Genomic DNA, 55,452 nt, shown 5'->3' with positions numbered 1-55,452 from the left:
TGGAGTTCGGCCCAGGCGACGGCGGTCGGCGCGCCCCACTGCCGGGCCAGCTGCAGTTCCTCGGCGACCAGGGCGCGGGCCCGGGCCGGGGCTGCCTCCTCTTCGCCGCGGCCGGGGCCCTGGCGGGGCCGGTGTGGGGGGGGGGGTTTGGGGGGGCCCCGCGGTGGCGGGGGGGCCCCACCGCCACGTTTGCAGGACATGTTTCGCGTGCGGGGGCGGCGAGCGGGTAGACGTCGGCGCATGCGCAAGGTGATGAGTTCCTGGGACCGTGCGGTCTTCGCGAAGGTGGCCGGGCGCCACTGGCCCGGCGGTGACGCGGTGCTGCCGCGGCTGTCGCGCTGTGCCGACCACGGCGTGCTGTGGCTGGGGGTCGCGGCGGGGGCGGCGCTGCTGGGCGGGCGCCCGGGGCGGCGGGCCGCGCTGCGGGGCGTGGCGTCGCTGGCGGTGGCCTCGGCGACGGTCAACACCCTCGGCAAGCGCTCGGTGCGCCGGCTCCGGCCGGGGCTGGACGCGGTGCCGGTGATACGACAGTTGACGCGGCAGCCGTTCACCACGTCCTTCCCCTCGGGGCACTCGGCCTCGGCGGCGGCCTTCGTCGCCGGGGTCGCGCTGGAGCGGCCGCTGTGGGGGCTGGCCCTGGCGCCGCTGGCGGCGTCCGTGTGCTTCTCCCGGGTGTACACGGGCGTGCACTATCCGGGCGACGTGGTGGCGGGGGCGCTGCTGGGCGCGGGGGCGGCGTTCGCGGTGCGCGGGGTGGTGCCCACGCGCGGGCAGCTGGCGCCGCCGGCCCGGCCGCGGGCCGAGGCGCCGGCACTGCCGGGCGGGCGGGGGCTGGTGGTGGTCGCCAACAACGCTTCGGGGCAGCGGCTGCAGGGGCGGGCGGATCCGGTGCCGGAGATCCGCGCGGTGCTGCCGGACAGCGAGATCGTCGAGTGCGCTCCGGACGAGTCGCCGGAGAAGGTGCTGGAGGCGGCGGCCGTACGGGCCACCGAGCTGGGCGGGGCGCTGGGCGTCTTCGGCGGCGACGGCACCGTGAACGCGGCCGCGGCCGTCGCCGCGCGGCACGGCCTGGCCCTGGCGGTGCTGCCCGGCGGCACGTACAACCACTTCGCGCACGACCTGGGCATCGAGTCGTCCGCCGACACCGCGCTGGCGGTGGAGGCCGGCGAGGGCGTGGCGGTGGACGTGGTGCGCTTCGACGGGCACCGCTTCCTGAACACCTTCAGCATCGGCGCCTATCCGGAGCTGGTGCGCGTGCGCGAGCGGTGGGCCCCGCGGGTGGGCGCGTGGCCGGCCGGGATCGCGGCCGCGGTGCACGTGCTGCGCACCAGTGAGCCGGTGGAGTTGCGGGTGGAGGGCCGGCGCCGCCGGGTGTGGCTGCTGTTCGCGGGCAACTGCACCTACCGCGGGGTGGGCGCGGCCCCGGTGCGCCGGTACGACCTGGCGGACGGGGTGCTGGACGTGCGCATGGTCCTCGGCGGCCGGCTGGCCCGCACCCGGCTGCTGCTGGCCGCGCTGTCGGGGGGCCTGCGGCATTCGCCGGTGCTGCGCTCGGACCGGGTGCGGCGCCTGACGGTGGAGGAGGTGCCCCCGGGCACTCCGTTGGCGTACGACGGCGAGGTGTGCCCGGCGCCGCGGTCGCTGACGCTGGAGAAGGAGAACGAGGCGCTGGTCGTCTACCGGTTGCCGGGGCGCTGACCGGTCGAGCGCTTCTCAGTCCACGGGGCTTGTCAGTCCATGGGGCTTGTCAGTCCATGCGGTTTCTCAATGCATGCGGCTTGTCAGTCCATGCGGCGTATCAGTCCATACGGCCGAAGGGGCTGTCGTCGAGGGCAGCCAGCAGGTCGGCCGGGTTGCGGTAGACGGCGACCGCGCCGGCGCGTTCGAGGTCGTCGCGGCCGATGCCTCCGGAGAGCAGGGCGATGCAGTCCACCCCGGCGGCACGGGCCGCCTCGACGTCCCAGACGGTGTCGCCGACGAACAGGGCACGCTGCGGCGGCACGTCCGCCTCCTCCAGTGCCACGCGCACCGGTTCGGCCGCGGGTTTGCTCTCCTCGACGTCGTCGGCGCTGGTGGCGGCGCGGATGGCGTCGTCCGCCCCGAGGGCGCGGCGCAGTGCCGCGAGCTCCGCGCCCTTGGCGGAGGTGGCCAGCACGACGCGCCAGTCGCGGTCGGACAGGGCCCGCAGCAGCTCGGGGGCGCCGTCGAGGACGGCCAGGCGCTCGAACCAGGTGGCGTACAGGGTGCTGTGCGCGGCGCTGATGGCGGCGTCGCCGTCGCGGTCGCGGTCCTCGCCGAGCAGGCGGTCCATCAGTCGGTCGGAGCCCATGCCGACGGTGTGGTGGATGTCGGTCATGGCGACCCGGTGGCCGGCCTGGCGGAACGACTCGAACCAGGTGACGGCGTGCAGGTAGTTGGTGTCGACGAGGGTGCCGTCGACGTCGAAGACGGCCGCGCGGGGGTGGGCCTCGCTCGCGGCGGTGGTCATGTCGTCGTACGCGGTCACGGCGGCCTCAGGGGGTGAGGAGTGTCTTGATCATGCCGTCCTCCTTGGCCTGGAAGGTCCGGTAGGCCCGGGGGCCCTCCTCCAGGGGCAGGACGTGGGTGGCGAAGCCCTCGACGCCGAGCGGGTCGGCGTCGCTCAGCAGGGGCAGGATGGCGTCGGTCCAGCGGCGCACGTTGGCCTGGCCCATGCGCAGCTGGATCTGTTTGTCGAACATCGTCATCATCGGCATGGGGTCGGTCATGCCGCCGTAGACGCCGACGACGGAGATGGTGCCGCCCCTGCGCACCGCCTCGACGGCGGTGTGCAGGGCGGTCAGGCAGTCGACGCCGACGCGGTCCATCAGGCGCTGGGAGACGGCGTCCGGCAGCAGGCCGGTCAGCTGCTGGGCGGCCCTGCTCGCCGGGGCGCCGTGCGCCTCCATGCCGACGGCGTCGACGACCGCGTCGGTGCCCCGGCCGTCGGTGAGCTCGCGGATCGCCTCGACGAGATCCTTGCCGTGTTCGCGCAGGTCCAGGGTGACCACGCCGCGCGAGCGGGCCCGCTCCAGGCGTTCGGGCACCAGGTCGACGCCGATGACCTGTCCGGCCCCGCGGTGCAGGGCGATGCGGGCGGTCATGTCGCCGATGGGACCCAGTCCCAGCACGGTGAGGCTGCCGCCCGGGGGGATCGCCGCGTACTCGACGGCCTGCCAGGCGGTGGGCAGGACGTCGGAGAGGTAGACGAAGCGTTGGTCGGGCGGGCCGTGGGGCACCTTGACCGGCAGGGTGTCGCCGAAGGGCACCCGCAGGAACTCGGCCTGCCCGCCGGGCACCTGCCCGTAGAGCTTGGTGTAGCCGAAGAGGGAGCCGCCCTTGCCGCGGTCGCGGACCTGGGTGGTCTCGCACTGCGACTGCAGTCCTTGGTTGCACATCCAGCAGGTGCCGCAGGAGAGGTTGAACGGCACGACGACACGGTCGCCGACGGCGAGGGTGGCGACCTCGGGCCCGGCCTCCTCGATCACGCCCATCGGCTCGTGGCCGAGGATGTCGCCGGGGTCCAGGAACGGGCCGAGGAGCTCGTACAGGTGCAGGTCGGAGCCGCAGATCCCGGTGGAGGTGATGCGTACGATCACGTCGGTCGGCTGCTGCAGCACCGGGTCCGGGACCGTCTCGACGCGTACGTCCCGTTTGCCGTGCCAGGTCAGGGCCCGCATGTCGCCGCCTTCCGCTCGCCGTCGGATCGCCCTGCCGGGTTCCCCTCCGCGAGCGGCCGAAACGCCGGTGCTCAGGGGCCGGTGGCCGGCTCGGGCCGGGGGCCCGGTCCGGGCAGCGGTCCCGGGGGCGGCAGGGGGTCGGGCCCGGGGGGAGGGGGCGGTGGGGGCCGGTCGGGGCCGGGCTGCGGGGGCGCGGGCGGTACGGGGTCGGGGCCGCCGGGGCCGGGGCGGGGCCCCGGTGCCGGTCCCGGCTGGGGGCCGCCGGGCCCGGGCGCGGGGGTGGGCTTGGGCGGTACGGGGTCCGGTGGGCGCGTCAGTTCGAACATTGCTGCCGGGTACCCGCCCGCGGGGCGGTCAACCCTCGCTGTTTGAGGTTGCGGGCCGCGGTTACCCGTAGCACCCGTGATGCCGCGAACGGCCGTCGACGAGGGGTGTTTCCTGCCATGACCGAGTACGGCTACTTCCTGTCCTGCGAGGAGAACACGCCGCAGGACCTCGTCGAGCAGGCCCGGATGGCCGAGGACGCGGGCTTCACCTCGCTGTGGATCTCCGACCACTTCCATCCCTGGACCGGCGAGCAGGGGCACAGTCCCTTCGTGTGGTCGGTGATCGGCGCCCTGTCGCAGGCGACCTCGCTGCCGGTGCAGACCGCGGTGACCTGTCCGACCGTGCGCATGCACCCGGTGGTCACGGCGCAGGCGGCGGCGACGAGCGCGGTGCTGCTGGGGCCCGGCCGCTTCCGGCTGGGCGTGGGCAGCGGCGAGGCGCTCAACGAGCACGTCCTGGGCGACCGCTGGCCGGAGGCCCCGATCCGGCTGGAGATGCTCGCCGAGGCTGTGGAGGTGATGCGCCGGCTGTTCACCGGCGAGGAGGTCAGCCACCGCGGCCGCCACTACACGGTGGAGAACGCCCGTCTGTACACCGTCCCCGACGAGCCCGTGCCCGTCGACGTCTCCGCCTTCGGCCCGGCGGCGCTGAAGGTGGCGGCGCAGATCGGGGACGGCCTGGTGACGATGGCGCCCGAGAAGCAGGCCGTGGAGCGCTTCCGCTCCCTGGCCGGCGCGGACAAGCCGGCGATCGGCGGGATCAAGGTGTGCTGGGGCACCGACCGCGACGCCGCGGTGGACACCGCCCACCGTCTGTGGGCGGTGGAGCAGCTGCCCGGCGAGCTGAACCAGGTGCTGCCCACGCCCGGCCACTTCGAGCAGGCGGCGACGATGGTGCCGCGCGAGAAGGTGGCCGGTTCCGTGGTGTGCGGTGACGACGTCGACGCGCACGTCGCCGCCCTGCAGGCGTACGCCGACGCGGGCTTCGCGCGCGTGCACGTCGGTCAGATGGGACCGGACCAGCGCGGCTTCTTCGACTTCTACGCGACGAAGGTGCTGCCCCGCCTGACCGGCTGACGGTGCGCCGATCGGCGCAAGGACGGTTTGCCCCGCGGCGATCCCGGCTACAGACGAAGGCGCCCGCCTGAGGGATGGAGAGCCGATGCCGCAGCTGGACCACGACACCAGCGTCCAGGGTGCGGCCGCCGGCGAACCGGAGAGCCGGCCGGTGCGGCTGGGGGCGCGGATCCTGGGCTACCTCACCACCACGGACCACAAGGTCATCGGCAACATGTACCTGGTGACCGCCTTCTGCTTCTTCCTGCTGGGCGGGGTGCTGGCCATGCTGATGCGGGCCGAGCTGGCCCGGCCGGGGCTGCAGATCGTCACCGCCGAGCAGTACAACCAGCTGGTGACGATCCACGGCACCGTCATGATGCTGCTGTTCGCCACGCCCATGTTCGCCGGCTTCGCCAACGCCGTGATGCCGCTGCAGATCGGTGCCCCGGACGTGGCCTTCCCCCGGCTGAACGCGATGACGTACTGGCTGTTCCTCTTCGGTGGCCTGATCGTGGTCTCCGGTTTCCTCACCCCGCAGGGCGCCGCCTCCTTCGGCTGGTTCGCCTACGCCCCGCTCAACAGCGCGGTGCGCACGCCGGGGGCCGGCGGGGACCTGTGGGCGATGGGGCTGGTGGTGGCCGGGCTGAGCACCACGCTCGGGTCGGTGAACTTCATCGCCACCATCGTCACGCTGCGGGCGCCGGGCATGACGATGTTCCGGATGCCGGTCTTCACCTGGAACATCCTGTTCACCTCCATCCTGGCGCTGCTCGCCTTCCCCGTGCTCACGGCGGCGCTGCTGGCGCTGGAGGCGGACCGCAAGTTCGGCGGGCACGTCTTCGACGCGGCCAACGGCGGGGCGCTGCTGTGGCAGCACCTGTTCTGGTTCTTCGGCCACCCGGAGGTCTACATCGTGGCCCTGCCGTTCTTCGGCGTCATCACGGAGATCGTCCCGGTCTTCAGCCGCAAGCCGCTGTTCGGCTACTTCGGCATGGTGGGGGCGACGATCGCCATCACCATGCTCTCGGCCACCGTCTGGGCGCACCACATGTTCGCCACCGGTGCGGTGCTGCTGCCGTTCTTCTCCCTGCTGTCGTTCCTGATCGCGGTGCCGACGGGGGTGAAGTTCTTCAACTGGATCGGCACGATGTGGCGCGGCAGCCTCTCCTTCGAGACCCCGATGCTGTGGGCGATCGGCTTCCTGGTGACCTTCCTGCTGGGCGGGCTGAGCGGGGTGCTCATCGCCTCCCCGCCGCTGGACTTCCACGTCACCGACAGCTACTTCATCGTCGCCCACCTGCACTACGTGCTCTTCGGCACGGTGGTCTTCGCGATGTTCGGCGGCTTCTACTTCTGGTGGCCGAAGTGGACCGGGCGCATGCTCGACGAACGGCTCGGCCGGATCCACTTCTTCACCCTCTTCGCCGGCTTCCAGATCACCTTTCTGGTGCAGCACTGGCTGGGCTCCGAGGGCATGCCGCGCCGCTACGCCGACTACCTGGCGGCCGACGGCTTCACCGCGTTGAACACGCTCTCGTCGATCGGCGCGTTCCTGCTGGGGCTCTCGACGCTGCCGTTCCTGTACAACGTCTGGAGGACCGCCGTGTACGGGCAGAAGGTCGCGGTCGACGACCCGTGGGGGTTCGGGCGCTCCCTGGAGTGGGCGACCTCCTGCCCGCCGCCGCGGCACAACTTCGTGGCGCTGCCCCAAGTGCGCTCGGACTCCCCCGCCTTCGACCTGCACCATCCGGAGGCCGGTGACCGGCCCGTGCCCGTGGGCGCCCCGGAGGCCCGGCCGAGCCTGGAGGGCGAGGAGGGGGAGCTGGAATGAAGGCGGAGGCCCTGCTGTTCGCCGGCGTGGCCGGCTTCTTCTTCGTCACCGACGTCGTCTACACGTACTGGGCGCGGGAGCCGGCCGGCACGGCGGCGCTGACGGTGTCGTTCGCGATGGCCTCCGTGGTCTCCTTCTTCTGCCTGGTCAACTACCGGCGCCGGGGGGTCCGCCCGGAGGACCGTACGGACGGCAAGGTGGCCGACCGGGCCGGGCCGCTGGACTTCTTCCCGCCGCACAGCGTCCATCCGGTGCTCACCGCGGCCGGCGCCGCGCTCACGGCCCTGGGCATCGTCTTCGGCCTGTGGCTGTTCCTGCCGGCCGTCGGTGTGCTGCTGGCCGGCGTGCTGGGCATGACGTTCCAGTTCAACCGGCGGCCGGGCTGAGAGCGGCGGCTCAGGCAGCGAACACTGCGCCGTCGGCGAAGGCCAGGGCGGCGAAGTTCTCGCCGATGCGGCGGTGGCCGGCGCTGTCCGGGTGCAGCGCGTCGGGCAGCGGCAGTTCGGCGAAGTCGGCCTCGCCGTAGAGCGAGCGGCCGTCGAGGTAGTGCAGGTGGGGGTCCTCGGCCGCGCGCCGCTCGACGACCTCGGCGAGCTGCTGCCGGATGAGCGTGAGGGTGAGCCGTCCCGGCTCCGAGGGGTCGCCCAGGGCCCGGAAGCCGACCTTCGGGCCGTCGATGTCGGCGGTGAGGGGGCCGGGGGTGTCCTCCTGGATGGGGCACAGCAGCGGCGAGACGACCAGCAGGGGCGTGGTGGGGTGACCCTCGCGGACGGTGTCGAGGAAGCCGTGCACCGCCGGTGCGAAGGCCCGCAGGCGCATCAGGTCCAGGTTGGTGATGTTGATGCCGATCTTGATGCTGAGCAGGTCCGCGGGAGTGTCCCGCATCGCCTGGGCGGTGAACGGGTCGAGCAGGGCGTTGCCGCTGAGTCCCAGGTTGATCAGCTCCACTCCGCCGAGGGCCGCGGCCACCGCCGGCCAGGTTTCCGTGGGGGCGTCGGCGCTGGATCCCTGGCTGATGGAGCTGCCGTGGTGCAGCCACACCCGGCGGCCGCGCCCGGGCAGCGGCTCGACGGGGGCGTCGGTGCGCAGCGCGATCAGTTCGGTGATCTCCGTGTGCGGCAGCCAGATCTCGACGTCCTTCTCGGTGCCGGGCAGGCCGTCGAAGCGGGCGGTACCGGGCGGGCCGGGCCGGGTGGTCACGGTCTGCGTGGCCCAGTCGAGGGTGTCGACGTTGCCACCGGGGACGGTGGTGCGCCCGGCGGGGCGGCCGTCCACCGTCAGCTCGTAGATGCCGTCCTCGGCTCCGCGCAGGCCGGCGTAGGCCGTCTTCGTCGGCAGGACGTCGAGTTCGAGCACCGTGGCCCGGGTGCGGAAGGCCAGGCGCACTCCGGAGGGCCGGGCCGAGGCCCGGGCGAGGTTGTCGTCGGGGAAGAGCCTGCGGGCCCGGGCGGGCAGCCGGTGCGGCAGCACGCCGTGTTCGGTGCGCTCCAGCTCCAGGGCGCCGCGCACGATGCGGGCGTCGATGGGGGTGGTGGTCCAGCGGGGGGCGGGGTGGGACTGCGCATTCATGCCCCCAGCCTGCCAACGAAGGCGTGCGGGCGCACCCGCCTTTTCGCACGCCTGCTCAGCTCTCCTCGCGCTCCTTTACCGGCTCCGTCTGCGGTTCGGCCAGGCGGACCGCGATCTGTGCGCGCTGGGCCTCGGTGACGGGCATCTCGACGCGGTCGCGGTAGTACCAGGAGCTCAGCACCGCGCGCAGCCGTACGCGGCGCGGGGCGGGCCCCTCCTGCACGGTCAGCGGCCGGGGCATCTCACGGACCATCAGGGGGTAGGCCTCGGCGGCGGGAAGCGTCTCGCTGCCCTCGTCGAGGGCGCCGAAGACGCTCTGGGCGACCTCGCCGTTCTCCTCGCCCTCCGTGAGGCGGCCGCGGTCGCGTTCCTGCAGGGCCAGGCACAGGCGCTTGGTGAGGGCGAAGGCCAGGACGGGGCCGGCGACGACGAGCACGCGCAGCACCCAGGTCAGGTCGTTGACCGAGATGCGGAAGGTGTAGGCGATGACGTCGTTGCCGCCGGCGATGAGCAGCAGGGCGTAGGCGACGGTGGCGGCGACGCCCAGGCCCGTGCGGGTGGGGCGGTCGCGGGGGCGGTCGCACAGATGGTGCTCGGTGCGGTCGCCGGTGACCCACTTCTCGAACCAGGGATAGGCGTACAGCAGGGCGAACAGGGCCGCCGGCAGCACGACCGCGGGCAGCAGGACGTTCCACATCAGTGTGTGGCCGGCCACGTTGTTCTCCCAGGGCGGCATCAGCCGCAGGGCGCCTTCGAGGAAACCGACGTACCAGTCGGGCTGGGAGTCGGTGGCGACCTGGTCGGCGCGGAAGGGCCCGTAGTTCCACACCGGGTTGATCTGGGCGAGGGCGCCGAGGACGAACAGGGACCCGCAGACCATGAGCATGAGCCCCGTCGACTTGGCCGTGAACTGCGGAAACATCGGTTGTCCGACGACGTTGCGATTGGTCCTGCCGGGCCGGCTCCACTGCGTGTGCTTGAGATACACCACGAGGAACAGGTGCAGGCCGACGAGCCCCAGCAGGACGCCGGGGACGAACATCACGTGCACGACGTACAGCCGGGGGATGAGCAGCTCGCCCGGGAACGGGCCGCGCCAGATGAAGAAGGCGAGGTAGGTGCCGACGAGGGGGATGGAGGTGACGATGGTGTAGGCGGTGCGCAGCCCGGTGCCCGAGAGCAGGTCGTCCGGCAGCGAGTAGCCGCAGAAGCCCTCCAGGAGCGCGAGGAGGAAGAGGGTGACCCCCACCGTCCAGTTCAGCTCCCGCGGCCGGCGGAAGGCGCCGGTGAAGAAGATCCGCAGCATGTGCACGCCGGCGGCGGCGACGAAGACCAGGGCCGCCCAGTGGTGCACCTGACGGATCAGCAGGCCGCCGCGCACGTCGAAACTGAGGGTGATCGCCGAGGCGTACGCCTGGGTCATGCGCTGCCCCCGCAGGGGCGCGTAGGAGCCGTGGTAGACGGTCTCCGTCATGCTCGGGTCGAAGAAGAGCACCAGGAAGGAGCCTGTGACCACCAGCAGGAGGAGGCTGTAGAGCGCGAGCTCGCCCAGGAAGTAGGACCAGTGGTCGGGGAAGGCCTTGCGCAGCAGCAGCCGGCCGGTCTCGCTGGCGGGGAACCTGCGGTCCAGTGCCGTGAAGCCGGCCTGTGCGGCCATCCGGGCCCGTTCCTCGACGCGCTCCTTCCGCCGCCCGAACAGCATGCGCCCACGCTCCCGTCCGCATCCGTGCGGGCGGCCGCACCGCCGCACCGCGGCTGATGGGTAACCGGTGCGCCGCCGGGTCAATCCCCCGGGCGGGGCGGATTAGGCGGTTCAGGGACCGGGACGGGGCTCATCCGGCGGCTTGCTGGAGTTTGGCGTAGGCCAGTTGCAGGACGTCCGCCGCGGAGACCACGGTCATGCCGCCGGCCAGCCAGCGGGTGGCGGTCGGTGCCACGAGCAGGCCGGCGACGCCGGCCGTGGCCACCCACTGCGTCAGGCAGAAGGGGCAGACGAGCAGTTCGCCGACGGCGTGGCGCACCGGGCCGGGCCGGGGGGCCTCGGTCACCTCGCCGGGCCCGGCGGGCTCCTGGTAGGTGGTGAAGGGGGCGCGCAGCGGGGAGGTGACCGCGTCCTTGGCGAGCAGGCGGCTGGTGCGGAAGGTGGCGACGGCCAGCAGGGCGAGGTCGGCCGGAGCCGGGCGGCGGGGCAGGGGCCGACGGCGGGTGAGCGCCACGGCGCCCGCCGCGGTGGCGGCGAGGGCCGCGTAGCCGCCGAGCAGGGCGACGTAGCCCACCAGGGGCCGTTCGCCGCCGGCCTCGTCGGCGCCCTGCTCGTAGCTGCGCCGGATGCGGCCGAGGCGGCCGCCGTCGCGCCGTGTGTGTCCCACGCCGTCCTCCCGCTGCCGGTGTGCCGGTGGTCCGGCGTACGCGTACCCGCTGCCGTCGACGCTATGACCGTGCGGCGGCGCGCGCGAGCGAGGGCACCCGGCCGGAGGTGCGCGCCGCGCCGGGGTTGTTTCCCCGGGCGGCGATCCGGGGAGCCGAGGAGGCATGGACCACTCACAGGCCCCCGTGCTGGAGGCCCTCGCCGCGTACGCGCACAGGGGCCGGACGCCCTTCACCCCGCCCGGCCACAAGCAGGGGCGCGGGGTGGATCCCCGGGTGCGGGCGACGCTGGGCGAGGCGGTGTTCGCGCACGACGTGCTGGCCATCAGCGGCCTGGACGACCGGGCCGGGCGGCACGAGGTGCTCCAGCGCGCCGAGCGGCTGATGGCGGACGCGGTGGGGGCGGAGCACACGTTCTTCTCCACCTGCGGCAGTTCGTTGTCCGTCAAGGCGGCGATGCTCTCGGTCGCCGGGCCGCACGAGGAGCTGCTGATCGGACGGGACGCGCACAAGTCGGTGGTCTCGGGGCTCATCCTCTCCGGCGTGCGGCCGGTGTGGGTGGAGCCGAGCTGGGACGCGGAGCTGCACCTGGCCCATCCGCCGTCGCCCGAGGCGTTCGAGCGGGCCTTCGAGCGGCACCCGGACGCCAAGGGCGCCCTGGTGACCAGCCCCACCCCGTACGGGACGTGCGCGGATCTGGCGGGCATCGCCGAGGTGTGCCACCGGCGGGACCGGCCGGTGGTGGTCGACGAGGCGTGGGGGGCGCACCTGCCCTTCCACCCGGACCTGCCGACCTGGGCCATGGACGCGGGGGCGGACGTGTGCGTGACGTCGGTGCACAAGATGGGCTCGGGCCTGGAGCAGAGCTCGGTCTTCCATCTGCAGGGCGAGCGCGTGGACATGCACCACCTGGCCGCGTGCGCGGACCTGCTGGGCACCACCTCGCCGTCGGTGCTGGTGTACGCGGCGCTGGACGGGTGGCGCCGGCAGATGGCCGAGCACGGGCGGGAGCTGTACGGCCGGGCGCTGGCCCTGGCCCGCTCGGTGCGCTCGCGCGTGGAGGGGATCGAGGGGATGCACGTCCACGACGGGGCCGATTTCTGCGGGCCGGGGCGCGCGGCCGACCTGGACCCGCTGCAGCTGATCGTCGACATCGCCCCGCTGGGCACCACCGGCTACCGGGCCGCCGACTGGCTGCGCGAGCACCACGACGTCAACCTGCACGTGTCCGACCACCGCCGGATCAGCGCCCAGCTGACCCACGCCGACGACGAGGGGACGGCCGCGGTGCTGCTCGCGGCGCTGACCGACCTGTCGCGGCACGCGGGGAAGCTGCGCACGTCCACCGTGGTGGAGGTGCCCTCCCCCGCGCAGATGCGCCTGGAGCAGGTGCTCCTGCCGCGGGACGCGTTCTTCGGCCGTACCGAACAGGTGCCCAGGGACAAGGCCGAGGGCCGCATCGCCGCGGAGATGCTCACCCCCTATCCGCCCGGCATCCCCGCGGCCCTGCCCGGCGAGCGCCTGAGCGCACCGGTCCTGCGCTATCTGGACAGCGGGGTACGGGCCGGCATGCTGGTGCCGGACGCCGCGGACCCGGAGCTGGGCAGCGTGAAGGTGGTCGTGGAGCCCGCCGCGTCGTGACCGGCGGGCCCTTTCGTCAGGCCGTGGCGGTGAGCTCCTCGATGCGCTCGGGGAAGTCCGGCTGCGGCAGGGGCAGGTCGACCTCCTCGACGAAGCCGAGGGCGTCGGGCACGTAGGCGATGACGGCGGAGGCCGCCGGGGAGAAGCGTTTGCCGCCGCGCAGGCTGTCGAGCATCTGCAGGGCCGCGTTGAGGTCGCAGCGGTCGATGTCCTCGGGCGTCTGCGGGATGAGGGCCTCCAGGCCCGCCTGCCGCCGCCACAGCTCGGCCTCCCGGCGCTCGCCGAAGGCCATGTGGTGCAGGTACAGGCAGCAGGCGGCGCCGGCGGCGTCCGCACCGGCGGCGAACTGCCACCAGAAGCGGGCGCTGTCCTCCCGGTCGGCCAGCTGCAGCACGCACCCCAGGACCAGGGCGCCGTCGGGCTCCAGGAGCCGGTGGGCGAGGAAGGCGCCGAGCTTGTGCAGGTCCTGGGCGACGACCGTCTCGCACAGGCTGCGCAGGCGCCTGCGGAAGGCGCGGTGCGGCAGGGAGTTGCGCTCGGCGGCCCGCACGGCGGCGGTGCGCGCGGGCTCCATCTCGTCGTCGAAGTACAGCGCGCCGTGCCACATGCGCTCGGCGAGGCGGGCCCGCAGGCGGGCCTCGGCCTGATCGGTGTCGGCGACCGTGTACGGCCGTGGTTCGAGGCGGGCTTTGGCCAGCGCGTGGTCCAGGGAGCCGATCACCGGTGCTCCTCTTCTCTCTCCAGTCCGAGCGCGTCGTGGAGGCGGTGTCTTGCGAATCGGGCGGTGGAGCGGACACCGCCTTGGGTGATGCCCATGATGTCGGCGGTCTCCCGGATGGTGTAGCCGAGGCAGTAGTGCAGGACGATGACGTCGTGCTGGCGTTCGGGCAGAGCGCAGATGGCCTTGTAGATGGACAGGCTCTCCTCGAGCTCGCCGATCGGGTCGACGGCGTGGCGCAGGGCGGAGGTCTCGAAGGCGGCGGTGTCCATGACGGTGGGCCGCCGGCCCCGGGCACGGGCGCAGTCGATGGTGCGGTGGCGCACGACGGACCAGGCGTAGGCGTTGGGGGACTCGGTGGCCAGCACGTCGCTCCAGCCGAAGCAGAGGTCCTCGAAGGCCTGGTCCACGGCCTCTTCGGCGTCGTGGCGGTTGCCGAGGTAGAGCTCGGCCCACTGCATGTATCGGGGGCGGTAGAGCTGATGGAAGGCGCGGTAGTCGGCAGGCAGTTCGGTCATGGGAAACGTACCCGCGTTGCGGGCGGGCGTCACCGTTTGCCTCCCCGCCGCCGCTGCGGAGTCCGGTGGTCGGCGCCAAGGACGCAACGGAACGGCGCCGCGCTTCGCACCTCGCCTGCATCGTGTGGGATCACGGAAGTACTGGTCCCTCCGGTCGTGGATGGTCGTGGGCCGGTCAGGGCGTGCCAGGCCCGCGTCACCGCACCCCGGAGGCGACGCCTTGCTCTCCCCTCCGCCATTAATGGCGTTTCTGGAGGGGCGTTTGTGCATGAGCAGATCGTAAAGTCTTACGGAAGGTTGTCGTCCGGTTACGTTCGGACACACGTGCGGTCGGTGGAGGGGAACGGGGCCGCTCTGCCACAGTTCGCTCCGACGCATCCGAAACGATCAAGGAGCTTGCCGTGCGCAGAGGCGCAGCATCGCGCTTACGGACGACACCGCACTTACCAAGAACACTGCGCGCCGCGGCCGCCGGGGTGGCCGCGGTCGTGGCGGCCGCGGGGCTGCTCGGCGCCCCGGCCGCCCGGGCGGCCGACCGGCCCGAGGCGCCGCTGATCGCGGCGGACTCGCCCGCGGGCGCGAAGTTCCGCTCCTCCGGCCGCCTCGTCGGGGGCGGCGGCACGACCTGCACCGCGACGGTCGTGCACGCGACGGGCCGGCCTGCCCCCGCGCAGAGGGCACTGATCCTCAGCAACGGGCACTGCGCCGACGACGGCCTACGCACCAACGAGGTCGTCGTCGACCGGCCCGCGCCGCAGGACTGGAGCTTCACCCCCGCGTACTTCCACGACAACACCGCCGAGCAGAAGACCTTCCGCGTCGAGCGCATCGTCTACGCCACGATGAAGGACATCGACGTCTCGGTGCTGCAACTCTCGGCCACTTACGGCGAACTGGCCCGGCTGCGGGTGACGCCGCGGACGCCGGCCCCCGCGCTGCCGCCCACCGGCACCCGGCTGCAGGCCGCCCACGCCCCCAGCGACGGCGTCGAGGACGGCAAGCGGTTCCTGCGCCTGTCGACGTGCACGATCACCGGCTCCTCGGTCGCCCTGCACGAGCACACCTGGCTGTGGCGGGGCTCCGGGCGCACCGACTGCCGGGGCATCAGCGGCGGTTCCTCCGGCGGCCCGGTCACCACGGCCGACGGCGAGCGGATCGTGGGCATGCTCAACACGCTCGTCACGCCCGGCTACCTCGGCTGCGGGCTCGGCCGCCCCTGCGAGGGCTCGCCCTCGGGGCTCGTGGTGCCGTCGGACGACACCGTCTACGCCACGCCCGTCGGCGCCGTCGCCTCCTGCCTGGAGGAGCGCGGTCTGCGCCTGTCGCGGCCGGGCTGCCGGCTGGACCGCGGCGAGCAGGTGAGCATCGACTTCTCCGGCCGCCAGACGCGCTCGGTCACCGACCAGGGTCCGGCCCGCTGGGACGCGCACGTGACCCCGGCCGACGCCGCCCGTCACGCCTATGTCGCCTTCAAGAGCGGGCCGTTCGGCACGGTGGACTGCACCCGGCCGGAGGGGTACGCACGGCCCCGGGCGCTGCCCGCCTCCGGCGTGGACCACACCGAGGTCCTGCCGTCGCGCGACAACCTGTACGTGCTGTGCGCGGCCGGCGGCCCGGACGCCACCCTGCACGGCGCCGCCTGGTCCGCCTCCCTCGCCCACGCCGCGTACGCCTACGTCCGCGTGGACAACACCGCGCCGACGGTGGCCCCGGCGGTGGACGTGCAGCGCTTCGACGGCGACGACGGCGCCTTCTTCTGGGTGCGTCCCGTCTACGCGCCCTGGGAGATCACCATGTACAAGGTGAAGTACGGGCCCGGGGCGAGCACCGACTGCGCCGACCCGGCGGGCTACCGGCCGTTCCTGGGCGTCCCGGCGAGCCTGAAGGTCTCCGAGGGGCCGTGGAGGTACTGCGCGATCGGCTACGACAACGCCGACAACCCCACTCCCCCACTGGCGAAGGACGTCTCCTGACGCACCGGGCGGGTCCGGGTCCGGGTCCGGGGGCGTCCCGGGCCCGGACCCGCCCGGCGGGGTGACGCCGGGTCAGTCGGCGGCCGAGGCGTGGTGGCGGCTGATGTTGCGCTCCAGCAGCCCCAGGCACTCGGCCACGCCGACGGACCCGGGGACGACCTCGGGCAGCCGGCCGTCCTCGCCCTTGAGCCGGCGCAGGGCCTCGTCCATCGCCGTCTGGGCGGCGAAGAGGCACGGGGTGCTGTAGATGGCCACGTCCACGCCGAGGTCGCCGAGTTCGGTCAGGCTCAGGCGCGGCGACTTGCCGCCGGCGATCTGGTTGAACAGCAGGGGCTTGTCACCGATGACGCCGCGGACCTTGCGGATCCACTCGACGCTGCGCACGCCGTCCACGAGGACGACATCGGCCTCGGTGGCGGCCAGGGCCTCGGCGCGGCGCAGGATCTCGTCCTCCTCGGTGGCGTCCGTGCGCGCCACGACGAGCAGGTCCCGGCGGCTGGCGAGGACGAGTTCGAGCTTTTCGAGGTACTCCTCCAGCGGCAGGATCTGCTTGCCGCTGACATGTCCGCAGCGGCGGGGGCGCTTCTGGTCCTCCAGGATCACCCCCGAGGCGCCGATGGCCTCCAGGTGCTGCACGGTGTGGCAGGCGGTCTCGGGGTCGACGTAGCCGTCGTCGATGTCGACCAGCAGGTGCTGGTGGGGGAAGGCGAGGCGCAGGCGCTGGACGAAGGCGACGATGTCGGGCCAGGCGATGAAGCCGATGTCCGGCAGCCCGTAGTGCGAGGCGGCGAAGCCGAATCCGGAGATGAACATGCCGTCGTAGTGCTGGGCCGCGACGGAGGCGGAGAACATGTCGAAGATGCCGATGAGCGGGGTGGTGCCGGGCGTGGCTATGGCGTCGCGTAGCCGGTTCGGGTGATTCACGGTACCCTCCGGGAGAGGTTGCGCCGACGCGTGGTACCGACCGCTGCCCGCTACAGCTCGCGGTCGGTCCGGCCGGCGTCGCGGACCGTTCGGGAAGCCCCGGGGCACGGCTGTCGCACCGTCATGTGCGATGCCGTTCCCGGGGCTTTGTCGTGCCTGCCGACGGGCAGGGTCCGGACGTTAGTCAAGCTTTGGTCATGGAGCAACATAGGAGAGGTAAAACCGACCGCCGGAAGCGCCACTTCCCGCCGCGCACTGCGGTGACATACGGCGCGCTCCCGGCCCGGGGGCGCGAGGGCTCCTGCGGTGCGCCGTGACGCACCATGGCCGAGAACGCCTCGTTCCGCAGGGGCCCGGCGCCCCTGGAACCGACCGCTCAGCCCCGCTGCGCGTCGAGCAGACCCTGGATGTCGATCTTCTTCATGCCCATCATCGCCTGCATGACGCGCTGCGACGTCACCGGGTCGGGGTCGGCCAGCAGCTCGGGCAGCGCCCTGGGCACGATCTGCCAGGACACCCCGAAGCGGTCCTTCAGCCAGCCGCAGGGACCCTCCTCGCCGCCGCCCTCCGTCAGCCGCGCCCACAGCTCGTCCACCTCCGCCTGGTCCGCGCAGTCGACGCTGAGCGAAAGGGCTTCGGTGAAGGTGAATTCGGGGCCGCCGTTGAGGGCCATGAACCGCTGCCCCGCCAGTTCGAAGTCGATGACCATGACCATGCCGGGCTCCCGCGGGCCCGCCTCGCCGTACCGCTTGACCTCGAGAATGCGGGAGCCGGGGAAGACGGAGAGGTAGAAGTCGACCGCCTCCTCGGCCTCGGTGTCGAACCACAGGCAGGGCGTGATCTTCTGCATGGCGGCATCCTCCTGAGGGGTGGCGAGCCGTGCCGGCCGGTACCGAGTAGACCCGATGCCCGGCCGGAACGCACTCACCGGCGGCAGCGCGTCAGCCTTCGGGCGCCGCAATTCCCCCTCCGGTGGCGCCCGGCCCGCCGGGGTGGTACACCGAACGGACCGGGCGCTGCGCGCCTACTTGGTGGCGGGCTCGTGCAGCGAGCTCAGGTCGTGGGCGTAGATGCCGACGGCGTGCGCGATGACGTCGATGTTGGTGTCGAAGGACTTCAGGTCGATGTTCGACAGGTTGTCACCGGCGCCGTGGTAGTTGCGGTCGTAGGCGACGCCGGCCGTACCGCCGTAGCGGGCCGCCTGCTCGGGGGTCTTGATGCCCTCGGCACCGGTGAAGGTGCCGCCCGCCGGGATGCCGACCTCGATGAACGGGCCGTAGTCGGAGCGGCCGTCGAAGTCCGTGCCCTCGTGCGGCGTGCGGCCACGGTCGAGGAAGCCGTTGATGAGGCGCTCGATCTGCGCGGAGCCCTCGGGGCCGGGACCCGAGCCCTTGTGGTCGGAGTCGTCACCGTCGTAGACGAACTCGACCGGGTTCGGGGAGGCGATCATGTCGAAGTTGAGGTACAGCGCAATGTTCTTGCGCTGCTTCTCGTTCAGCTGGGCGACGTAGTGCTCGGAGCCGAGCAGGCCCAGCTCCTCGCCCGACCACCAGGCGAAGCGCACCTTGTTGGCGGGCTTGTGGCCGGGCCCCCGGATCTCGTCGGCGAGGTTGAGCGCGACCTCGATCAGGCCGGCCGAGCCGGAGCCGTTGTCGTTGATGCCCGGGCCCGCGGGCACGGAGTCCAGGTGGCTGCCGAGCGTCACCACGTGCCCGGCGTCGCCGCTCCTGGTCTCGGCGATCACGTTGCGGGTCTGCCGCTTGACCGCCTCGGTGGCCACGTTCAGAGTGACGCGCACCTCGCCCTTGGCAACGGCCGCGGCCAGCGCCTCGCCGTCGGCCAGCGAGATGCCGCCGGCGGGGATGTGGGCGTTGGCGGGGGCCTCGACACCGCCGTGCACGGGGGCGGTGCCGGAGTGGTTGTACAGGATGAGGCCGGCGGCGCCCGCCTTGGCGGCCACCTCCTCCTTCTGCTTGAACGTGCAGGAGCCCCGCTTGACGAGGGCGATCTTCCCGGCGAAGGAGCCGGAGGCGTAGTCGTCCAGGTCGCAGCCGGGGGTGTCGTCGACGCGCGCGGCGGCCAGCGGGGCGGTCAGGCCGCCCTCGGGCGTGGCCTTGCTGAAGTCGTAGGCCCTGACGGTGATCTCGCGCTGCTCGGGGGAGAGCACGGTGAGCTTCTCGCGCAGCGTCTTGGACTCGTAGAAGTCGAAGTTCTGGTACGAGACGTCGTAACCGGCCTTCTTCAGCAGGCGGTAGACGTACTCGGAGGATGCCTGGTGGCCGGGGGTGCCGGCGGCTCGGTTGCCACCGTTGGCGTCGGCGATCTGCTGAAACGCCTTCAGGTGGCGGTAGGCGCTCTTCGCAGTGGAGTCCTTGACCAGCTTCTTGGCGAGCCGTTCGGCCTGTCTGTTGTGCTGCGAGGAGGGCGCGGGGCTCGCTTGCGCGGGCGCCGCGGCGGCGAGCAGGAAGGGCGTGGCGACGGCGGTCGCCGCCAGAGCCGATATCGCGCGCCGGCGTGAAGATACTCGCACGGAAGGTCCTTTCGGGCCCGGCCGGCCGGGTCGGATCGACCCGGCACGGGGTCGGTCGGCGGTCGTGGGTCGACCGCGGCTGGAGGGACCCTAACCGAGCACGGCAGTGCGGCGGCAGGGTTTTCCCGGGCGCCGACACAAGATCGACACGGCACGGCCATGCAGGCCGTTGTGCGAGGCTGGAGGGGTTTTGCGGGAGCGGAAGGGACTTCGAAGATGCTGCAGCACAGAACCGTCGGCGACCTGATGACCCACTCGGTCGTACGGGTCCAGCGCGGCACCCTCTTCACGGAGATCGTGCACGTCCTGCAGGAGCACGACATCACGGCCGTGCCGGTGGTCGACGAGGAGGACCGCCCGGTGGGCGTGGTCTCCGAGGCCGACCTGCTGACCAAGGCGTCCGGCCACCCGGACCCCTCCGGGCTGCTCGCACCGGAGCACGCGGATGAGCAGGTGCGCGTCAAGTACGAGGCGACGACGGCCGAGGGGCTGATGACCAGCCCCGCCGTGTGCGCCCGGCCCGGCTGGAGCGTCGTGGAGGCCGCGCGCACGATGGAGGAGCATCGCGTCAAGCGGCTGCCGGTGATCGACGATTCCGGCCGGCTGGTGGGGCTGGTCAGCCGGGGCGATCTGCTGCGGGTCTTCCTGCGCACCGACCGGGCGATCAGGGAGGAGATCATCGAGGACGTCCTGGTGCGCACCCTGGGCGAGCCGCCGTCGGCCGTGGGCGTCGAGGTCAATCACGGCCAGGTGCGCCTGAGCGGCTCGGTGCGGCGCAGCGGCCTGGTGCCGGTGCTCGTGCAGTTGTGCCGCAGCGTGGACGGCGTGGTGAGCGTCGAGCACCATCTGAGCGCCCAGATCGAGGACGACGCGCCCACGCCCTGACCGCCGGTACGCCCTTCGGGTGAACCCTGGCGGCGGGAACGGGCCCGCGCCGGCCGGCCGTGGCGCGAAAGCCACGGCCGGAAATGCTCTGGTGGCCGAATGCGTACGGCGGCGATCCTTGCTCCGCGCCAAGATCGCACATTCGTCCCCCTGGAGAGGAACCCTCATGACGCGCCTGCGCATCGCCTGCCTGACCCTGGTGGCGGCAGCCGCCGTGGCCACCGCGGCGGCACCCGCCGTGGCCGCCCCCGGCGAGACGCTGAACGTGTGCGCGTCCTCGCGCACGCCCGACGGGTGGGTCGACACCCAGTGGTGGTCGGCGGGCAACTGCCCCGGCAGCGGGGCGAACTGGAAGCAGATCAAGCAGCTGACCGGCCTGCCCGTGGGCACCCAGGTCAACTCCTGCGCCTCCACCTATCCGCCGGCCGGCTGGACGATCAAGCAGGCGTACTGGTCGGCCAGTTGCCAGTACTCGCCGGTTCCCAGCTTCTCGCCCAACGCCTGGCTGCTGGCCCGCACGGCCTGAACCATCCCGAGGAGTGCGTTTCCCGTGTCCTTCCTGTCCCCCGACTACCCCGAGATCCTCTACCCCGCCGACGAGGGCGAGATCTCCGCGTCCTTCCGGCCGGCCGACAGCGCGCCGGACTACACCGCGCCCAACGGCAACACCTACCACTACCTGTCCACCCGGCTGACCACGGACGGGCTCTTCGGCCTCTACCAGAACCGCATGGGGCCGGCCGTCGGCGGGACCAGCCCGCACTTCCACAAGACCATGTCCGAGGCCTTCTACGTGCTCTCGGGCGAGATCCACGTCTTCGACGGCGAGCGCTGGTTCGACGCCTCCAAGGGCGACTACCTCTACATCCCGCCGGGCGGGGTGCACTCGTTCGGCAACATCTCCGGCGAGCCTGCGGAGTTCTTGATGCTCTTCGCCCCCGGCGGCGCCCGCGAGGGCTACTTCGAGGGCCTGGAGCACGTGGCGGGGATGACGGATGCGGAGCGCGCCGACTTCTTCCTGCGACACGACAGCTTCTTCGCCGACATGGCCAAGGGGCCGGGGGCCGACTCCTGGGAGGACCGGGCCGCGCTCCGCAAGTCCTTCAGGACTCGCTGAGTTCACGCCCTGCTGATCAGCCGGCCTCCGGCAGCAGCTGGGGTGTCCTGGGGCCCGGGGTGGCCGGCCCCAGGACGGCGCGCAGGACCCGGGGCGCGAAGAGCGAGGTGGCCGGGGCCGTCAGGTGCAGCACCGCGCGGAAGGCGTCGCCCACCACCGGATTGCCCGTGGCCCGCTCCTGCACCCGCTTGAGGTACCAGTCGGCGGGCCGGTCCGCCGGCCGCGCCCGCAGGGCGTTGCCGGTGGCGCCGGGTACGTTCTTGTCGGCGCCCGCGGAGATGTCCCACGCCTGCCGGGTGGCGGCGAGCAAAGCCTGCTGGACGCGGCGGGTGGTGGGGGTGCGCCGGGCGTCGGTCAGGGCCTCGCGCAGGGCGACGGCGCAGAGCGCGGCCACCGACATTCCCTGTCCGTAGACGGGATTGAAGGCGCACAGGGCCTCGCCGGTGGCGAGGAATCCGGCGGGACGGCGGCCGGGCAGGTCGTAGCGGCGGCGCAGGTTCCCGGTGTTCCGATAGCCGTGGACGGGCGAGACGGGCTCGGCCTCGAGCAGCCATTCGTGGGCGACGGGGTGCGGCAGCCGGGCCGCGTACGCGAGGAACTCGGCCGCGTCGGTGGGCGGTTCGTGCCCCCGCAGCCCCGAGAGGATGACCGACCAGCAGTCGTCCTCCAGCGGCAGGATCACGCAGCCGTAGGGCTGGGTGGGGTTGGGGATGATGTAGACGCCCCGGTAGCCGGGCGACGGCCGGCCCGGTGCGGTGCGGAAGCGGCGCGTCGCATAGGCCAGCCCGGTCTCCAGCCTCTCCTCGCGCGGCGGTTCGGCGCCGAGCGCGGTCAGCCATGCGGGGGCGCGCGAGGACCGGCCGGAGGCGTCGACGACGAGGTCGGCCGGCACGTCCCGGGTGGCCGCCGCCCGGCCGCGCTCGCGCAGGCGGACGCCCCGCACGCGCGTCGCGTCGCCCAGCAGCGCGGTCACCTCGGCGCCCTCGGTCACGGTGATGCGCGATCCGGCCAGGACACGCCGCCGTACCACCCAGTCGGTCAGCGGGCGGGAACCCGTGAGGATGTGGCTGGTGGCGTCGGTGCGCCGGTACCAGTGACCGGCCTGCCACTGCACGATCTCGGTCGGCATGGCCACGCGCGGGGAACCGTGGGCGATCAGGTCGTCGACGACGCCGGGCAGCAGCGATTCCAGCGCCGTCTGGCCGCTGCCCAGCATGACGTGGGTGTGGCGGTCCTGCGGCACACCGGGCCGGGAGACGGGCTCGCCGGGGAAGCGGTCGCGCTCGACGAGGGTGACCTCGTCGGCGTGTGCGGCGAGGACGTGCGCGGCGAGGAGTCCGGCGAGGCCGCCGCCGATGACGACGGCGTGCCGGGCGGCACCGCGCGGCTCCTGCTCTCCGTCCGCCGTGTCCTTCGTCTGTGCCGTGCTCACCATGTCCCACCCCATCCGGTCGTGCTGCGGGTCCGCCCGGTCGGCCCGGGCGGAGTGCGATCACCGTACCGGTGAGCCGTGTTGGCGCCGGTCGCCGGGCGGCGTACGGCCGAGGGTGACCCCGATGGCTTTTGTTCGTTTTCGGGGTGAACGCCAGCTTCGCCCCGATGCCAGGAGGTTCCCCCATGCGCATGCGCCACACCGTCGCCCCGCTGCTCGCCGCCCTGTCCCTCGCCGCGGTCGCACCGGCCGAGGCCGTGGCCGCCCCGCCGGTGGCGGGGCCGCCGCCGGCGGGCGACCTGCCGCGGACCGTGACCTTCCAGGCGGCGGCCGACCTGCCGGGCCCGGGAGCGCTGACCCCCGGGCCGGACGAGTACGGGGAGGAGGACGGCGTCCAGGGGCCGACCAGGCTGCTGGGCCAGGCCGTCGACACCGTCGGCCGCCCCGTGCGCTCCCTGGTCTCGCCGGTGCTGCGGCCCACGGGGCTCGACCGGCAGCTGGGCGGAGTGCCGGTGCTGGGCGGGCTGTTCGGCGACCACGGCGAGGAACGGGGCGGCCAGGGACGGGGCGGCGAGCAGCAGGGGGACGGCGCGGCGGCGCAGGGCCCGGCCGCCGGGGCGCCGGCCGGGCGGCTGGTGATGGGCCGGGAGCACGGGTGAGGCCCGGCCCGGCAGCCCTACTTGACGAAGTCCTGCACCACCTTGGGCGGCCAGGTGCCCACCTTGAGCACCCCCATCGAGTAGGCCCGTGAGACCAGCGCGGCGCGGTTGGGCACCTTGAGCTTCCGCAGCAGGCAGGTGACGTGGTACTCGACGCCCTGCCGGCTGAGGTAGAGGCGCGAGGCGAGCGGGATGGTCGAGATGCCGGCGGCTATGCCCTCCAGGATGCGCGCGTCCATCTCGGAGAGGATCTTCTTGCGGTTGGTGACCACCCGCGCGTCCTCGCTCTCCTCGGTGGAGGGCATCATCACCAGGATCGCGGTGGTGTCGGGCAGTCCCCCGCGCACGGAGACGGCCGTGAGGGGGACGGTGAAGGCCGCCTCACCGGGGCCGACGGCGATGACGGGGGTGACGAACCGCTGCCGGCGACCTTCGAGGAGCTGCGAGAACTGACGCATCAGCGGCTGCTGGACGCTGGGGTGGACCACGTCGTTGAAGCTGCGGCCGCACAGCGCGCCGGAGGAGTCCTCGAACTGCCGGTAGAACTCCTGGTTCGCCTGCCGGATGGTCAGCGAGGTGTCGAGACTGGCCATGCACAGCCCCGCACGGTCGGGCTGCGGGGCGGCCTGGAGGTCACCGGGGCGGGCGTCGTGGGGGGTTGCGACCCCTGCCGGATCGACAAGAGCCGGGGCGGAATTCATCAAGAGATGGGACCCTTTCATGGCACTTCACATGTGCGGAATCGCTGGGAAATCGCGCTGCAACCGCGAATCCTGATCTTCGTCCCGTGGCCGAACGGCCGAACTGAGTGAAAGCCTAGATAGGCCCGACTCGCCGGGTCAACGACCGCCCTGGCCCTTGTCCTAATCCTGCGGTCCGCCGGTGCGGAGGTACGGTCCGTCCTTCGGTGCTTCGGTGGTCCACCCCCCTCGACGGCGGGGAAGCCCGGCTCATGCGCCTACTTGACCTGCACTTTCACCCCCGAGACGACCGCAGGCCCACCCTTGCCGCAGGGTGGGCCCGACGCCGCGGCGGCGTACCCGTGGTACGGCACCGAAGAAAGGACGGGGGTGTCCGCCGGTTACCCCTGCGGACACCCCATGGAAAGGTTGAGAGCGGTACTTGATGCCGCGTATAACAGCCGCGTTCAGCCCGCCCGGCCCAATTGCGATCCGGAATACCTGGCGATCATCTCGGCCCGGCCCCGGACACCGAGTTTTCGATAGGAATTCGTGAGGTGTTTCTCGACGGCACGGGCGCTCACGCCCAGTTCACGGGCGATGGACTGGTTGGTCAGCCCTCGCCCGGCGAGTTCGGCGACGCGCCGCTCGGCCGGGGTGAGCACCGAGGCGGGGGCCGGGCCGCCCGCCGTGTCGAGCTCCTCGTGCCCGCTGCGCCTGGCCAGGCGGGGCACCCCGCACGCCACCGCCAGCTCCCCGGCCTCGTGCAGGGCGGCGTCGGCCTCCGCCCCGCCGCCCAGCGCCCGGCCCAGGGCCTGCAGCCCGCGGGCGAGTTCGAGCTGGTGGGCGGAGGAACGCAGGACGGCGACGGCCTCGCGCAGCAGTGCCGCGCCCCGGGGGCCCTCGTACAGCCGGCCCTTCAGGCGCAGGGCGCGGCCGAGCACGGCGGGTGCCCCCCAGCGTGCGGCCCGCTCGTGCTCCTCGTCGGCGAGGGCGCGCGCGGCCGGCAGGTCGCCGAGCCGGTGGTGCAGGCTGATGGCCCAGGGACGCCAGGGGAAGAGGGCGGAGTTGTGCCAGCCGGCGGCCGCCAGTTGCCGGCCCGAGGACAGGACGGTCTCCAGGGCCGTGTCCCATGCGCCGCGCGCGGTCTCGGCCGCCGCTTCCAGAAGCTGCAGCATCGACGTGGTGGCCAGCCCGGGGGCGGGGCCCGCGCCCAGGCGCAGGACGCGGGCGCCGAAGGCCGGGTCGCGCACCTCCAGGGCGACGGCGGCGAGCACGACGGCGAAGGAGGCGCCGGCCGGGCCCTGCCGGGCCTCGGCGAGATCGACGACGCGTTCGGCGTGCTCGCGGGCGTTGGTCAGCCGGCCGCGGGCGAGCAGGACCAGGGCCTGTTCCATGTGGTCGACCGCGTCCGCCGGCACGTTCTCGGCGGCGCGTACCCGCTGCCCGGCGGCCAGCCAGGAGACGGCCGGTTCGACCGCGTCGGCGGCGCACAGGGCGAGCACCACCAGCGGCAGCGCGGAGTGCTCGCGCTGCGGTGCGGCCGGTTCCCGGGCCAGGACGTACCGGCCCAGCCGGGCCACCTCGTCCGCCGGCAGGGCACCGGCCACGGCGGCGGAGTTGAGCAGGACGGCGGTCAGTTCGCGGCCGGCCGGGGAGTCCGGCAGCAGCGGGCCCGGCACCGGCCCGCGCAGCCGTGCGACGGCGGCCGCGAGCGCGGCCGGATCCTCGCGGCGGGCGTGTCGCAGCCGGGCCTCCAGGCGCAGGGCGGCCTCGCGCGCCGCCCCCTTGAGCAGGGCGGCCGGGCCGAGTTCGGCCGCGATGCGCTGCAGCGTCGCGGCCGCGTCCGGCGGCAGGGTGCCCAGGAACGCCGGCGGGATCTGCAGCACGGCCAGGGCCCGGTCGGCGGGGGTGACCGGCAGCAGGGCCGCCTGGGCGGCGTGGCGGGCGCCGGCCGGTGCGTCGGTGTCGCGTACAGCGGCGGCGAGTTCGGTCAGCAGTCCGGCGCGCCGCCGTCCCGCCTCGGGGTGGTCCTGCAGAGCGCGGCGCAGGTAGCCGGCGGCCTGCTGCGGTGCACCGGCGGTGCGGGCCGCGCGGGCGGCGGCGCGCAGCACGGCCGTCGACCAGGGGCGGTGGCCGCCGCCGGCGGCCATGATCTGGTCGGCGACGTGCGTGTCGGGCGCCCCCTGCTCGTACAGCAGCTCCGCCGCGCTCTCGTGCAGCCGGCGGCACCCGTCCGGGGAGGTGCCGGCGGCGGCCGCCTCGCGCACGGCGTCGTGGACGAAGCGCGGCGGCCCGGCGGGGGTCAGCAGGCCGAGCTCGCGCAGGGCGCGCAGGGCCCGGGTGCCGGCGTGCTCGTCGAGGTGGGCGAGCCGGGCGGCGAGGGCCAGGCCGGCGTGCTCGCCGAGGACGCACAGGGCCGCGGCCAGGTCGCGTTCGGCGGCGGGCAGGCCGCGCAGGCAGGCCCGTACGCGCTCGGTGAGCCGCGGCGGGTGCGCAGCCGTGGCCCCCGCGGGGCCGCCCGCCGTCGCGTGCTGCAGCAGGCAGGTCAGCACCAGCGGGTTGCCGGCCGATGCGGCGTGGAAGGCGCGGGCGGACTCCTCGGTGCCCGCGGCGCCGAGGTGCTCGCGCACCAGCATGGCGGTGGCCGCGGGGGTCAGGGCGGCGGGGCGCAGGACGCGGCAGGGCGCGGCCGTCAGCTCGCGCAGGGCGGCGCGGCGGGTGCCGGGTTCGCCGGAGCGCACGGTGCCGACGACGACGGCGCGCAGGTTCCCGGGGCGGGCGGCCAGGCGGGCGAGCCAGCGCAGCGAGGGGGTGTCGGCCCAGTGGAGGTCGTCCAGGAGCAGCAGCAGGGGCGGCCCGCCGTCGTCGCCGGTGCGGGCCAGGAGCGCGTCGATCTCCTGCAGGACGGCCGGCTCGCCGTGCTCGTCGGGGTCCTCGGGCCCGCCGCCGGCGGCGTCGAGGGCGTCCAGGGCGTCGAGCACGGGGTCGGCGCCGGGCAGGCCGTCGAGGAGCTGGCGCACGACCCCGAAGGGGAAGTCCTGCTCCATGGGGGCGGCGGCCGCCCGCAGGACGCGGGTCGCCCCGGCTCCGGCGAGCTCGGGCAGCCTCTCCAGCAGGGTGGTCCTGCCGATGCCCAGCGGGCCGGTCAGCAGCAGGCACGAGGCCGTTCCGCCGGCCGCGGTGCGCAGCGCGGCCTCCACGGCGGCCTGCTCGGCTCCTCGTTCGAGCAGCATGCGTTCCGTCACTCTCCCATCCCTCGGACAAGAGCGCACAGCTCCGTGCGGCCGGTGATGCCGAGTTTTCGGTAGACGCTGCTCAGGCGCAGCTCCACGGTGCGCCGGGAGACCGTGAGCAGTTCGGCGATGTGCCGGTTGCCGTGGCCGCGGACGGCGAGGGTGGCCGTGTGCAGTTCGGCCTGGGTGAGGGAGGTCCATTCGCGCAGCCGCGCGGTGGCCCGCGGGGCCGGAGTGCGCTGGGCTTCGGTGAGTTCGCGCACGGTGGCGGCCAGCCGGCTGCAGGGATGGGCGGTGATGAGCGCCGAGAGCTCGCTCGCCCAGGGGGCGGTGGTGTGCCAGTCATCGCCGGGTCCGCGCAGTTCGAGGGCGGCCAGGTCGGCCAGGGCCCAGGCGTGCGCCAGTCCGGCGGGGGTCTCGCTCAGCGCGGCGACGGCCTTGCGCATGCGGGCGATGCGGTCGGTCTTGGCCAGCCGGCCGATGTGGAGTTCGGCCCAGGCGACGGCGGTCGGCGCGCCCCACTGCCGGGCCAGCTGCAGTTCCTCGGCGACCAGGGCGCGGGCCCGGGCCGGGTCGCCGAGGGTCTGGTGGGCGCGGGCGGCCAGCGAACGCCAGGGCAGCAGTGCGGGGTTGCCGGCCCGCCGGCGTACGAGGTGCCGGCCGGTCTCCTCGAAGAGTTCGGCGGCCTCGGGGATGCGGGCGTCGGCGGCCGCCTCCAGGGCCCGGGCGAAGAGCAGGTACGCCCAGGGGGTGCCGGTGCGCGGGCCCCGGGGGGCCGGGGCGGCGGCCAGGGCGCGGGCCCGGGAGCGGTGTCCGTTCTCCAGGTCGACGAGGATGCGCAGGGCCATGGGGTGGGCGGCCGCGCCGGCGTGCCGGCTGCCGGGCGGCAGGGCGCGTTCGCACTCGGCGATGTCGCCCTCGGCGTCGGCCAGCCGGCCGCGGCGCAGGTGCAGTTCGGCGCGGGTGGCGAGGACGCGGGCGGTGCCGGCGGGCAGGTGCTCGCGCCGGGTGCGGGCGAGCAGCGCGTCCAGCGCGCTCTCGGCCTCGTCGAGGGCGTCGGCCAGGACCAGGGCCCGGCAGGCGGCGAGGCGGGGCAGCAGGAGCGCCGCGGTGTCGTCGCCGGGCGCCGGTCGCATGCGGGCCAGGCGCAGGGCGGTGGCGCGGTCGGCGCCCTCGGCGGCCAGGTGCCAGGCGCGGACGGCGGCCTGGGCGGCGCCGCGGGGTTGCGGGGGCAGCGGCTCGCAGCCGGCCCCGTCCTCGCCGTCGCCGGACGCCTCGGCGGCCCACGACAGGGCGAGCAGTCCGTCGCGGAGGGCGCCGCGTGCGGTGACCCGGGCGTCGGCCACGGCTTCGTGGACGACGCCGGTGCCGCCGCGGGCGAGCGCGAGGTCGGCGGCGCGCAGCGGGAGGGTGACACTCATTCCCGCAGCATCCGTTTCCGCGGCGCCCGTGTCCTGGGCGCCGGTGTCCTGGGGGTGCGCGTCCTGGGGGTGCGCGTCGTGCGTGTCGGTGTCGTGCAGGAGGCGGGCCAGGCGGCGGTCGCCGGCGGTGGGGGCGGTGACGGCTTCGACGGCGGCCAGGTGCAGGGTGAGTTCGCCGTGCTCGGCGGGCGGCAGGGGCTCGGCCAGCATGCGGGCGAGGAGGGCGGCGGTGCGCGGGTGGTCGCCGGCGCGCCGGGCGGCGGCCAGTCCGCTGCGCAGGGCGGGCAGCACCCAGGGCCGGGCCAGGGGCGGGGTGTCGAGCAGCAGGGCGGCGACGGTGTCGGCGCCGGCGCCGGCGGTGTGGGCGAGTTCGGCGGCGCCGATGTGCAGGGCGGTGCGTTCGGCGGCGGGGGTGCAGGCGAGGACGTGGGTGCGCACGGCGGCGTCGAGGCCGGGCGGTTGCAGGGCGGGCGTGGTCAGGCCGGTGCCCTCCAGCACGGCGCGTACGGTCGTCTCGTCGTCGGCCGGCAGGCCGGCGAGCCGGCGGACGGCGGGCAGGCCGAGGGCGCCGGCGGCGGCCAGGGCGCGCAGGGCGGCGGCGTGGCCCGGGGGCAGTCGGTCCAGGACGCGGGCGACGTGGTCGGCCAGGGCGGCCTCGGCGGCGGCGGTGAACTCGGGCAGGGCGGTGGCGTGCGGGGCGCGGCCCCCTTGGACGAGGCGGCGCAGGGCCTCCTCCAGGACGGCGGGGTTGCCGCGGCTGAGGTGGGTGGCGGCGGTGACGAACGGCTCGTCGCCGGGTGTGCCGCAGACCCGTTCGACGAGGGCGGCGGCCGCGGGCGCGTCCAGCGGGGGCAGGACGACGTCGGTGCGCAGGGGTGCGGCCGGGCCCGCGAGGGCGGTGGCGAGGACCGGCGGGAGGGCCGCCGGGGACCCGTCGAAACTCATCATGAGGACGACGGGGAGGGTGTGCATGTCCGCGGTGAGCCCGGCGAGCCGCCGGGCCGTGTCCCGGTCGGTGGCGCGGACGTTCTCGGCGACGTACAGCACCGGGCCGTCCTGGGCGGCCGTCGGCGGACGGCCGGGGCCGGCGGGGTCGTCCGGCGGCATCGTTGTCAACGCCGCGCCGGGGCCGAGGGGGTGCACGGCGATGCCGCGCCGCAGGGCGCTCGCGGCCGCCCACCGCAGCAGGCCGTGCTGTCCGGATCCGGGCGGTCCGCCGACGGTGACGACGGCCGGGCGGCCGTGCGCGAGGCCGGTCAGGACGGCCGAGAGCCGGGCGCGGGCCCGGGCCGGCAGCGGGTCAGCGGGCCGCACGGAGCACGCCTCTCGCCGGGGACGGGGTCGCTCTGCCCGGGAGGGCGGGCCACAGGGCGGCGGCGAGCCCGGCCCGGTCGCCGACGGCCAGCTTGCGGTAGACGCTGGTCAGATGCATCTCCACGGTGCGCACGGTCACGAAGAGGGCCTCGGCTATCTCCCGGTTGCTCGCGCCCAGTCCGGCCAGGCCCGCGACCTTGCGCTCGGTGCGGGTGAGCATGTCGGTGCGGGATCCGGTGATCTTGCCCATGCGGCCGCCGGCGGCCAGCAGCCGGCTGCGGGCGGCCCGGGCCAGGTCGAGGGCCCCGCACTGCCGGGCGAGGGCGACGGCGGTGCGCAGGTGTTCGCGGGCGCCGCGCTGGTCGCCGGCGGTCAGCAGGGCCGTGCCGAGCAGGTGGGTGGCCCGGGCGTGGTCGGCGCGGGCGGGTGAGCGGGCGAGCGTGGTGACCGCCTCGGTGAGCAGGGCCAGGCCCTCCTCGCCCGGGGTGGTGGCACCGCGGACGAGGGTGGCCAGGCCCAGGGCGCGGGCGGTGCCCCAGGCCCGGGCGGGTTCCTGGGCGGCCTCGGCGATGCGGCGGGCCTCGTCGGTGCGGTCCATGCCGGACAGCAGGCAGACGGCATGCAGCCACCACGGGTGCAGCACGGGGTTGCCGACGCCGCTGCCGGCCAGGAAGTCGCCGCAGGCCAGCAGCAGGTCCAGGGCGCCTTCGTGGTCGCCGAGGCCGCGCCGGGCCTGGGCGCGGGCCATGAGGTGCAGGGGGTGTTCCATGACCGAGCGCTTCAGGTCCCGCGCGTCGAGGCGGGCGAGCAGCTGCTCGGCCCGCTCGGCCTCGCCGCGGTCGGCGAGCACGGTGGCGAGCGCGATCACCGGTTCGCTCATGCGGGCGCAGCGCGGTTCCTCGGCCATGAGGCCGGTCGCGGTGCGGGCGTCGGTCATGGCGTCGGGCAGGGCGCCGGTGCGGTGCAGGATCAGCGCGCGGGCGGTCAGCACCTGGGCGTACACGCGGGGTTCGCCGCATTCCTGCGCGTAGGAGAGCACCTTCTCCAGGGCGTCGAGGGCGTCGTCGGTCTCGTCGGCGAGGGCGAGGGGCAGGGCGGCGGCCAGGGGCGCCCAGCCGCCGGGCGCGCCGCCGGGGGTGCGCAGGGCGCGGCGGGCCTGGTCGACGGCGCGCTCGGCGTGCCGGCCGTCGAGGGCGGTGAGGGTGGCGAGCATGGCGAGCTGCTGGCGCTGGGCGGGGGTGTCGCCGTGGGGGGCGGGCGTGGTGGCGGCGTGCCGGCGGGCGGTGGCGAGGGTGGTGCGTTCGGCGGTGGCGGCCAGCAGCAGGACGGATTCGAGGTGTGCGGTCAGTTCGCGGTCGGCGGGGCCGGCCTGGGGGCCGAGGTGGTCGCGCAGCGCGTGCAGGGTGCCGGTGAGCACGGTGGTGGCGGCGGGGCCGCGGCGGACGGCCAGGCAGGTCAGCCCGTACTGGGCGGCGATGACCGCGCGGGTGCGCACGCAGGTGGCCTGGGCGAGGGCCTCTTCGAGGAGGGGCAGGGCCTCGCTGGGGCTGAAGCCGGCGCGGACGCGGGCCAGTTCGGTGCGGACGGACACGTCGTCGGGCTCGGCGTCCAGCAGGCGGTGCAGGTAGCCGGCGGCGGCCTTGTGGGCGCCGTCGCCGGCGGCCCGGTCCGCGGCTTCGCGCAGGGCGGCGGCCATCCAGGGGGTGAGCGGGCCGGGCAGGAGCAGCACCTGGTCGGCGACCTCGCGGGCGGGGCGGCCGGCGTCGTCGAGCAGCAGGGCGGCCTTGGTGCGCAGCCGGGTCAGTGCGGGTTGTTCGAGGGTGGCGAGCACGGCGGCGCGGGTGGCCTCGGTGGTGAAGTCCAGGGCGCCGGGGGCGAGCAGGCCGGCGTCGCGCAGTTCGGCCAGGGCGGTGGCGGCGAGGGCGGGGGCGACGCCGGCGAGGGCGGCGACGTGGTCGCGGGCGGCGTCGCCGAGGACGGCGGCGGCGGTGGCGACGTCGCGGGTCCAGGCGGGGCGGCCGGCGAGCACGCGGCGTACGTAGGGGGCCGTCAGTGCCGTGCAGATCTCCTCGGCGCGGTGTGCTCCGGCCGCGTCGGGGGCAGTGCCCTCGGCGTGCAGGGTGCGCAGGACGCGGGTGAGGATGCGGGGGTTGCCGCCCGCGGCCGCGGCGAGCAGCGGGGCGAAGGAGGGGTCGGCGGGGGTGGTGAAGGCGTGGCGCACGAGGACGGCGGTGTCGTCGTCGGTGAGCGGGCCGAGGCGGACGGTGGCCGCGGCGTGGCGCGTGGTGAGCTCGGTGAGGGCGGTGCGGGCGGCGGGCGCGCTGCCGGTGCCGTGGGCGAGGACGACCAGCAGCGGCAGCCGCCGGGCCCGGCGCAGCAGGTACTCCAGTCCCCTCAGGGACGCCTCGTCGCAGTGGCCGGCGTCGTCCAGGACGAGGGTGAGCGGACGGTCCGTCATCAGGCGTGCGGCGAGCCGGTGGAGGGCGTGCAGTACCTGGTGGGCGGGGGCGTCGCTGCCGGGTGCGAGGGCGGCGCGGGCGTGGTGCACGGCGGGCGGCGGGGGTGCCTCGCCCTCGGGGGCCGGGTCCAGGGCGGCGAGCAGGGTGCGCAGGGCGCCGTAGGGGGTGGTGTCCCGGGTGCAGGTGGCGTGCAGGACGGTGGTGCGACGGGCGGTCTCCTCGGCGCGGAACTCCTCCAGGAAGCGGGTCTTGCCGCTTCCGGAGGGCCCGGATATCAGTACCGCGGTGCCGTGGCCGGCGCGGGCGGCGGCGGCGTGGGCGCCGAGTGCGGCGCGCTCGTCCCGGCGGCCGGTCAGCGGAAACGTTAATGCCTGGGCGCGAAGGCGGTGCAGCACGCTCACTCTCCTCACGCCCCGTGGGGGACACGGCGCTCAGACGTCACGATCCGCAATGAGTACCGACAAAGCGCCCGTTGGGGTACCTCGTCAGGTCTCCTGCCACTCTAGAGGCTTTTGTGGCTGATGAGGTTCCACTTCCTTGAACTTTATGACATCGGAGCGTGCCCGGAGCGTAACGACCCTTCGCGGCGGGGCGGCCCGGAGGCCGGGGCGGGGGCGGCGGGGGCGGAGTCTAAGGATTTCCCGGCACGGGGCGTGAGATCAAAGTGCGGTGCGGCTCATCGACCCGGCCGTAGCGGGGCCTCGCCGGCACCGCCGGGCCACCGCCGAACCACCAACGAGAGGGAATCCATGGACTCCGCGCGACGGCCGATCCTCTTCGTCAGCCTTCCGGAGAGCGGTCTGCTCAATCCGCTGCTCGTGCTCGCCGGGGAGCTCTCCCGCCAGGGGGTGGAGGACCTCTGGTTCGCCACCGACGAGCCCCGGCGCGAGGACGTGGCGCGCATTGCGGAGCGCTCACCCGTGGAATTCGCCTCGCTGGGCGAGGTGGCCTCCGAGCTGTCCGCGGTGACCTGGCCCGACGACGTCTACCGCGAAGTGACCCAGAGCTCGCGCTTCCGGGCCCACCGGGCCGTCATCAAGCAGTCCTACAAGCCGGCGGTGCAGGCGGCGAAGTTCCGCCGGCTGAAGGAAGTGGTCGACAAGGTGCAGCCGGCGCTGATGGTGATCGACTGCATGAGCGGCTTCGCCGTCGACCTGGCCGTCTCCCGGGGCATCCCCTTCGTGCTCAGCGTGCCCTTCCTGCCGAGCAACGTGCTCACCTCGCTCAACCCCTTCGCCAAGGGCTACACCCCGCGCGACTTCCCCGTCCCGCACTCGGGCCTGCCGCGCCGGATGAACCTGGCGCAGCGGGTGTCCAACGAGCTGTTCAAGTTCCGCACGCTGGCGATGTTCTTCCACCCGGAGATGGCCAAGGTGCTCGGCGAGGACGGGAAGATGCGCAAGGAGCTCGAACTGCCGCCGCCGGGGCCGATGACGCGCATCGACAAGGCCGAGATGGTCCTGTGCAACTCGATCGCCGAGCTGGACTACCCGTTCCCGATACCGGAGAAGATGCGCCTGGTCGGCGCGATGATGCCGCCCCTGCCGGAGGCCGATGCCGACAACGACGTCGCCCGCTGGCTGGACGAGCAGTCCTCCGTGGTCTACATGGGGTTCGGCACCATCACCCGGCTGACCCGGCAGGAGATCGGGGCGCTGGTGGAGGTGGCCCGCCGGCTCCAGGACCGCCACCAGGTGCTGTGGAAGCTGCCGAAGGAGCAGCAGCACCTGCTGCCCCAGGAGGGCGAGCTGCCGCCGAACCTGCGCATCGAGAGCTGGGTGCCCTCGCAGCTGGACGTGCTCGCCCACCCCAGCGTCAAGGTGTTCTTCACCCACGGCGGCGGCAACGGCTTCCACGAGGGGGTGTACTTCGGCAAGCCGCTCGTGGTGCGCCCGCTGTGGGTGGACTGCTACGACCAGGCCGTGCGCGGCCGGGACTTCGGTATCAGCCTGACCCTGGACCAGCCGCAGACCATCGCCGTCGACGACGTCGTCGACAAGCTCACCCGGGTGCTGACCGAGCCGTCGTTCCGCGAGAACGCCGAGCGCCTGGGCGCCCTGCAGCGCGCGGCGGGCGGCCGCAGCGCCGCCGCCGACCTCGTCCTCGGCCTGCCGGCCCTGGCGTGACGAAGGAAGGATCCGCAGTGTCGTTCACCCACCCCGTCTCCCGCCCCTTCCTGACCGGCAAGGAGCAGGAGTACGTCGCCGCCACCCTCGCCGACGGCTGGGTCTCCTCGCAGAGCCCGGTCATCGCCCGCTTCGAGCGGGCCTTCGCCGACTACAACGGCGTCGCCCACGGCGTGGCCTGCTCGTCGGGCACGGCCGCGCTGACCCTGGCCCTGCGGGCGCTGGGCATCGGGCCGGGGGACGAGGTCATCGTCCCGGAGTTCACCATGGTCGCCTCGGCCTGGGCGGTGACCTACACCGGCGCCACCCCGGTCTTCGTCGACTGCGGCGACGACCTGAACATCGACGTCGCCCGCATCGAGGAGAAGATCACCCCGCGGACGAAGGCCCTGATGCCCGTGCACGTCTACGGGCGGCGCTGCGACATGGACGCGATCATGGACATCGCGTTCCAGTACAACCTGCGCGTGGTGGAGGACTCCGCCGAGGCCCACGGCATCCGGCCCGTCGGCGACATCGCCTGCTTCTCGCTGTTCGCCAACAAGATCATCACGGCGGGCGAGGGCGGCGTCTGCCTCACCGACGACCCGCGCCTGGCCGGGCAGCTGGCCCACCTGCGCGGCATGGCCTTCACCCGCGAGCACAGCTTCGTCCACAAGAAGCTCGCCTACAACTTCCGCATGACCGGCATGCAGGGCGCTCTCGCCCTCGCCCAGGTCGAGCACCTGGACGAGATCCTCGCCACCCGCAAGGAGATCGAGCGGCGCTACGACGAGGGCCTGGCAGGCATCGACGGCATCACCCTGATGCCCGCGCGGGACGTGCTGTGGATGTACGACATCCGCGCCGAGCGGCGCGAGGAGCTGCGGGAGTTCCTGGCCGCGGCCTCCATCGAGACGCGGCTGTTCTTCCAGCCCATGAGCCGCCAGCCCGGCTACTTCGACGCCGGCTGGCCGACCCTGAACGCCGCCCGCTTCGCCGCCGACGGGCTGTACCTGCCCACGCACACCGGGCTGTCCGCGGCCGACCAGGAGTACATCACCGGCAAGGTCCGGGAGTTCTACGAGGCGGTCCCCGCCGGGCCGGCCCCCGAGAAGGAGTGACGCAATGCCGGACACCGAACCCCTGGTCGTGGACTTCCCGCTGCGCAGGCCCGGTGAGGCCTTCCCGCCGCCGCGCTACGCCGACTACCGCTCCCGCGACGGGCTGGTGCTCTCCTACCTGCCCAACGGCAACAAGTGCTGGCTGGTGACGCGGCACGAGGACGTACGGGCCGTGCTGACCGACCCGCGGATCAGCTCCAACCCCCAGCACGCGGGCTTCCCCAACATCTCCGAGACCATGGGCGTGCCCAAGCAGGAGCAGATCCCCGGCTGGTTCGTGGGCCTGGACTCCCCCGAGCACGACCGCTTCCGCAAGGCGCTGATCCCCGAGTTCACCGTCCGGCGGGTACGGGCGATGCGCCCGGCCATCGAGCGCACCGTCGACGGGCTCATCGACGACCTGCTGGCCGCCGGCAACAGCGCCGACCTCGTCGCCGACTTCGCCCTGCCGGTGCCGTCGCTGGTGATCTCCGCCCTGCTGGGCGTGCCCGCCGCCGACCGGGACTTCTTCGAGTCGCGCACCCGCACCCTGGTCGCCATCCGCTCCTCGACCGACCAGCAGCGCGACACCGCGACCAAGGAACTGCTGCGCTACATCAACCGCCTGGTCGACATCAAGTCCAAGTGGCCCGGCGACGACCTCGTCAGCCGACTGCTGGCGACCGGCTCCATCGCCCCGCACGAGATGTCGGGCGTGCTGCTCCTGCTGCTGATCGCCGGCCACGAGACGACGGCCAACAACATCGCGCTGGGCGTGATGACGCTGCTGCTGAACCCCCAGTGGATCGGCGACGACCGGGTGGTGGAGGAGACCCTGCGCTTCCACTCGGTCGCCGACCTGGTCTCGCTGCGGGTGGCGGTGCAGGACGTGGAGATCGCCGGTCAGCTGATCCGCGCCGGCGAGGGCATCGTGCCCCTGGTCGCCGCCGCCAACCACGACGCGTCGGCCTTCGAGTGCCCCCACATGTTCGACCCGGCCCGCAGCAGCCGCCACCACGTGGCCTTCGGCTACGGCGTGCACCAGTGCCTCGGGCAGAACCTGGTGCGCGTGGAGATGGAGATCGCCTACCGCCGGCTCTTCGAGCGGATCCCGACGCTCGAACTCGCCGTGCCCGTCGAGGAACTGGCGTTCAAGCACGACGTGGTCCTCTTCGGTCTGCACGAGATGCCCGTGCGCTGGTAGGCACCCGTTCCACCCCCAGCTCCACCCCCAGGCAAGGAGATGCCGCTCGCATGCGTATCACCGTCGACTCCGACCGCTGCGTGGGCGCGGGCCAGTGCGTGCTGTCCGCCCCCGACGTCTTCGACCAGGACGAGGACGGCCTGGTCACCCTCCTGACCCCCGCCCCCGGAGCGGCCGTGCGCGACGCCGTACGGCTGGCCGGCGGGCTGTGCCCGTCCAGGGCGATCACCCTGGCCGAGGACTGAGCGTCCCCGCTCCCCACCGAGAAAGGACCCACTGCCTTGAACAGCGTGGACAACTCCGCGGCCCTGTGGATCCGGCGCTACCACCGCGCCCCGGACAGCCGGGTCCGCCTGGTGTGCTTCCCCCACGCCGGCGGATCGGCCAGCTTCTTCCACCCCGCCTCGGCCGCCTTCTCCCCCGGCGCCGACGTCATAGCCCTGCAGTACCCGGGCCGGCAGGACCGGCGGCAGGAGCCCTGCATCACCGACATCGCCTCCCTCGCCGACGAGATCACCGCCCGGCTGCTGGAGCTGGAGGAGAAGCCCACCGTCTTCTTCGGCCACAGCATGGGCGCGGTCCTGGCCTTCGAGACGGCCTGGCGCCTGGAGGCCAAGGGTTCGGCCGCGGCGCCGCGCGCCGTCATCGCCTCCGGGCGCCGCGCGCCGTCCACGCACCGCCCCGAGACCGTGCACCAGCGCGACGACGACGGCATCATCGCCGAGCTCAAGCTGCTCAACGGCACGGACGCGGGCGTGCTCGGCGACGAGGAGATCCTGCGCATGGCCCTGCCCGCGCTGCGCGGCGACTACCGGGCCATCGAGACCTACACCTGCGAGCCCTCCCGCCGGGTGCGCTGCCCACTGACCGTGCTGACCGGCGACGCCGACCCGCGCACCTCCCTGGAGGAGGCCGCCGCCTGGCAGCGGCACACCGAGGGCGACTTCCGGCTGGAGGTCTTCCCCGGCGGCCACTTCTTCCTCACCGGCAACCAGGCGGCCGTCAACGCCGAGATCGCCCGCGAACTCGGGAAGCTGTGATGCGGACGCTGCTGGTCGACAACTACGACTCCTTCACCTACAACCTCTTCCACTACATAGCCGAGGTCAACGGCACCGAGCCGGAGGTCGTCCGCAACGACGACCCCGCCTGGCGGCCGGAGGCGCTGGGCGCCTTCGACAACGTCGTCCTCTCCCCCGGCCCCGGCACCCCCCACCGGCCGGCCGACTTCGGCTTCTGCGCCGACATCGCGCGCCAGGGCGGACTGCCCGTCCTCGGCGTGTGCCTGGGCCACCAGGGCATGGCCCTGGTGCACGGCGCCTCGGTCGGCCGGGCGCCCGAGCCCCGCCACGGCCGCATCTCCCCCGTCCGGCACGACGGCACCGGCCTGTTCGCCGGCCTGCCCTCGCCGCTGGACGTCGTGCGCTACCACTCGCTGGCCGTCACCGAGCCGTCCGAGGAGCTGGAGGTCACCGCGTGGTCCGCGGACGGCGTCGTGATGGCCCTGCGCCACCGCACGCTGCCGCTGTGGGGCGTGCAGTTCCACCCCGAGTCCATCAGCACCCAGGGCGGCCACCGGTTGCTGGCCAACTTCCGCGACCTGACTCGCGCCCACGCCGCCCGTACCGGCCGCCGCACCGCGCCCGCGCCCGCGGCCCGCACCCGGCCGGCCGCCCCCGCCCCCGCTGCGGCCCCGGTGCGGCAGCTGACCGTACTGGCCGAGGCGCTGCCCACCCGCTGGGACGCCGAAGTCGCCTTCGACCACCTCTTCCGCACCGGCGAGCACCCCTTCTGGCTCGACAGCAGCCGCACCGGCGGCGCCCTGGGCGAGGTGTCCGTCATGGGCGACGCCTCCGGCCCGCTCGCCCGCATCGCCGCCGCCGACGTGCCCGCCGGCACCGTCACCGTCACCTCCGCCGAGGGCACCCGCACGCTCAGCACCGGCTTCCTCGACTGGCTGGACGAGGACCTGCGCACCACCCGCACCGCCACGCCCGACCTGCCCTTCGACTTCGCCCTGGGCTGGGTGGGCTACCTCGGCTACGAGCTCAAGGCCGAGTGCGACGGGGACGCCGCCCACCGCGCCGCCGAGCCGGACGCGCTGATGGTCTTCGCCGACCGCGCCCTGGTCCTCGACCACCGCACCGGCACCACCCACCTGCTGGCGCTCGCGGAGGACGGCGCCGAGGAGGCCGCCCGCGCCTGGCTGCGCAGCGCGGCCGAGGAGCTGACGGCGATCGCCGGCCGGCGGCCCGAGGCGCAGGCCGAGCCCGTCGACGCGGGCAGCACCGGGATCGAGCTGCGGCACGACCGCGACACCTACCTCAAGCTCATCGACGCCTGCCAGGAGGAGATCCGGGCCGGCGAGACGTACGAGGTGTGCCTGACCAACATGATCGAGACCGAGACCGGCCTCGACCCCTGGCAGGCGTACCGCTTCCTGCGCCGCACGAGCCCCGCCCCCTTCGCGGCCTACCTCGGCTTCGGCGGCCTGTCGGTGCTCAGCACCTCGCCCGAGCGGTTCCTGCGCATCGACCGTGACGGGGTGATGGAGTCCAAGCCCATCAAGGGCACCCGGCCGCGCGGCGCCTCGCCCGAGGAGGACGCCCGCCTGGCCGCGGACCTGGCGGCCTGCGAGAAGGACCGCGCCGAGAACCTGATGATCGTCGACCTCGTCCGGCACGACCTGGGCCGCTGCGCCGAGGTCGGCTCGGTGGTCGCCGACCCCGTCTTCCAGGTGGAGACCTACGCCACCGTGCACCAGCTGGTGAGCACCGTGCGGGCGAAGCTGCGTGCGGACGCGAGCCCGGTGGCCGGCGTGCGGGCCGCCTTCCCCGGCGGCTCGATGACCGGCGCCCCCAAGATCCGGACGATGCAGATCGTCGACCGGCTGGAGGACGGCCCGCGCGGCGTGTACTCCGGCGCCATCGGCTACTTCTCGCTCACCGGCGCCGTCGACCTCAGCATCGTCATCCGCACCCTCGTGCTCAACGGCACCAGCCTGCGCTACGGGGTGGGCGGTGCCGTCATCGCCCTGTCCGACGCGGAGGCGGAGTACGAGGAGACGGCCGTGAAGGCGACGCCGCTGCTGAGGCTGCTGGGCGCCGAGTTCCCCGACCGCCGCCCCGGCGGCGGCGCCTGAGAAATCCACGAGACCGCGGGAGAGACGGTGTCCGTCCGAACAGATGACTACGCGATCGACCCGGCCGCCGGCAGCGGCGGCGGTGCCCTGGGCGGCCACACCCTCCCCGGCGTCTTCGCCGCCGCCGTGGCCAAGGCCCCCGATGCGGTGGCGGTGGTCGACGGCGAGCGCTCCTTCACCTGGCGCCAGTGGGCCGGCCACGTCGACGCCCTGACCCGCGGCCTGCAGGAGTCGGGCGTCGGCCCCGGCGACGTGGTCGCCGTCCAGCTGCCCAACTGCTGGGAGCTGCAGACCGTGCACCTGGCCGTCGCCGCCGCCGGGGCCGTGCTGCTGCCGGTGCACCAGGGCAACGGCCCCGCCGACGTCCACGCCCTGCTCGCCCGCGTCGAGCCGGCGGCCGTCGTGCTCACCGCGAGCAGCCAGCAGGACGCGGCAGGGCCGCTCGCGGCCGCCGCCCTGCGGCGGACGCTGCCCTCGCTGCGTACGGTGCTGGTTGCCGGCCGCGTGCCGGGGGCGGACACCGTCGCGCTGGAGGAGCTGCTCGCCTCCTGGGCCGGCAGCGCGCCCCTGCCGGTGGAGGTCACGCCCGAGACGCCGTTCGTGCTCGTCCCCTCCTCCGGTACGACCTCGGCGCGGCCGAAGATCGCCCTGCACAGCCACGACGGCCTGCTGTCGAACACCGCGGCCGTCACCGCCGAGGCCGCACCGGCCTTCGCCGACGCCGTGCTGACCGCCTGCCCGCTCACCCACCTCTTCGGCCTGCAGTCCCTGCACTCGGCGCTCTTCGCCGCCTGCCGCCAGGTGCTGCTGGCCGGCTGGGACACCGACCGGTTCCTCGACCTGGCCCGCCGCAGCGCCCCCAGCGTCGTCTTCGCCGTACCCGCCCAACTGCACGACGTCGTCACGCGCCTGGCCGAGCTCGGCGAGCCGGCCGGATTCCGCCCGCAGGAGATCCGCACCGCGGGCGCGGCCGTGCCGGCCGCGCTGGTCGCCTCCGTGCGCGGCGCGCTGGGCTGCCCGGTCGTCGTGGTGTGGGGCATGTCCGAACTCGGCACCGGCACCCGGACGCTCGCCGCCGACCCCGCCGACGTGGCCGCCCGCAGCGTGGGCCGGCCCACGGCCGGGGCCGAGGTGCGCGTCGTCGCCGAGGACGGCTCGCCGTGCCCGGTGGGCGAGGGCGGCGAACTGCAGTACCGCAGCCCCGGCATGTTCCGCGGCTACTACGGCGACCCGGAGCTGACGCGCGCCGCCGTCACCGCCGACGGCTGGCTGCGCACCGGCGACACCGCCGCCCTCGACGCCGACGGGCGGGTGCTCTTCCAGGGCCGCTCCGCCGAGCTGATCAACGTGGGCGGGCGCAAGTTCAACGCCGTGGAGGTGCAGGGCGTCCTCGCCGGCCTGCCCGGGCTGGGCCCGCTCGCGGTGCTCGGCCGGCCCGACCCCCGGCTGGGCGAGTACCCCTGCCTGGTCGTCACCGCCAAGGCCGACCCGTCCCTCACCCTCGCCCGGGTGACCGCGTTCCTGCAGGAACGCGGCGTGGCCGACTACAAGATCCCGCTGGAGATGGTCGCCGTCGACGACCTCCCGCGCACCCCCGCCGGCAAACTCCACCGGCGCGCCCTGGAGGAACACCTCGCCACGGGCGCCGCAGCGGCACGGCCCGCCGCGGGCGCCGGTGCGCGGCGGCCGCGTACGACCGAGGAGGCGCTGCGGCTGGTCCGCGCATGCGTGGCGCAACTCGTGGGCGGGGACGCGGCGGACGGTGCCGGGGACGTCCCGGGGAGCATCCTCGACGACATCCCGCAGGACGTGACCTTCCGCGGCCTCGGCCTGGACTCCGTGCGCACCATCCGGCTGCGCAACCTGCTGCAGGAGGCGACAGGACTCGCCCTGCCGGCCACCGTCGCCTTCGACTTCCCCACGCCGCTGGCCCTCGCCCGCCGCCTGACCGGGCAGCAGGTCGCACAGCCGGCGGACGGGGCACCGGACGCGGCGGCCGGGCCCGGCGAGCCGATCGCCGTCATCGGCATGGCCTGCCGGCTGCCGGGCGGCGCGGCCACCCCGCAGGCACTGTGGTCCCTGGTCGCGGACGGCACCGACGCCGTCTCCGGCTTCCCGGCCGACCGCGGCTGGGACCTGGCGGGGCTCTTCCACCCCGACCCCGACCACCCGGGCACCTCGTACGCGCGCGAGGGCGGCTTCCTGCACGAGGCGAGCCACTTCGACGCGGGCTTCTTCGGCCTGTCCGACCGGGAGGCGCTGGCCACCGACCCCCAGCAGCGGCTGCTGCTGGAGACGTCCTGGGAGGCGTTCGAGCAGGCCGGCATCGACCCCACCACCCTGGAGGGCACCCGCACCGGCGTCTTCACCGGGGCGATGTACCACGACTACGCGGCGCACCGGGCCGGACCGGCCGGCGAGCTGGAGGGGCTGCTGGGCATCGGCACGGCCGGCAGCGCCCTGTCGGGCCGCATCGCCTACACCTACGGCCTCGCCGGTCCCGCCCTGACCGTCGACACCGCCTGCTCCTCCTCACTGGTGGCCCTGCACCTGGCCTGCCGCTCCCTGCGGTCGGGCGAGTCCTCGCTCGCGCTGGCCGGCGGGGTCGCGGTGATGGCGACGCCCGCGTCGTTCGTCGAGTTCTCCCGGCTGCGCGCCCTGTCCCCGGACGGGCGCTGCAAGTCCTTCGCGGACGCCGCGGACGGCGCCGCCTGGGCGGAGGGCGCGGGCCTGCTCCTGCTGGAGCGGCTGAGCGACGCCCGCCGCAACGGGCACCGCGTCCTGGCCCTCGTGCGGGGCACGGCCGTGGGCCAGGACGGCGCCTCCAACGGCCTGACCGCCCCCAACGGCCCGGCCCAGCAGCGCGTCATCCGCGACGCCCTGGCCGACGCGGGACTGGCCCCGCAGGACGTGGACGCCGTCGAGGGCCACGGCACCGGCACCACCCTGGGCGACCCCATCGAGGCCCAGGCCCTGATCGCCGCCTACGGCCGGGAGCGGGATGCGGAACGGCCGCTGTGGCTGGGGTCGGTGAAGTCCGCCATCGGCCACGCGCAGGCGGCCGCCGGCGTCGCCGGGGTCATCAAGATGGTGCAGGCCCTGCACCACGACCTGCTGCCGGCGACCCTGCACGTGGACCGGCCCTCGTCACACGTCGACTGGTCGGCCGGGACGGTCCGGCTGCTCACCGAGGCCCGGCCGTGGCCCCGTCGGGCCGGACGGCCGCGGCGGGCCGGCGTGTCCTCGTTCGGGATCAGCGGCACGAACGCGCACGTGATCCTGGAGGAGCCGCCCGCCGCACCGCAGGCGGAGCACCGGAGCCAGGCGCCCTCCGCGGTGCCGGCCTGGGTGCTCTCCGCCCGCAGCGAGCCGGCCCTGCGGGCCCAGGCGCTGCGCCTGGCCGAGCACGTGGCGTCCCACCCGGACCTCCCCGCGCGCGACGTCGCCCACTCCCTGGCCACCACCCGCACCCTGCACCGGTACCGGGCGGTCGTCGCCGGCGCCTCGCGCGCCGAACTGCTCGCCGCCACCGAATCCTTCGGCCGCGGCGAGCGGCCCGCGGGCGTCGTCCTCCAGGAGGCGGCCCCCGGCACGCTCGCGTTCGTCCTCACCGGCCAAGGCAGCCAGCGCCCGGGCATGGGGCGCGGGGCCGCCGAGGCGTTCCCCGCCTTCGACGCGGCGCTGCGCACGGTGTGCGCCGGCCTGGACCCGCTGCTGGAACACCCGCTGCTGCCGGTGATGTGGGCCGCCGAGGGCAGCGCGCAGGCCGCCCTCCTCGACGACACGGCGTACGCCCAGCCGGCCCTGTTCGCCGTCGAGGTCGCCCTCCACCGGCTGCTGGAGTCCTGGGGCGTCGTGCCCGACCACCTGGTGGGCCACTCGGTCGGCGAGATCGCCGCGGCGCACGTGGCAGGGATGCTGACTCTCGAGGACGCGTGCCGGCTGGTGGCGGCCCGGGGCCGGCTCATGGGCGCCCTGCCGCCCGGCGGTGCGATGGTGGCGGCCCGTATCACCGAGCAGGAGGCGGTGGAGCGGCTGGCCGCCCTGCCCGCGGACGCCGACGTCTCCCTCGCCGCCGTCAACGGCCCCCGCTCGGTGGTCCTCTCCGGTGCCGAGGGCCCGCTCGCCGCCCTCGCGGACGACCTGGCCGCCGCCGGCCACAGGACGCGGCGCCTGGTCGTCAGCCACGCCTTCCACTCGCCGCTGATGCGCCCGATGCTCGACGACTTCCGCGCGGCGGTCGACGGCATCCGCTGCGCCGCGCCGGCGATTCCCGTGGTCTCCACCCTCACCGGCCGGCCGCTGACGGAGGCGGTCGACGCCGAGCACTGGGTACGGCACGTGCAGGAGCCCGTCCGCTTCCGGGACGCCATCGCGCACCTGGCCACGTCCCCCGCGCGCCCGGCCACGTACGTGGAACTGGGCCCCGAACCGGCCCTCGTCCCGATGGTCGACGAGTGCCTGGCCGCCGACGAGCGACGACCGGCGGCCGTCCTCCTGCCCACCCTGCGCGGCGGCGCCGACGAGGCGCGCTCCCTGCTGACCGCGGCCGCCCGGCTGCACGCCCAGGGCGCGGCGCCGCACTGGCCGTCCGTCCTGCCCGGCGCCCGGACCGTCGCCCTGCCGACGTACGCCTTCCAGCGCCGGGAGTACTGGCTGGCGCAGGGCCCCACGGCACCGCTGGTGGCCGGGGCACCGGGCGAGGGGACGGGCCCGGCGCCGATACCGGCGGACCGCTGGGCGGGGCTGCCCCCCGCCGAACGGGAGGAGGCCCTGCTCCGGCTGGTGCTGGCCGAGGTCACCGCCGTCCTGGGCGGACAGGAACCGACCGGCGAGGACGTCGCCGCGCGGGCGTTCACCGACATGGGCGTCAACTCGGTGAACGCGCTGGAACTGCGCAACCGCGTCATCGCCGCCACGGGCGTCCGCCTCCCGGCGACGCTGGTCTTCGACCACCCGACACCGGAGGCGGTGGTACGGCTGGTGGTGAAGGAGCTCTCCGAGCGCCCCGGGGCGGCGGCGGGCACGGCCCCCCGGGACGCGGCCGGCCTGGTGGCCGAACTGGAGGCGCTGCTGTCGTCCGGTGCGTCACTGGACGAGGAGACGGCGGACCGTCTGAAGGCCCTTGCGGTGCACCACCGTTCCGCGGCGGTCGCCGCCCGGCCCACCGGGCTGGATCTCGCCGCGGCCTCCGACGAGGACCTCTTCCGTCTGCTGGACGGCGGGGCTTCGTAGGCCGCGTCCGGCGGATCTTCGTCAGGCGCCACGACGGCGCCCCGTAGGGGCGCGGGGCTGTGCCGGTCTGCGGCTGCGCCGCGTGGGCGCGACGGCACCCCGTCTGCGGGCGCGTGGTGGCTTGTCGCGCAGTTCCCCGCGCCCCTATGGGGCGCCGTGGGCTGGTGCCGTGCCCCGTCAGGGGCGCGGGGCAGTGCCGATCTGCGGCTGCCGCCGCGTGGGCGCGATCGGCCACCGACGGCCCGCAGCCGACGTGCCACCCCGAGGCCCGGGCGCAGCACGGCGCCCTCTCTACGGGCGGCTCGCGTCGGCCTCCCGTGCCGCCGTGAATGCGTGCATGATGCCGATGTGGACAAGGCTGCTGCAGCGCGCTTGAAGGACTTGGTCCTCGACGCCGCGGACCACCAGGCTCTCGCCGACTGGTGGTGCGCGGCGCTCGGCTATGTGCGCCGGCCCGAACCCGACGGCTCCGAGAAGCCGCGGGAGTGGCCGGTGCTCCTCGTCGATCCGGCGGGGGCGGGCCTGCCGATGTGGATCAACCGCGTCCCCGAGCCCAAGACCGTCAAGAACCGTCTGCACTTCGACGTGTGGGGCGACCCGGAGCGGCTCGTGGCGCTGGGCGCCACGGTCGTGCGCGAGCGGGACGAGGAGATCCGCTGGCACGTGATGGCGGACCCGGAGGGCAACGAGTTCTGCGTCTTCGTCCCGGAGGACCCGGATGGCGGGGAAGGCCCGGAGGCCCCGGGCTGTCGGGAGGTCCCGGGCGGCCCGGACGGCCCGGACGGCCCGGAGGTCCCGCAAGAGGCGTGACCGGCCGGTCCGGTCCTCAGCCGCCGCGGAGCCCCTCGACGAACGCCTCGACCATCGCGGTCTGCGTGGCGGCGGGGAACCGCGGCGGGTCGAAGAGGGCCTGGAGCACCAGGCCGTGGACGAAGGCGACGGCGGTCGCGGCGAGCTGCTCGACGTCGGCGTCCTGCGGGAGCTCTCCGAGCGCGCGCGCCGCCTCCAGGTGCGGGCGGAGGGCGGCGCGCATGCGCACGTACCGCTCGCCCTGGTCGGCGCGCAGGCCCTCGTCGGCGAGCGCCTGGTCCCAGGAACTCACCCAGATGCGGTTGCGCGCGGTGTTCTCCCCGCCGATCGGCAGGACGTCCAGCAGCACGGCCCCGAGCGCGGCCAGCCCCTCCCGGGGCCGGGCCCGCCGGGGCCGTTCCGCGCTGCTCTTCTCCAGCAGTTCCAGGGCGCGCACGACCAGGGCGCGTTTGGTCGGGAAGTAGTGCATGAGCAGGCCGGTGGAGACGCCCATCTCGGCGGCCACGGCACGCAGCGTCAGACCGCCGAACCCCTTGGCGGCCAGGACGCGCCACACGGCTTGCGAGACGTCCTCGCGTCGGGCTTCGTGATCGACAGGAGCAGGAGGCATGGGGTTATCGTACGTACCGAACGCTTGTTACGCACCTGCCGCACCCATGCCGTACCCGTACCCGTACCGCTTATCCCGCCACGGAGGACCCCGTGTTCGCCCTGCCTCTCGACGACCGCGCCGGCGCCCTGCTGCAGCCCCTGGAGCCCTGGCGGGCCCAGGAGTTCCTCGACCACATCGACCGCGCCCGGGCCACCGTGGACCCCTGGATCCCGTGGGCCACGCGCAGCACCGACCTGGAGTCCGCGACCGCGGTCCTGCAGCGCTACGCCGACAGCCAGGCCAAGGACGCCGGTCGCATCTACGGCATCTGGCTGGAGGGCGTCCTGGTCGGCGGCGTCATGTTCACCCAGTTCGACGCCGCCACGGGCGTCTGCGAGATCGGCTGCTGGCTGGAGCCGGCCGGCGAGGGCCGCGGCCTGGTGCACCATGCGAGCCGCATCCTCATCGACTGGGCCTTCCGGGAGCGCGGCATGAGCCGCGTCGAATGGCGGACCACCCCCGCCAACCGGCGCAGCGTCGAGGCGGCGCGCCGCCTGGGGATGAGCCGCGAGGGCGTGCTGCGCCGCAACTACCCGTACCGCGGGGAGCGGCACGACACCGAGATCTGGTCCCTCCTCGCCGAGGAGTGGCCCGGCCGGGACGCCACGGCGTGAGACGCACCGCTGCCCGTACCGGGAAGTCCGGTACGGGCAGCGGCGGGTGGTGCCGGGGTCCGCGTCAGATGTCGTCGGACAGGCCCAGCTCGTTGTCCAGGAGGTCGAAGACCTCCTCGTCGGAGGCCGACTCGAAGTCGAACTCGGCCTCGTCGCCGGCGCCCGCCCCGGCCGCGGCGGCCGGGCCGGAGGCCCGCAGGGCGCCCCACTTCGAGCGCAGCACCTCCAGGCGGCCCGCGATCTGCTCGTGGACCTCCTCGGTCACCTCCAGCTCGCCGAACGCCCGCTCCAGCTTCTCCAGCTCGCCCAGCACCGCGTCCGCCCCGGAGCGCGCCGCCTCGGGCGCCACCCGTGCGTACAGGTGGTCCACCAGCTCGGCCGCGTTCGGGTAGTCGAACAGCAGCGTCGCCGGCAGCCGCACGCCGGTCAGGGCACTGAGGCGGTTGCGCAGTTCGACGGCCGTCAGGGAGTCGAAGCCGAGGTCCTGGAAGGCGCGCCCCGGCTCCACCTCCCCGGCACCGCCGTGGCCCAGGACCACCGCGATCTGACCGCGGACCGCCTCCAGCAGCACCTCGCGCCCCTCGGCTTCGGACAGCGCCGCGAGCTGCTGCGCCAGCCCGGCCGCCGCAGCACCCGCCGCGGCGGCACCACCGGCGGCGGCACGCCGCGCCGGCGTACGGACCAGGCCGCGCAGCAGCGGCGGCACCTCGCCCCGGGCCCGGAGGGCCGCGAGGTCCAGGCGCACCGGCACGGTGACCGGCTCCGTCGCCGCCGTCGACACCGCGGTGTCGAACAGCGCCAGGCCCTCCTCCGCCGACAGTTCGGGTATCCCCGTGCGGGCGATGCGCCGGTTGTCGGCCTCGGTCAGGGTGCTCGTCATGCCGCTGTTCTCCTGTGCCCAGGGGCCCCAGGCGAGGGAGACGGCGGGCAGGCCGAGGGCGGCCCGGTGGACGGCGAGGGCGTCGAGGAAGGCGTTGCCCGCCGCGTAGTTGGCCTGACCGGGAGTGCCGAAGGTGCCGGCCGCGGAGGAGAAGACGACGAACGCGTCGAGGTCGAGGTGTTCGGTGGCCCGGTGCAGGTGCCAGGCGGCGTCGGCCTTCGGCCGCAGGACGCGGGAGAGCCGGTCGGGGGTGAGGGAGTCGATCACACCGTCGTCGAGGACGCCGGCGGTGTGGACGACGGCAGTGATGCGGTGCCGGGCGAACAGGTCCGACACGGCGGCCGCATCGGTGACGTCGGCGGCCTCGGCGAGAGCGATGACGCCGTGATCCGCCTTGAGCTCCGCCAGCAGGTCCCGGACACCGTCGGCATCCGGCCCACTGCGAGACACCAGCAGCAGGCTCCGTACGTCGTCGCGGGCCGCCAAGTGCCGGGCCACGATCCGCCCCAGACCACCGGTACCACCCGTGATCAGAACCGTACCCTCCGGATCCCACGCCCTACCGGCCACGGAGGCGCCGGACGGGACCCGGGCCAGCCGGGCCGCGCGGAAGTCGCCGTCAGTGCCGATGAACAACTGGGGCTCGTCCGTGGCCAGCGCCCGGACCAGCGTCCCCTCATCGGGAACAACAGCACCGTCGACATCCACCAGGACGAAACGACCGGGGTGCTCCGACTGCGCCGAACGAACCAGACCCCACACGGCAGCAGCCGCCATGTCGGTGCCGTCGGTGGCGCCTCGGGTGGCGAAGACGAGACGGGAGTCGGCAAACCGGTCGTCGGACAGCCACGACTGAACGATCCCGAGCACGCGAGCCGTCAGCTCGTGAGCGGATTCGACCACTTCCGCCGAACCCTTGAGCTGCATCACGACGTGGGAGGGAATCTCCGCCGCCGCCCTGTCGAGGTCTTCCAGCGCACTGACCTCCACCAGCGGACCGACGACCGCCTCGGCCGGCGCCTGGACGGAAGACCAGGACAGCTTGAAGAGGGCGTCATGGTCGGCCGTACGCAGCTGGTCGGCGGCGAGGGGGCGCACCACCAGGGACTCCACCGAAGCCACCGGCGCTCCGGCGGTGTCGGCGACGGCTATCGCCACTCCCCCGCTGACGGACCGGATGCGGACGCGCACGGCAGCGGCACCTGTGGCGTGCAAGGCAACACCAGTCCAGGAGAACGGCACCCCGCCGTCACCGTCGCCACCGGCGGCGGCGACCGCGTGGAGGGCGGCGTCGAAGAGGGCCGGGTGCAGACCGTAGGCGCCTGCTTCGATGCCCTCGGGCAGTGCCACGTCGGCGTAGACGTCCTCGCCCAGGCGCCAGGCAGCCCGCAGGCCCTGGAACGCCGGACCGTAGGCGAAACCTGCGTCGGCGAACTGTTCGTAGGAGGTGGAGACATCGACCGGCTGGGCACCCTGCGGGGGCCATACCGAAGCGTCGAAGGAGGGAGAGGGGGCGGCGACGGCCAAGGTGCCGCTGGCGTGGAGGGTCCACGGCTCCTCGCCCGTACGCGAGTGAATCGTCACCGCCCGACGGCCCGTCTCGTCCGCCTCACCGACCCACACCTGCACCTGCACACCCGCACCCTGCTCGGGCAGAACCAGCGGCGCGGCGAGCGTCAGCTCCTCCACCACGCTGCAACCCGCCTCGTCACCGGCGCGCAGAGCGAGCTCGACCAGCGCCGTACCCGGCACCAGCACCGAACCCATCACCACATGATCCGCCAGCCACGGGTGCGACTGCACGGACAGGCGCCCCGTGAACAGGAAACCTTCCGTGTTCACCAGCTCCACCGCCGCACCCAGCAACGGATGCTCCGCCGACGACAGACCCGCGAACCGCACATCACCCACCGCAGCCGCCACACCCGCCGGCCAGAACCGCCGGTGCTGGAAGGCGTACGTCGGCAGATCGATCCGCCGGCCCGCCGTGCCGCCGATCACTGCAGCCCAGTCCACCTGGCCGCCGTTGACGTGCAGGGTGGCCAGAGCCGTCAGGGCAGTGGGCTCCTCGGGGTGCCCCTTGCGCAGTACGGGCACGGCGACCGCCTCGTCCGCGACGGTTTCGCGGGCCATGGCCGACAGGACGCCGTCGGGACCGAGCTCCAGGAAGCGCGTCACACCCTCCGCCCGCAGAGCGGCGATCCCGTCCGAGAAACGGACCGCCTCGCGGACGTGGCCGACCCAGTAGTCGGCCGACGCCAGGACCTCGGCGGTCGCAGGACCGCCGGTCACGTTGGACACCACGGGCAGCTGCGGGGTACCGAACGCGAGGCGCTCCACCACCCGGCGGAAGTCCTCCAGCATCGGATCCATCAGCGGCGAGTGGAAGGCGTGCGAGACCTGCAGACGACTCGTCTTGCGACCCTCGGCCTCGAAGCGGGCCGCAACCTCCAGGACAGCGCTCTCGTCACCGGAGATCACCACAGCGGACGGGCTGTTGATGGCGGCAATCGAGACATTGCCGGTCAGGTACGGAAGGACTTCCGCCTCCGTGGCCTGCACCGCGACCATCGCGCCACCGGCAGGCAGTGCCTGCATCAGGCGACCGCGCGCAGCCACCAACGCACACGCGTCCGCGAGCGAGAAGACACCGGCCACGTGCGCCGCCGCCACCTCACCGATCGAATGCCCGGCAACGTAGTCCGGACGGACACCCCACGACTCCACCAGACGGAACAGCGCCACCTCGACCGCGAACAGCGCCGCCTGCGCGTACACCGTGCGGTTCAGCAGCTCCTCGTCCCCGCCCCAGACGACCTCACGCAGGGAACGGTCGAGATGCTCGTCCAGACCCGCACACACCGCATCGAACGCCTCGGCGAACACGGGGAAGCGCGCATACAACTCACGCCCCATCCCCAACCGCTGCGCACCCTGACCCGTGAACAGGAACGCCGTCTTCCCGGCATTCCCCACCACACCCTCCACGACGGCGGCATGGTTCTCCCCCGTCGCGAGCGCGGCCAAGGCCTGTACGGCGGCGTCCCGGTCCCGGGGCGCCAGGACCACCGCGCGGTGGTCGAAGAGGGAGCGGCTCGTCACGAGCGCGGTGGCGAGGTCCGCTGCCGGGAGGTCCGGCTGGTCGGCGATGCGGGCCAGCAGGCGGGCCGCCTGCCCGCGCAGGGCCTCCGGACTCTTGGCCGAGAGCACCCACGGAACCGCATTCGCCGGGCCGTCTGCACCGGCTTCCGGCGCCGCCTCGACGGGCTCCGGCTCTTCGAGGATGACGTGGGCGTTCGTACCGCTCACGCCGAACGAGGAGACACCGGCCCGGCGCCGGCGGTCGGGTGCCGTCCACTCGACGGGTTCCGTGAGCAGTTCCACGGCTCCGGCTGCCCAGTCGACGTGGGTGGAGGGGGCGTCGACGTGGAGCGTGCGCGGCAGGACACCCTCCTGCATCGCCATCACCATCTTGATGACGCCCGCAACACCGGCCGCGGCCTGCGTGTGGCCGAGGTTGGACTTCACCGAGCCCAGCCACAGCGGCCGGTCCGCCTCACGGTCCTGACCGTACGTGGCGATCAGGGCCTGCGCCTCGATCGGGTCGCCCAGCGTCGTCCCCGTACCGTGCGCCTCCACCGCGTCGACATCCGCCGTCGTCAGGCCGGCGGCCGACAACGCCTGGCGGATGACGCGCTGCTGGGAGGGGCCGTTGGGTGCCGTCAGGCCGTTGGAGGCGCCGTCCTGGTTGACCGCACTTCCTCGCACGACCGCCAGCACCCGGTGGCCGTTCCTGCGGGCGTCCGACAGCCGCTCCACCACCAGCATGCCGACACCCTCGGACCAGCCGACACCGTCCGCGGCATCGGCGAAGGCCTTGGAGCGGCCGTCGGGAGCCAGCCCGCGCTGACGCGAGAACTCCACGAACGTCGTCGGCGTCGACATCACCGTCACACCACCGGCCACCGCCAGCGAGCACTCGCCCGTGCGCAGCGCCTGTGCCGCCCAGTGCAGTGCCACCAGCGACGACGAGCACGCCGTGTCGACGGTCACCGCCGGGCCCTCGAAGCCGAAGGTGTAGGAGATCCGGCCGGAGGCGATGCTGGCCGCGCTGCCGTTGCCGCGGAAGCCCTCGAACTGGTCGCCGACCAGGGTGTTCCCGTAGTCGGTGTACATGACGCCCGCGAAGACGCCGGTGCGACTGCCCTTGAGGGAGACCGGGTCGATGCCCGAGCGCTCGAGCGCCTCCCAGGTGGTCTCCAGCAGCAGGCGCTGCTGCGCGTCGGTGGCCAGCGCCTCGCGCGGGCTCATCCCGAAGAACTCGTGGTCGAAGTCGCCCGCGGTGTGCAGGAAGCCACCGGAGCGGGTGTAGGAGGTACCGAGGGCGTCGGGGTCGGGGTTGTAGAGCGCTTCGAGGTCCCAGCCGCGGTCGGTCGGGAAGCCCGACACCGCATCGACGCCCTGCGACACCACTCGCCACAGGTCCTCCGGCGAGGCGACCCCGCCCGGGTAGCGGCAGGCCATGCCGACGATCACGATCGGGTCGTCCGACACCGACGGCAGCACCGCCGACGGCACCACCACCGCCGCCGTCTCGGCCCCGAAAAGTTCCTCCAACAGGAAGGACACCAACGCGTCAGCCGTCGGATAGTCGAACACCAGCGTCGCAGGCAACCGCAGACCGGTCACCGACCCCAGACGGTTGCGCAACTCCACAGCCGTCAGGGAATCGAAACCGAGATCCTGGAAGGCACGGTGCGGGTCGACGGTCTCGGCTCCGGCGCGTCCCAGGACCACGGCGATCCGGCCGCGGACGAGGTCCAGCAGCGCCTCGCGCCGTTCGGGTCCGGCCAGCCCGGCGAGCCGGCCGGCGAGGCCGGTCGCCGTCGGGGAGGCGGTGGCGGCGGTGCGCCGGCGGGGGCGGATCAGGCCGCGCAGCAGCGGGGGTACGTCGCCGTGCTGGCGCAGGGCCGCCAGGTCGAAGCGGACGGGCAGGACGAGGGGTGCGTCGAGGGCGAGGGCGCCGTCGAAGAGGGCGACGCCTTCGGCGGGGGTGAGTTCGGGCATGCCGGAGCGGGCGATGCGGTGGATGTCGACGTCCGACAGAGTGCCGGTCATGCCGCCGTCCCGGGTCCAGGGACCCCAGGCGAGGGAGACGGCGGGCAGGCCGGCGGCGCGCCGGTGGACGGCCAGGGCGTCGAGGAAGGCGTTGCCCGCCGCGTAGTTGCCCTGGCCGGGGCCGCCGAAGACGCCGGAGACGGAGGAGAAGGTGACGAAGGCGTCGAGGTCGAGGTGCTGCGTGGCCTCGTGGAGGTGCCAGGCGGCGTCCACCTTGGCCCGCAGCACGTGGGCGATGCGCTCGGGGGTCAGTGCTTCGACGGTGCCGTCGTCGAGGACGCCGGCCGAGTGCACGACGGCCGTGACGGCGTGCCGTGCCAGCAGTTCGGTCACCGCCGTCCGGTCGGCGACGTCGCATGCCTCGATCGCCACATGGGCGCCGGCCTCGCGCAGTTCGGCGGTCAGTTCCGCGGCGCCCTCGGCCGCCGGGCCGCGGCGGCCGGCGAGGACCAGGCTGCGGACGCCGTGCTCGTGCACCAGGTGGCGGGCGACGGCGCGGCCGATGCCGCCCGTGCCGCCGGTGATCAGGACGGTGCCGTCGGGGCGCCAGGTGATCTGCCGGGTGCCGTTCGCGTCGGCGGGGGTCCGGGCGGGGGCGAGCCGGGCGGCGAGCACCTTGCCGTCGCGGATCGCCAGCTGCGGCTCGTCGGCCAGGGCGAGGGCCGTACGCAGAGCGGTGAGGTGCGCGGTGGCGTCGGTGGTGGTGTCGTCGAGGTCCAGGAGGCCGAAGCGGCCGGGGTGTTCGGAGGAGGCGGAGCGCACCAGGCCCGAGACCGCGGCGGCGGCCAGGTCCGTGCCGGTGGTGGCGCCGTGGGTGAGGAAGACCAGGCGGGCGTGGGCGAACCGCTCCTCGGCCAGCCAGTCCTGGGCCGTCCGCAGGGCCCGGGTGGTCGCCGCGTGGGCCGCTGCGACGGGGTCCCCGGCGGGCTGCGCCGGCACCGGGGCCAGCACCACGTCCGGGATCCCGGGGGCCGCGGCCAGGGCGGCGAGGTCGTCGTAGGACTCGGTCGCCAGGCCGGCGGGCAGTCCGGCGCGCGGGCCGAGGACCGCGACGGGCTCCTGCCGCGGTGCGGCGGGCGGGCGTTGCTCGGTCCACTGGACGCCGTAGAGCGCGTCGCCGCGGGCGGCGGGGGTGCCGGCCTCGGCGCCGGTGAGGCGGCGCAGGACGAGCGTGGCGACGGTGACGACGGGGCGGCCCGTGGGGTCGGCGACGGTGACGGCGACGGTGTCCTCGCCGGTGCGGGTGACGCGGACGCGGACGGCCGGGGCGCCGGAGGCGTGCAGGGAGACGCCTTCGAAGGAGAAGGGCAGGACGCCGTGGTCGATGCCGTTGAAGGCGGTGACGTGCAGGGCGGCGTCGAGGAGGGCGGGGTGCAGGCCGTAGGCGGCGGCCTCGGCGCGGGCGTCCTCGGGCAGGGCGACCTCGGCGTACACGTCGTCGCCGTCCTGCCAGGCGGCGCGCAGGCCCTGGAAGAGCGGGCCGTAGGCGAAGCCGCCGTCGGCCATGCGCGCGTACAGGCCGGTGAGGTCGACCGGCCGGGCGCCGGCGGGGGGCCAGGCGGCGCCGGGGGCGGTGAGGTCGCCGGGTTCCTGTTCGGCCAGGGACAGGACGCCGGTGGCGTGCCGGGTCCAGGCGCGTTCGCCGTCGTCCTCGGGGCGGGAGCGGGCGGTCAGGGTGCGCCGACCGCTGTCGTCGGCCGGGCCGACGTGCAGCTGGAGGCGGGTGCCGGTGTGCTCGGGCAGGACGAGGGGGGCGGCGAGGGTGAGTTCCTCGATGCGGCCGCAGCCGGCCTCGTCGGCGGCGCGGACGGCGAGTTCGACGAAGGCGGTGCCGGGCAGCAGGATGCGGTCGCCGACCTTGTGGTCCGCGAGCCAGGGGTGGGTCTGCACGGACAGCCGGGCGGTCAGCAGCAGGCCGTCGCCGTCGGTCTGTTCGACGGAGGTGACGGCGCCGAGGAGGGGGTGGCCGGTGGCCTCCAGGCCGGCGGTGCCGAGGTCGGCGGCCGGGGTGCGGCCGGGGCGGGGCCAGAAGCGTTCGTGGCCGAAGGCGTAGGTGGGCAGGTCGACGGTGCGGGCGCCGGTGCCGGCGAGGTGGGCGGCCCAGTCGGGTTCGGTGCCGCGTACGGTCAGTTCGGCGAGGGCGGTGGTGAGGGCCTGCTCCTCGGGCCGGTCCTTGCGCTGGGTGGGCAGGACGGTCGGGTGGCCGGCGTCCTCGGGCAGGCAGGGCCGGGC

The 55,452-nt window shown here is 74.3% G+C and carries 36 protein-coding genes (1 of these 36 only partly in view); 19 read left to right on the top strand and 17 right to left on the bottom strand.

What is annotated here, in order from left to right:
• Positions 1 to 240: 240 nt before the first annotated feature.
• On the top strand, positions 241 to 1,698 hold the full coding sequence (locus AC27L3_RS02420; RefSeq protein ID WP_487232280.1) for a phosphatase PAP2 family protein: 1,458 nt from the start codon (positions 241 to 243) through the stop codon (positions 1,696 to 1,698).
• Between the two features lie 100 nt (positions 1,699 to 1,798).
• Here AC27L3_RS02420 and AC27L3_RS02415 read toward each other — a convergent pair whose 3' ends face one another.
• Both AC27L3_RS02415 and AC27L3_RS02410 read right to left on the bottom strand, forming a co-directional pair.
• The gene (locus tag AC27L3_RS02415; protein ID WP_487232307.1) at positions 1,799 to 2,488 is read right to left on the bottom strand and encodes an HAD family hydrolase; all 690 of its coding nucleotides are present in this window, start codon (positions 2,486 to 2,488) and stop codon (positions 1,799 to 1,801) included.
• Positions 2,489 to 2,513: 25 nt separating this feature from the next.
• Positions 2,514 to 3,698 (bottom strand): alcohol dehydrogenase catalytic domain-containing protein, encoded by a 1,185-nt coding sequence (locus AC27L3_RS02410; RefSeq protein ID WP_487232279.1) that lies wholly within the window; start codon positions 3,696 to 3,698, stop codon positions 2,514 to 2,516.
• A 443-nt stretch (positions 3,699 to 4,141) separates the two neighbouring features.
• On the opposite strand from AC27L3_RS02410, the gene AC27L3_RS02405 reads away from it, so the two are divergent.
• From AC27L3_RS02405 to ctaF, 3 genes are all read left to right on the top strand, one after another.
• The gene (locus AC27L3_RS02405; protein WP_487232278.1) at positions 4,142 to 5,101 is read left to right on the top strand and encodes a TIGR03557 family F420-dependent LLM class oxidoreductase; all 960 of its coding nucleotides are present in this window, start codon (positions 4,142 to 4,144) and stop codon (positions 5,099 to 5,101) included.
• A gap of 85 nt (positions 5,102 to 5,186) precedes the next feature.
• Positions 5,187 to 6,914 (top strand): aa3-type cytochrome oxidase subunit I, encoded by a 1,728-nt coding sequence (gene ctaD, locus AC27L3_RS02400; protein WP_487232277.1) that lies wholly within the window; start codon positions 5,187 to 5,189, stop codon positions 6,912 to 6,914.
• Positions 6,911 to 7,300: an aa3-type cytochrome oxidase subunit IV gene (gene ctaF, locus AC27L3_RS02395; RefSeq protein WP_487232276.1), complete on the top strand. Its 390-nt coding sequence runs from the start codon at positions 6,911 to 6,913 to the stop codon at positions 7,298 to 7,300. The genes ctaD and ctaF overlap by 4 nt, the downstream gene beginning before the upstream one ends.
• Positions 7,301 to 7,310: 10 nt before the next feature.
• Here ctaF and AC27L3_RS02390 read toward each other — a convergent pair whose 3' ends face one another.
• The 3 genes from AC27L3_RS02390 to AC27L3_RS02380 form a co-directional block, all read right to left on the bottom strand.
• Entirely contained in the window at positions 7,311 to 8,483 is a 1,173-nt protein-coding gene (locus tag AC27L3_RS02390) for a GDSL-type esterase/lipase family protein (protein WP_487232275.1), read from the bottom strand.
• A gap of 55 nt (positions 8,484 to 8,538) precedes the next feature.
• Complete coding sequence (gene qcrB / locus AC27L3_RS02385; protein WP_487232274.1) at positions 8,539 to 10,185, bottom strand: cytochrome bc1 complex cytochrome b subunit; 1,647 nt, start codon at positions 10,183 to 10,185, stop codon at positions 8,539 to 8,541.
• 130 nt (positions 10,186 to 10,315) lie between these two features.
• Complete coding sequence (locus tag AC27L3_RS02380; protein WP_487232273.1) at positions 10,316 to 10,852, bottom strand: DUF1360 domain-containing protein; 537 nt, start codon at positions 10,850 to 10,852, stop codon at positions 10,316 to 10,318.
• 163 nt (positions 10,853 to 11,015) lie between these two features.
• Here AC27L3_RS02380 and AC27L3_RS02375 point away from each other — a divergent pair, with 163 nt between their 5' ends.
• Positions 11,016 to 12,491: an aminotransferase class I/II-fold pyridoxal phosphate-dependent enzyme gene (locus AC27L3_RS02375; protein ID WP_487232272.1), complete on the top strand. Its 1,476-nt coding sequence runs from the start codon at positions 11,016 to 11,018 to the stop codon at positions 12,489 to 12,491.
• Between the two features lie 16 nt (positions 12,492 to 12,507).
• On the opposite strand, the gene AC27L3_RS02370 is transcribed toward AC27L3_RS02375, so the two are convergent.
• Together AC27L3_RS02370 and AC27L3_RS02365 are read right to left on the bottom strand one after the other, a co-directional pair.
• Positions 12,508 to 13,212, bottom strand: a complete 705-nt coding sequence (locus AC27L3_RS02370; RefSeq protein WP_365969086.1) for a hypothetical protein — start codon at positions 13,210 to 13,212, stop codon at positions 12,508 to 12,510.
• Positions 13,209 to 13,727 carry an RNA polymerase sigma factor gene (locus AC27L3_RS02365; RefSeq protein WP_487232271.1) on the bottom strand — a complete coding sequence of 173 codons (519 nt, stop codon included), beginning with the start codon at positions 13,725 to 13,727 and terminating at the stop codon, positions 13,209 to 13,211. Before AC27L3_RS02365 ends, AC27L3_RS02370 begins: the two co-directional genes overlap by 4 nt.
• Positions 13,728 to 14,128: 401 nt before the next feature.
• Between AC27L3_RS02365 and AC27L3_RS02360 the strand changes: the two genes are divergently transcribed.
• Positions 14,129 to 15,700, top strand: coding sequence for a trypsin-like peptidase domain-containing protein (locus tag AC27L3_RS02360; RefSeq protein ID WP_487232270.1), 1,572 nt, complete (start codon positions 14,129 to 14,131; stop codon positions 15,698 to 15,700).
• A 72-nt stretch (positions 15,701 to 15,772) separates the two neighbouring features.
• Here AC27L3_RS02360 and AC27L3_RS02355 read toward each other — a convergent pair whose 3' ends face one another.
• The 3 genes from AC27L3_RS02355 to AC27L3_RS02345 all read right to left on the bottom strand — a co-directional run bounded on the left by AC27L3_RS02355 (position 15,773) and on the right by AC27L3_RS02345 (position 19,154).
• On the bottom strand, positions 15,773 to 16,624 hold the full coding sequence (locus AC27L3_RS02355) for an isocitrate lyase/PEP mutase family protein (protein WP_487232269.1): 852 nt from the start codon (positions 16,622 to 16,624) through the stop codon (positions 15,773 to 15,775).
• A 376-nt stretch (positions 16,625 to 17,000) separates the two neighbouring features.
• Positions 17,001 to 17,474 (bottom strand): VOC family protein, encoded by a 474-nt coding sequence (locus AC27L3_RS02350; RefSeq protein WP_365969081.1) that lies wholly within the window; start codon positions 17,472 to 17,474, stop codon positions 17,001 to 17,003.
• A 174-nt stretch (positions 17,475 to 17,648) separates the two neighbouring features.
• The gene (locus AC27L3_RS02345) at positions 17,649 to 19,154 is read right to left on the bottom strand and encodes a M28 family metallopeptidase (protein WP_487232268.1); all 1,506 of its coding nucleotides are present in this window, start codon (positions 19,152 to 19,154) and stop codon (positions 17,649 to 17,651) included.
• Positions 19,155 to 19,373: 219 nt separating this feature from the next.
• On the opposite strand from AC27L3_RS02345, the gene AC27L3_RS02340 reads away from it, so the two are divergent.
• The 3 genes from AC27L3_RS02340 to AC27L3_RS02330 all read left to right on the top strand — a co-directional run bounded on the left by AC27L3_RS02340 (position 19,374) and on the right by AC27L3_RS02330 (position 21,156).
• On the top strand, positions 19,374 to 20,039 hold the full coding sequence (locus AC27L3_RS02340) for a CBS domain-containing protein (RefSeq protein ID WP_487232306.1): 666 nt from the start codon (positions 19,374 to 19,376) through the stop codon (positions 20,037 to 20,039).
• A 166-nt stretch (positions 20,040 to 20,205) separates the two neighbouring features.
• Positions 20,206 to 20,565 carry a hypothetical protein gene (locus AC27L3_RS02335; RefSeq protein WP_487232267.1) on the top strand — a complete coding sequence of 120 codons (360 nt, stop codon included), beginning with the start codon at positions 20,206 to 20,208 and terminating at the stop codon, positions 20,563 to 20,565.
• 24 nt (positions 20,566 to 20,589) lie between these two features.
• On the top strand, positions 20,590 to 21,156 hold the full coding sequence (locus AC27L3_RS02330; protein WP_487232266.1) for a cupin domain-containing protein: 567 nt from the start codon (positions 20,590 to 20,592) through the stop codon (positions 21,154 to 21,156).
• A gap of 16 nt (positions 21,157 to 21,172) precedes the next feature.
• On the opposite strand, the gene AC27L3_RS02325 is transcribed toward AC27L3_RS02330, so the two are convergent.
• Positions 21,173 to 22,591 carry an NAD(P)/FAD-dependent oxidoreductase gene (locus AC27L3_RS02325; protein WP_487232265.1) on the bottom strand — a complete coding sequence of 473 codons (1,419 nt, stop codon included), beginning with the start codon at positions 22,589 to 22,591 and terminating at the stop codon, positions 21,173 to 21,175.
• 182 nt (positions 22,592 to 22,773) lie between these two features.
• Between AC27L3_RS02325 and AC27L3_RS02320 the strand changes: the two genes are divergently transcribed.
• Complete coding sequence (locus AC27L3_RS02320) at positions 22,774 to 23,247, top strand: hypothetical protein (protein WP_487232264.1); 474 nt, start codon at positions 22,774 to 22,776, stop codon at positions 23,245 to 23,247.
• A 17-nt stretch (positions 23,248 to 23,264) separates the two neighbouring features.
• Here AC27L3_RS02320 and AC27L3_RS02315 read toward each other — a convergent pair whose 3' ends face one another.
• The 4 genes from AC27L3_RS02315 to AC27L3_RS02300 all read right to left on the bottom strand — a co-directional run bounded on the left by AC27L3_RS02315 (position 23,265) and on the right by AC27L3_RS02300 (position 32,752).
• Positions 23,265 to 23,948: a helix-turn-helix transcriptional regulator gene (locus AC27L3_RS02315; RefSeq protein ID WP_487232263.1), complete on the bottom strand. Its 684-nt coding sequence runs from the start codon at positions 23,946 to 23,948 to the stop codon at positions 23,265 to 23,267.
• A gap of 446 nt (positions 23,949 to 24,394) precedes the next feature.
• A complete protein-coding gene (locus AC27L3_RS02310; RefSeq protein WP_487232262.1) occupies positions 24,395 to 27,175 on the bottom strand; it encodes an AAA family ATPase in 2,781 nt (926 codons plus the stop codon).
• Positions 27,172 to 29,898: a helix-turn-helix transcriptional regulator gene (locus tag AC27L3_RS02305; RefSeq protein ID WP_487232261.1), complete on the bottom strand. Its 2,727-nt coding sequence runs from the start codon at positions 29,896 to 29,898 to the stop codon at positions 27,172 to 27,174. Before AC27L3_RS02305 ends, AC27L3_RS02310 begins: the two co-directional genes overlap by 4 nt.
• Positions 29,885 to 32,752: an AAA family ATPase gene (locus AC27L3_RS02300; RefSeq protein WP_487232260.1), complete on the bottom strand. Its 2,868-nt coding sequence runs from the start codon at positions 32,750 to 32,752 to the stop codon at positions 29,885 to 29,887. The genes AC27L3_RS02305 and AC27L3_RS02300 overlap by 14 nt, the downstream gene beginning before the upstream one ends.
• A 354-nt stretch (positions 32,753 to 33,106) precedes the next feature.
• Between AC27L3_RS02300 and AC27L3_RS02295 the strand changes: the two genes are divergently transcribed.
• The 8 genes from AC27L3_RS02295 to AC27L3_RS02260 all read left to right on the top strand — a co-directional run bounded on the left by AC27L3_RS02295 (position 33,107) and on the right by AC27L3_RS02260 (position 45,956).
• On the top strand, positions 33,107 to 34,483 hold the full coding sequence (locus tag AC27L3_RS02295) for a glycosyltransferase (RefSeq protein ID WP_487232259.1): 1,377 nt from the start codon (positions 33,107 to 33,109) through the stop codon (positions 34,481 to 34,483).
• Between the two features lie 17 nt (positions 34,484 to 34,500).
• Entirely contained in the window at positions 34,501 to 35,586 is a 1,086-nt protein-coding gene (locus AC27L3_RS02290) for a DegT/DnrJ/EryC1/StrS family aminotransferase (RefSeq protein WP_487232258.1), read from the top strand.
• A 4-nt stretch (positions 35,587 to 35,590) separates the two neighbouring features.
• Entirely contained in the window at positions 35,591 to 36,769 is a 1,179-nt protein-coding gene (locus AC27L3_RS02285; protein ID WP_487232257.1) for a cytochrome P450, read from the top strand.
• 50 nt (positions 36,770 to 36,819) lie between these two features.
• Positions 36,820 to 37,014 (top strand): ferredoxin, encoded by a 195-nt coding sequence (locus tag AC27L3_RS02280; RefSeq protein ID WP_365969069.1) that lies wholly within the window; start codon positions 36,820 to 36,822, stop codon positions 37,012 to 37,014.
• Positions 37,015 to 37,050: 36 nt separating this feature from the next.
• The gene (locus AC27L3_RS02275) at positions 37,051 to 37,809 is read left to right on the top strand and encodes a thioesterase II family protein (protein ID WP_487232256.1); all 759 of its coding nucleotides are present in this window, start codon (positions 37,051 to 37,053) and stop codon (positions 37,807 to 37,809) included.
• Positions 37,809 to 39,911 (top strand): aminodeoxychorismate synthase component I, encoded by a 2,103-nt coding sequence (gene pabB, locus AC27L3_RS02270; protein WP_487232255.1) that lies wholly within the window; start codon positions 37,809 to 37,811, stop codon positions 39,909 to 39,911. Before AC27L3_RS02275 ends, pabB begins: the two co-directional genes overlap by 1 nt.
• 27 nt (positions 39,912 to 39,938) lie before the next feature.
• Complete coding sequence (locus tag AC27L3_RS02265) at positions 39,939 to 45,146, top strand: type I polyketide synthase (RefSeq protein WP_487232254.1); 5,208 nt, start codon at positions 39,939 to 39,941, stop codon at positions 45,144 to 45,146.
• A 372-nt stretch (positions 45,147 to 45,518) separates the two neighbouring features.
• Entirely contained in the window at positions 45,519 to 45,956 is a 438-nt protein-coding gene (locus AC27L3_RS02260) for a VOC family protein (RefSeq protein ID WP_487232253.1), read from the top strand.
• 16 nt (positions 45,957 to 45,972) lie between these two features.
• Here the strand turns inward: AC27L3_RS02260 and AC27L3_RS02255 are convergent, their stop codons facing one another.
• On the bottom strand, positions 45,973 to 46,566 hold the full coding sequence (locus AC27L3_RS02255; RefSeq protein ID WP_487232252.1) for a TetR/AcrR family transcriptional regulator: 594 nt from the start codon (positions 46,564 to 46,566) through the stop codon (positions 45,973 to 45,975).
• Positions 46,567 to 46,658: 92 nt separating this feature from the next.
• Here AC27L3_RS02255 and AC27L3_RS02250 point away from each other — a divergent pair, with 92 nt between their 5' ends.
• A complete protein-coding gene (locus AC27L3_RS02250; protein WP_487232251.1) occupies positions 46,659 to 47,222 on the top strand; it encodes a GNAT family N-acetyltransferase in 564 nt (187 codons plus the stop codon).
• A gap of 64 nt (positions 47,223 to 47,286) precedes the next feature.
• Here AC27L3_RS02250 and AC27L3_RS02245 read toward each other — a convergent pair whose 3' ends face one another.
• A protein-coding gene (locus AC27L3_RS02245) for an SDR family NAD(P)-dependent oxidoreductase (protein ID WP_487232305.1) crosses the window boundary here: on the bottom strand, positions 47,287 to 55,452 show its 3' portion. Its footprint extends 2,553 nt past the window's final position; 8,166 of the gene's 10,719 nt are visible here — the last part of the coding sequence; its start codon lies off the right edge, out of view; its stop codon occupies positions 47,287 to 47,289.

The sequence above is a fragment of the Streptomyces sp. PKA51 genome (assembly GCF_057552455.1).
This window is presented reverse-complemented; position numbering and strand designations above follow the sequence as displayed.

Excerpts from the sequence above, each read along its gene's own strand:
- AC27L3_RS02420 (WP_487232280.1), top strand. The coding sequence starts at position 241 with ATGCGCAAGGTGATGAGTTCCTGGGACCGTGCGGTCTTCGCGAAGGTG.
- AC27L3_RS02415 (WP_487232307.1), bottom strand. The coding sequence starts at position 2,488 with ATGACCACCGCCGCGAGCGAGGCCCACCCCCGCGCGGCCGTCTTCGAC.
- AC27L3_RS02410 (WP_487232279.1), bottom strand. The coding sequence starts at position 3,698 with ATGCGGGCCCTGACCTGGCACGGCAAACGGGACGTACGCGTCGAGACG.
- AC27L3_RS02405 (WP_487232278.1), top strand. The coding sequence starts at position 4,142 with ATGACCGAGTACGGCTACTTCCTGTCCTGCGAGGAGAACACGCCGCAG.
- ctaD (WP_487232277.1), top strand. The coding sequence starts at position 5,187 with ATGCCGCAGCTGGACCACGACACCAGCGTCCAGGGTGCGGCCGCCGGC.
- ctaF (WP_487232276.1), top strand. The coding sequence starts at position 6,911 with ATGAAGGCGGAGGCCCTGCTGTTCGCCGGCGTGGCCGGCTTCTTCTTC.
- AC27L3_RS02390 (WP_487232275.1), bottom strand. The coding sequence starts at position 8,483 with ATGAATGCGCAGTCCCACCCCGCCCCCCGCTGGACCACCACCCCCATC.
- qcrB (WP_487232274.1), bottom strand. The coding sequence starts at position 10,185 with ATGCTGTTCGGGCGGCGGAAGGAGCGCGTCGAGGAACGGGCCCGGATG.
- AC27L3_RS02375 (WP_487232272.1), top strand. The coding sequence starts at position 11,016 with ATGGACCACTCACAGGCCCCCGTGCTGGAGGCCCTCGCCGCGTACGCG.
- AC27L3_RS02365 (WP_487232271.1), bottom strand. The coding sequence starts at position 13,727 with ATGACCGAACTGCCTGCCGACTACCGCGCCTTCCATCAGCTCTACCGC.
- AC27L3_RS02350 (WP_365969081.1), bottom strand. The coding sequence starts at position 17,474 with ATGCAGAAGATCACGCCCTGCCTGTGGTTCGACACCGAGGCCGAGGAG.
- AC27L3_RS02335 (WP_487232267.1), top strand. The coding sequence starts at position 20,206 with ATGACGCGCCTGCGCATCGCCTGCCTGACCCTGGTGGCGGCAGCCGCC.
- AC27L3_RS02325 (WP_487232265.1), bottom strand. The coding sequence starts at position 22,591 with ATGGTGAGCACGGCACAGACGAAGGACACGGCGGACGGAGAGCAGGAG.
- AC27L3_RS02320 (WP_487232264.1), top strand. The coding sequence starts at position 22,774 with ATGCGCATGCGCCACACCGTCGCCCCGCTGCTCGCCGCCCTGTCCCTC.
- AC27L3_RS02315 (WP_487232263.1), bottom strand. The coding sequence starts at position 23,948 with ATGAATTCCGCCCCGGCTCTTGTCGATCCGGCAGGGGTCGCAACCCCC.
- AC27L3_RS02295 (WP_487232259.1), top strand. The coding sequence starts at position 33,107 with ATGGACTCCGCGCGACGGCCGATCCTCTTCGTCAGCCTTCCGGAGAGC.
- AC27L3_RS02285 (WP_487232257.1), top strand. The coding sequence starts at position 35,591 with ATGCCGGACACCGAACCCCTGGTCGTGGACTTCCCGCTGCGCAGGCCC.
- AC27L3_RS02280 (WP_365969069.1), top strand. The coding sequence starts at position 36,820 with ATGCGTATCACCGTCGACTCCGACCGCTGCGTGGGCGCGGGCCAGTGC.
- pabB (WP_487232255.1), top strand. The coding sequence starts at position 37,809 with ATGCGGACGCTGCTGGTCGACAACTACGACTCCTTCACCTACAACCTC.
- AC27L3_RS02255 (WP_487232252.1), bottom strand. The coding sequence starts at position 46,566 with ATGCCTCCTGCTCCTGTCGATCACGAAGCCCGACGCGAGGACGTCTCG.